The sequence below is a fragment of the Clostridium gallinarum genome (assembly GCF_014836325.1).
In the GTDB taxonomy this organism is placed as follows: domain Bacteria; phylum Bacillota; class Clostridia; order Clostridiales; family Clostridiaceae; genus Clostridium; species Clostridium gallinarum.
This window is the reverse complement of record NZ_JACSQZ010000023.1, coordinates 1-46,431: the sequence shown is the minus strand read 5'-3', so window position 1 is coordinate 46,431 and position 46,431 is coordinate 1. Positions and strand designations below refer to the sequence as shown.

Annotated in this window: 36 protein-coding genes and 1 pseudogene; 4 read left to right on the top strand and 33 right to left on the bottom strand. The window is 27.8% G+C overall.

Annotated features, from left to right (window positions below; all coding sequences use genetic code 11):
* Window positions 1-133 precede the first annotated feature (133 nt).
* The 8 genes from H9660_RS07970 to H9660_RS07935 form a co-directional block, all read right to left on the bottom strand.
* A complete protein-coding gene (locus H9660_RS07970; RefSeq protein ID WP_191749845.1) occupies window positions 134-871 on the bottom strand; it encodes a Fic family protein in 738 nt (245 codons plus the stop codon).
* A gap of 237 nt (window positions 872-1,108) precedes the next feature.
* Complete coding sequence (locus tag H9660_RS07965) at window positions 1,109-1,690, bottom strand: TetR/AcrR family transcriptional regulator (protein ID WP_191749844.1); 582 nt, start codon at window positions 1,688-1,690, stop codon at window positions 1,109-1,111.
* Between the two features lie 15 nt (window positions 1,691-1,705).
* Window positions 1,706-2,155: a methylglyoxal synthase gene (locus tag H9660_RS07960; RefSeq protein ID WP_191749843.1), complete on the bottom strand. Its 450-nt coding sequence runs from the start codon at window positions 2,153-2,155 to the stop codon at window positions 1,706-1,708.
* 231 nt (window positions 2,156-2,386) lie between these two features.
* Window positions 2,387-10,930, bottom strand: coding sequence for a glycoside hydrolase family 94 protein (locus H9660_RS07955; protein WP_341479579.1), 8,544 nt, complete (start codon window positions 10,928-10,930; stop codon window positions 2,387-2,389).
* A 173-nt stretch (window positions 10,931-11,103) separates the two neighbouring features.
* On the bottom strand, window positions 11,104-11,346 hold the full coding sequence (locus tag H9660_RS07950) for a hypothetical protein (RefSeq protein WP_191749842.1): 243 nt from the start codon (window positions 11,344-11,346) through the stop codon (window positions 11,104-11,106).
* Between the two features lie 27 nt (window positions 11,347-11,373).
* Window positions 11,374-12,159 (bottom strand): DUF3169 family protein, encoded by a 786-nt coding sequence (locus H9660_RS07945; protein WP_191749841.1) that lies wholly within the window; start codon window positions 12,157-12,159, stop codon window positions 11,374-11,376.
* Window positions 12,152-12,367 (bottom strand): helix-turn-helix transcriptional regulator, encoded by a 216-nt coding sequence (locus tag H9660_RS07940; RefSeq protein ID WP_191749840.1) that lies wholly within the window; start codon window positions 12,365-12,367, stop codon window positions 12,152-12,154. The genes H9660_RS07945 and H9660_RS07940 overlap by 8 nt, the downstream gene beginning before the upstream one ends.
* Before the next feature lie 178 nt (window positions 12,368-12,545).
* Window positions 12,546-13,841, bottom strand: a complete 1,296-nt coding sequence (locus H9660_RS07935; protein ID WP_191749839.1) for a M18 family aminopeptidase — start codon at window positions 13,839-13,841, stop codon at window positions 12,546-12,548.
* A 285-nt stretch (window positions 13,842-14,126) separates the two neighbouring features.
* On the opposite strand from H9660_RS07935, the gene H9660_RS07930 reads away from it, so the two are divergent.
* Window positions 14,127-15,305 carry a cation diffusion facilitator family transporter gene (locus H9660_RS07930; protein ID WP_191749838.1) on the top strand — a complete coding sequence of 393 codons (1,179 nt, stop codon included), beginning with the start codon at window positions 14,127-14,129 and terminating at the stop codon, window positions 15,303-15,305.
* Window positions 15,306-15,444: 139 nt separating this feature from the next.
* Here H9660_RS07930 and H9660_RS07925 read toward each other — a convergent pair whose 3' ends face one another.
* The 10 genes from H9660_RS07925 to H9660_RS07880 form a co-directional block, all read right to left on the bottom strand.
* Window positions 15,445-16,494 carry a LacI family DNA-binding transcriptional regulator gene (locus tag H9660_RS07925; protein ID WP_191749837.1) on the bottom strand — a complete coding sequence of 350 codons (1,050 nt, stop codon included), beginning with the start codon at window positions 16,492-16,494 and terminating at the stop codon, window positions 15,445-15,447.
* A gap of 180 nt (window positions 16,495-16,674) precedes the next feature.
* Entirely contained in the window at window positions 16,675-16,989 is a 315-nt protein-coding gene (locus H9660_RS07920) for a PTS sugar transporter subunit IIA (protein ID WP_191749836.1), read from the bottom strand.
* A gap of 93 nt (window positions 16,990-17,082) precedes the next feature.
* Entirely contained in the window at window positions 17,083-18,432 is a 1,350-nt protein-coding gene (locus H9660_RS07915) for a PTS sugar transporter subunit IIC (protein WP_191749835.1), read from the bottom strand.
* 17 nt (window positions 18,433-18,449) lie between these two features.
* A complete protein-coding gene (locus H9660_RS07910) occupies window positions 18,450-18,752 on the bottom strand; it encodes a PTS sugar transporter subunit IIB (RefSeq protein ID WP_191749834.1) in 303 nt (100 codons plus the stop codon).
* Between the two features lie 43 nt (window positions 18,753-18,795).
* Window positions 18,796-20,244, bottom strand: coding sequence for a glycoside hydrolase family 1 protein (locus H9660_RS07905; protein ID WP_191749833.1), 1,449 nt, complete (start codon window positions 20,242-20,244; stop codon window positions 18,796-18,798).
* A 35-nt stretch (window positions 20,245-20,279) separates the two neighbouring features.
* Window positions 20,280-21,179 carry an ROK family protein gene (locus H9660_RS07900; protein ID WP_191749832.1) on the bottom strand — a complete coding sequence of 300 codons (900 nt, stop codon included), beginning with the start codon at window positions 21,177-21,179 and terminating at the stop codon, window positions 20,280-20,282.
* A 464-nt stretch (window positions 21,180-21,643) separates the two neighbouring features.
* Complete coding sequence (locus tag H9660_RS07895) at window positions 21,644-24,124, bottom strand: tetratricopeptide repeat protein (protein WP_191749831.1); 2,481 nt, start codon at window positions 24,122-24,124, stop codon at window positions 21,644-21,646.
* Between the two features lie 277 nt (window positions 24,125-24,401).
* Window positions 24,402-25,124 carry an ATP-binding cassette domain-containing protein gene (locus H9660_RS07890; RefSeq protein ID WP_191749830.1) on the bottom strand — a complete coding sequence of 241 codons (723 nt, stop codon included), beginning with the start codon at window positions 25,122-25,124 and terminating at the stop codon, window positions 24,402-24,404.
* Window positions 25,111-25,758 (bottom strand): amino acid ABC transporter permease, encoded by a 648-nt coding sequence (locus tag H9660_RS07885; protein WP_191749847.1) that lies wholly within the window; start codon window positions 25,756-25,758, stop codon window positions 25,111-25,113. Before H9660_RS07885 ends, H9660_RS07890 begins: the two co-directional genes overlap by 14 nt.
* Window positions 25,759-25,816: 58 nt before the next feature.
* Window positions 25,817-26,629: a transporter substrate-binding domain-containing protein gene (locus tag H9660_RS07880; RefSeq protein ID WP_191749829.1), complete on the bottom strand. Its 813-nt coding sequence runs from the start codon at window positions 26,627-26,629 to the stop codon at window positions 25,817-25,819.
* A gap of 312 nt (window positions 26,630-26,941) precedes the next feature.
* On the opposite strand from H9660_RS07880, the gene H9660_RS07875 reads away from it, so the two are divergent.
* Entirely contained in the window at window positions 26,942-28,033 is a 1,092-nt protein-coding gene (locus tag H9660_RS07875) for a PRK06851 family protein (protein WP_341479578.1), read from the top strand.
* A 77-nt stretch (window positions 28,034-28,110) separates the two neighbouring features.
* Here the strand turns inward: H9660_RS07875 and H9660_RS07870 are convergent, their stop codons facing one another.
* The 7 genes and pseudogenes from H9660_RS07870 to H9660_RS07845 form a co-directional block, all read right to left on the bottom strand.
* The gene (locus tag H9660_RS07870; protein WP_191749827.1) at window positions 28,111-28,500 is read right to left on the bottom strand and encodes a pyridoxamine 5'-phosphate oxidase family protein; all 390 of its coding nucleotides are present in this window, start codon (window positions 28,498-28,500) and stop codon (window positions 28,111-28,113) included.
* Window positions 28,501-28,581: 81 nt separating this feature from the next.
* Window positions 28,582-29,064, bottom strand: coding sequence for a family 1 glycosylhydrolase (locus H9660_RS07865; protein WP_479927581.1), 483 nt, complete (start codon window positions 29,062-29,064; stop codon window positions 28,582-28,584).
* Between the two features lie 90 nt (window positions 29,065-29,154).
* Window positions 29,155-29,295: pseudogene (locus H9660_RS16480) on the bottom strand (CAT RNA binding domain-containing protein); the annotation flags it as partial.
* Window positions 29,296-29,545: 250 nt separating this feature from the next.
* The gene (locus H9660_RS07860) at window positions 29,546-29,833 is read right to left on the bottom strand and encodes a hypothetical protein (protein WP_191749825.1); all 288 of its coding nucleotides are present in this window, start codon (window positions 29,831-29,833) and stop codon (window positions 29,546-29,548) included.
* Window positions 29,834-29,836: 3 nt separating this feature from the next.
* Window positions 29,837-31,828 (bottom strand): NAD-dependent DNA ligase LigA, encoded by a 1,992-nt coding sequence (gene ligA, locus H9660_RS07855; RefSeq protein ID WP_191749824.1) that lies wholly within the window; start codon window positions 31,826-31,828, stop codon window positions 29,837-29,839.
* 152 nt (window positions 31,829-31,980) lie between these two features.
* Window positions 31,981-35,286, bottom strand: a complete 3,306-nt coding sequence (locus tag H9660_RS07850; protein WP_191749823.1) for a UvrD-helicase domain-containing protein — start codon at window positions 35,284-35,286, stop codon at window positions 31,981-31,983.
* 653 nt (window positions 35,287-35,939) lie between these two features.
* Complete coding sequence (locus tag H9660_RS07845) at window positions 35,940-36,656, bottom strand: pseudouridine synthase (RefSeq protein WP_191749822.1); 717 nt, start codon at window positions 36,654-36,656, stop codon at window positions 35,940-35,942.
* Between the two features lie 261 nt (window positions 36,657-36,917).
* Between H9660_RS07845 and H9660_RS07840 the strand changes: the two genes are divergently transcribed.
* Entirely contained in the window at window positions 36,918-38,630 is a 1,713-nt protein-coding gene (locus H9660_RS07840; protein ID WP_191749821.1) for a methyl-accepting chemotaxis protein, read from the top strand.
* A 376-nt stretch (window positions 38,631-39,006) separates the two neighbouring features.
* On the opposite strand, the gene rpe is transcribed toward H9660_RS07840, so the two are convergent.
* From rpe to H9660_RS07800, 8 genes are all read right to left on the bottom strand, one after another.
* Window positions 39,007-39,660, bottom strand: a complete 654-nt coding sequence (rpe, locus tag H9660_RS07835) for a ribulose-phosphate 3-epimerase (protein ID WP_191749820.1) — start codon at window positions 39,658-39,660, stop codon at window positions 39,007-39,009.
* 33 nt (window positions 39,661-39,693) lie between these two features.
* Window positions 39,694-40,425 carry a GntR family transcriptional regulator gene (locus tag H9660_RS07830; RefSeq protein ID WP_243190618.1) on the bottom strand — a complete coding sequence of 244 codons (732 nt, stop codon included), beginning with the start codon at window positions 40,423-40,425 and terminating at the stop codon, window positions 39,694-39,696.
* Between the two features lie 64 nt (window positions 40,426-40,489).
* Window positions 40,490-41,440: a Gfo/Idh/MocA family protein gene (locus H9660_RS07825; protein WP_191749819.1), complete on the bottom strand. Its 951-nt coding sequence runs from the start codon at window positions 41,438-41,440 to the stop codon at window positions 40,490-40,492.
* Between the two features lie 62 nt (window positions 41,441-41,502).
* Window positions 41,503-42,411, bottom strand: coding sequence for a class I mannose-6-phosphate isomerase (locus H9660_RS07820; protein ID WP_191749818.1), 909 nt, complete (start codon window positions 42,409-42,411; stop codon window positions 41,503-41,505).
* 60 nt (window positions 42,412-42,471) lie between these two features.
* On the bottom strand, window positions 42,472-43,302 hold the full coding sequence (locus tag H9660_RS07815; RefSeq protein ID WP_191749817.1) for a PTS system mannose/fructose/sorbose family transporter subunit IID: 831 nt from the start codon (window positions 43,300-43,302) through the stop codon (window positions 42,472-42,474).
* Between the two features lie 16 nt (window positions 43,303-43,318).
* Window positions 43,319-44,149, bottom strand: a complete 831-nt coding sequence (locus tag H9660_RS07810) for a PTS mannose/fructose/sorbose/N-acetylgalactosamine transporter subunit IIC (protein ID WP_191749816.1) — start codon at window positions 44,147-44,149, stop codon at window positions 43,319-43,321.
* A 28-nt stretch (window positions 44,150-44,177) separates the two neighbouring features.
* Window positions 44,178-44,675 (bottom strand): PTS sugar transporter subunit IIB, encoded by a 498-nt coding sequence (locus H9660_RS07805; RefSeq protein WP_191749815.1) that lies wholly within the window; start codon window positions 44,673-44,675, stop codon window positions 44,178-44,180.
* A 28-nt stretch (window positions 44,676-44,703) separates the two neighbouring features.
* Window positions 44,704-45,114, bottom strand: a complete 411-nt coding sequence (locus H9660_RS07800; protein ID WP_191749814.1) for a PTS sugar transporter subunit IIA domain-containing protein — start codon at window positions 45,112-45,114, stop codon at window positions 44,704-44,706.
* Window positions 45,115-45,522: 408 nt separating this feature from the next.
* Here H9660_RS07800 and deoC point away from each other — a divergent pair, with 408 nt between their 5' ends.
* The gene (gene deoC, locus H9660_RS07795) at window positions 45,523-46,233 is read left to right on the top strand and encodes a deoxyribose-phosphate aldolase (protein ID WP_191749813.1); all 711 of its coding nucleotides are present in this window, start codon (window positions 45,523-45,525) and stop codon (window positions 46,231-46,233) included.
* Window positions 46,234-46,431: the final 198 nt, after the last annotated feature.

Here is a 46,431-nt window from a genome sequence, read left to right as displayed (position 1 = left end):
AAGTATACCCTTATTTAATAAAAGAATTTTTTAAAAAAGTATTGACTTTTTATAACTGGTCTATACATTAAAAAAGAAGCTATTTCTAAGGAATAAAAATTTCCTTAGACTAGCTCCTTTTATGTTTTATATATTATTTTATTTCATTATATTTTTTATAATTAAATCCATCAAAAAATGTTATACATTTATCTAACATAAACTTTATTACTTCATCAGCTTCTAAAGTTTCATAAAAATCTAACATCAACTTATTATATTCAATCTTATATCTAGCTGGTACAGAAAGTACTCCTATGTTATTAGCTAATAGTATAAGATTTGATGAAAGCCTAGCAGTTCTCTTATTTCCATCATAGAAGAACTTACAGTAGGATAACCATAAATTCAGTACAATAGCTTTTTCTAGTAAATTATCTATAGAATTTATTTTTTCTATATCAGATTTAAATACTTTATCTAAATTCTCTGAATTAATACATTTATATTTAACTGTTCCTGCAATTCCAATATTACCATTTCTAAAATCACCAACTATTAAGGCTTCATCTTTTGCAACTTTACAATGAATATCACAAATAACTTCTTTGTTTAAACCCAAATAATCTTTTCTACTTAAGTTAATAATATAATCCCAGGATGATTTAATATTTAATATTTGATTTTGATCACTTAACTTGTGCCCACCAACAGTAATACCATCTAGTAAAGTTTGTACCTCTGGGAAAGTAAATGGATTATTCTCTAAATTCCCCATATCATAAACAAACTCACTAATCATCTGCTTTACATAAGTTAAAATATATCTTTTATCACCCTTAGGTAATCCTTCTTTAAATTTATATTTATATCTAGGAATATACGTCTCCATAGCCAACACCTCAAATAAGTATTATTACCCTATTATTATATACCAATATCCTTCTCCATTAAACAAAAACCTAACTATTATTAAACTAATGATAATTACAATTTCTTACATCTAACTAAATAGAGGGCTGTTGAAAACATCCCTCTATTCCAAATTAAAAACTCCGACAGGAGTTTTTTCCTAAATTCTACATTATTCATTATACATTTTACATTAAATTCTCTACATTCTTAATTCTTAATTTTTCATTTCCCTAGTGTTTATTCCATATTCAAAATATCTCATGAATTTTTTAGCAACTTCTTCATGGTTATATTCTTTTTCATTAATTATTTCATAAAGTGCTGCTGAAACTAATACTCCAAGTAAACTATAGCTTAATAGTTCTGGGTCCTCATCTTTAATAAATCCCCCAAGTATTCCTGCTTTGAATTTACTAGTACTATTATCTATAAGAACTTTTATTTCTTCTCTTAGCATATCGTTTCTTTCTTCTGTTCCCCATAACTGACTAATTATAACTTTAAATAAATCCTTATTTTCATAAACATACTTAAGCATTACTTTAACTGATTCTTGTATAATTTCATAGGGATTATCCATTCCTTTAGTTGCTTCATTTACTTCTTCATGAATAAGGGTTATACCTTCCTTAATAATAAATATGAAAAGTTCTTCCTTACTTTTGAAGTGATAATATAAGCTACCCTTAGCTACACCAGCTCTCGCAACAACTTCATCCATAGTTGCTCCAGTATAACCACAATTTGAAAAAACCTTTATGGCTGATTCAAAAATAGCTCTTTTAGTTTTGTTCATCTAATCTCCACCTTTTTAAAAATTATCCTTTCGAATACGAGTATAATAATCTATAACATTTCTATCATATACTTCACTAATTTTTATGGAGCTTAAAAGAAAATCCGCACTAGACTTGCTCATAGCAACAGCTACATCATATAATACAGCTATTCTAAGTAAAGCCTTAACATCTGGATCATGTGGTTGGGATGTTAATGGATCCCAAAAGAATATCATTATATCAATATCGCCATTTACTATAGCAGCACCTATTTGTTGATCTCCTCCCATAGGCCCACTTTTAAAACCTTTCACTTCTAATCCTGTTGTTTCAGTAATTAGCTTAGATGTAGTTCCTGTACCACAAAGTATATGTTTACTTAGTTCTTCTTTATTTTCAGATACCCAGTTTAATAAAGCTTCTTTTCTATTGTCATGAGCAATAAGAGCTATTTTCTTAACTTCTCCCATTTTATAACCCATCGTAATCCTCCCCCTTATTATGTACAATCTATATATTGATATTAAAATTATACATAACAAAATTTTATTTTACAATGGGACAAAGAGATAAACATTATATTCCTTGCTCCGTCGCCTGCGCTCCAAGTCAACCTCATACAATGTTTATCTCTTTGCAAACTGAAGGAAGGAAATTATAAAACTATTATTCACAGGGTAATACGCTTATAATTTCCTAAAAAAGGACAAAGTCTATATTATAACTAAGATGTTTAAGCTCCCCTTATTTCTCGGAATAATTTTTCCATTAAATATTTCATTATTTATGATTATTAACTTATCTTCTCCATGTTTACGTCGTCTAACTTCTATATTATAATCTTCCAATTCATTTTTTATCTTAATATTATAGCTATTCCAAGATTCAGGTACACAAGGCTCTATTATATATCCTTTTCCTTCTATTTTCTTTAAACCTAAAATATCTTCAATTCCTACTTTATACATCCAACCTGATGCTCCAGTATACCAGCTCCAGCCACCTCTTCCACCATGAGGTTCTTTAATATACACATCTGCTGCCATTACATAGGGCTCTACCTTATATCTTCTTGCTTCTAATTCTGTGTTAGAATGATTAATTGGATTTATCATATTATAATACTTCCATGCCTTATCCCCAAATCCTAGTTTAGTTAATGCAAGAATTACCCAAACTGCTGCATGAGTGTATTGACCACCATTTTCTCTAACTCCTGCAACATAACCTTTAATATATCCTGGCTCTAAGCTTGATTTATCAAAAGGAGGAGATAAAAGTTTAATTAATCCATTATTTTTATCTACAAGATATCTATCTACAGCTTCCATAGCTTCTAAAGTTCTTGATTCTTTACCTGCCTTAGATATTATAGACCAACTTTGAGCTATAGAATCTATTTTACACTCGTCATTTTCTCTTGAGCCTAAAGGCTTTCCATTATCAAAATAAGCTCTTCTATACCAGCCTCCATCCCAAGCATTTTTTTCAAGATTTTCTTTTATAAATTCTTTAAAGCTTTCATATTCTTCTTTCTTTTCATTATCTTTTTTATAACTACAAAGTTCTTTAAAGCCATCTAATATTTTATATAAGAACCAGCCTACCCAAACACTTTCACCCTCACCTTTATTTCCAACAGTGCTCATTCCATCATTCCAATCACCACTACCAATTAAAGGTATATTATGTTTTCCAAATTTCAATCCTCTATCTATTGCTCTTAGACAATGCTCATAAATGCTTCCCTTTTTATTAGATACATTAACTATTGTATATCTTTCATCTTCCCCATCTTTTAAAGGTTCATCTTCTAAATAAGGAGCTTCTTCATCTAAAATAGTATAATCACCTGTAGATTTTATATACTCTATAGTTACATAAGGTAGCCATAATAAATCATCTGAAAATCTAGTTCTTATTCCAGAATTAATAACAGGATGCCACCAATGCTGAACATCACCTTCTAAATACTGTCTAGATGCACTTCTTAATATTTGCTCTCTAGTTACTTTAGGTTCTAAAATTCCTATAGACATAGAATCTTGAAGCTGATCTCTAAATCCATAAGCTCCACCACTTTGATAAAATGCACTTCTTGACAAATATCGACAACTTAAAGTTTGATACATTAACCATCCATTTAAAAGATAGTCCATAGAAGGATCTGGTGTCTTTACTTGTATATTTCCTAGGAAATTTGACCAATATTCTTTTACTTCCTTTAGAGAATTATGAACATTTTGTATATCCTTATATTTATTTATCTTTTCTTCAATTAATTCTTGGCTTTCTTCTTCTCCTAATATAATTACTATTTCTCTTTCTTCTCCAGCTTCTAAATGGAAAGCAATTTGTGATGCTAAACAAGGATCATAAATACTTCCAGCTCGATTATTTAACTTTTCTATTTTTAATCCATTAGGATTACTTAAGTCTTCGCCTACTCCAATAAAGCTTTTTCTATCTCCAGTAAAACTTTGTTCTTCTTCTCCTAAGATAGACAAATAGGCTTTTAATTTACCAAAATATTTAGAATATGGATTTATACCATAAATGTAATTATTATTTATATTTGTACTTATATATTTTGCACTTCCGTAATTATAAACACCTAGAACTAATTGAGCATAATAAAATAATGATAAACTTCTGCTAGAATTAGATAAATTTTTAAGCTTAACCCTACAAAGCTTTAATTTTTCATCCTTAGGACAAAATACTTGCATTTCACTCTTAATATTATAGGCTGTATGTTTAAAGGTAGAATATCCAAAGCTATGTTTTATAATATACTCTCCACCATCTCTAATTGGCATTGGAGTGATAGTAAAGTATGTTCCAATATCATTATCTCTAATATATAAAGCTTCTCCAGTTTCATCTACTACCCAATCATTATTCCATGGTGTAATTTTATTTTCTCTACTATTTCCACACCAAGTATAACTAGAGCCTACCTCTGAAATATGGAAACCAAAATCCTTATTAGAAATTACATTTATCCAAGGTGCTGGAGTATTTTCGTAATCCTTTAGTTTAATTACATAACTTTTATCTTTCTTATTAAAACCACCATATCCATTAAAGAAATCTAACTTATCTTCTTCACTCTCAAATTCTTTAGTATATTCAAATTCTTCATTTTTTATATTTGCTGATTCTAAATTAAGTTTTATTTTTGATTTCTCTTCCTTAATACTCTCTTCCTTATTTCCAAAGTTTTTTATATAATCTCCTTCATTTATATTAACTTTTATTCTGTTAAATGGAGCAACTTCTTCATCTCTTTTATATCCCTCATAATCAAAATTATTAGCTTCCATTAATTGATTAGCTAAGTTTCCATTTTTAGAATCTATATAGAGCCTTGAAATTCCTATTAGAAAATTCCTAACTTCTTCTCCCATTGTTGATTTATTATGAAGGAATACTCCACCTGATTTATTTATATTTTCTCTTTCTACAGAGTTTTTAACTGTAGAAAGAATTTCTTTTTGAAGTGGTTCTTCATAGGATGCTTCCTCTTCATTGTAAATTATTAAATCACTCTTAATTCCCTTATTTTTAAAATAATAATGCATATTAATAACTTGCCTTAATAAATCTATATCTTCTTCACCATAAATAATTAAAAGTATAATTGGTAAATCCCCTGATATTCCATAAGTCCATAGATTTTCTTGATTCATATTAATATTTTTTATATACTCTTCTCTATTTTTTCTCCCACTATGAAGATAAAGTAAATAAGAAGCTAGGCTTTGATATATATTAGCTTGAGCTGATCTAATTCCTATATGCTTAAGCTCTAGCTGATTTGCATAGTTATATTCATCTAAGTTTTTTTCTAGCTTTGAAATTTCTTTATATTTGTATATTAAATCTAATATTTCTTCTCTGCCCTCACCTGCTCCAGTTAAATAATAAATACTTGCCTCTTCTTCTGGCTTTAATGTAAGCCTAGTTCTAATACTCATAATTGGATCTAATACAGTTCCTACAGTATTTTGAAGTGGTGCATCATTATCCATAACTTCTGGTGATTTTAAATTTCTATTTCTTCCTATAAAATTAAGTCTTGAAGTTTCATAAGTTAAATCACCATCTAATTCATTATTACTAACTACACTATGAAAAATATACTGAGTAGCTGCACCTTCTGACCTTGGTCTTCTATTTCCTATTAAGGCTTTAGCTTCTTCATTATATTCTGTGCTTATAAATAAATTTGAAAAGCTAGGGTGTACTGCATCTCCCTCAAAGGATTGAAGTGTAACTTCTAGATAGCTAGTTATTTCTATAGTTCTTTGCTTTTTAGCATTATTTTTTAATGTTATTTTCCTAATTTCTAAATTATCTTCACTAGCTAACATTACTTCATATTTAGTGCTTATATTACCATCATTTCTTTCAAAGGTTGCTTTATCTAATGTAAATTCTACTGAGTAAGTATCATTTTCTTCCTTACAAGGTTCATAGCTTGCACTCCAATAATCATTTGAATTTAAGTTCTTAATATAAAAGAACATTCCACTACTATCAGAAGTGCTATCCCCCTTCCATCTATAAATAGTCATATCATTCTTTTTAGAATAACCACTTCCACTATCTGAAATCATAGTTGAATAACTTCCATTTGAAAGTAATAAGACTTCTGGATTTTCTCTTTTGCTACCTTTAAATATTCTTGGTATAAAGCTTTCTCTTTCCATTACTTTATTATTTATATTAGTAATATCTATATCTCTATCAAAAACTATATTTTCAGGAACTCTTTCCTTTAATAAAATCTCAACTGCTTTAATTTCTGGAATACTATGAAATCTTTCTATTAATATATTTCTATTTAATACATTATCTAAGGCAAGTAGAGACATTCCTAAATGATGAACCATATAACATCTAACTTCCTTAGGATTTTCATATCCCTTAGTGTAATCTATAGCTTCAATAAAACCATATCTTCCATAGGCTTTTAAATTATAAAGCTTTTTAAGATTATCTAAAGAAGCTTTTGTATCTAAAGGTAGTGTCATAATAGATGAATATGGAGAAACTACAACTTCATCTTCTAACCCTCTTTTTAGTCCTACTCCTGGAACCCCAAAGGCTTTATATTGATAGTTTTGACTTACATCAAATTCATAATAAGCAGATTCTGATATTCCCCAAGGGATATTTTTCTTTTCTCCATAAGCTTTTTGAGCCTTTACTACCGAAGAATAAGTTAATGACCAAATAGTATTATCAAAGCTTTTTACTATTTGGAATGGCATAAAATATTCAAACATAGTCCCACTCCAAGATACTAAGGATTTATATCCAAAGGCTTTAGTCATATTTCTACTTAGGTTATACCAATGTTCCTTTTTAATTTCTCCTCTTGCTATAGATAGTAATGAGGCTATTCTTGCTTCTGATGCCATTAAGTCATAATAAGAATTTCCTAGAGAATTTTCTTCTATGTTATATCCAATAGCAAATAATCCTCTATCCTTGTTATATAGGAATTCAAAAGTCATATCATACATATTACTATCAATTTCTGATGCTAAAATACTAATTCTTTCATCAAACTCTTTAAGCTTAATTATCTTTTTATCTAGTATTTCTTGATAATCTTCTCCTGAAGCTTCTTTTATTTCTACTAAAATATCTATAATTTGAATAAGTGTTGGCATTCTATAATCCTTAAAAGAATCTAAAACTAACTTTTCAATTCCATCAAAAACAAAATTATAAAAATCTATCTTTCTTTCAATTTCTTTTTCTAACTTTATTAACCAATAATATTCCTTATTATCTTTTTCATTTTTATTTTCATTAATTTTTTCTATTTTACTTTTAACTTTCTGTAATTCATTTTCTAAGGCAACTTTATAATCCTTTAATTTTATATCATCTGGAAGTCCATCATAAAATTCTTCCTTATCATCTATCCTAATTAACGAAAAAGTATCCTTTAAAGCAGATATTTCTTTTTCCCTAACTATTGATTTATTTCTAAAAGTTCTAATTTCTTCCTTAATTATCCACAGGTATCCTAAAAGATTTCCACTATCTACTGTGGATATATATCTTGGCCATAGGGATAACTTTGTTTTTGTATCATACCAATTTAAATAATGCCCCTTATATTTTTCTAGTCCTCTCATTCCATCTAGTATTAATTCAAGTCTATAAATAACTTCACCTATTGATAAATATCCTAAGTCGTAGGCTACAATATTACTAATTAACCCCATTCCAATATTAGTTGGAGAAGTTCTATTTGCCACTCCCTTATATGGTTTTTCTTGATAATTATCTGGAGCTAAGTAATTATTTTCTTCATTAATAAAGTCCTCATAATAAGCCCAAGTTCTTCTTGCTATTTCTCTTAAAAATTCTTCTTCTTCAATTTCAAGTCTATCTTGTATGATTCTTTCTTCCTTAGATATTCTACAAGCAATCATTGGAGCTAAAGCCCATAATATAGCTATTGGTATTGTAGTTACTATTACTTCAAAGGAATTTGAAAAACTAAAGACAATTACAAATATAGCTATAACTAAAGATGGCCACATTTTTTCATAATACAATTGATAATTGTTTTCAATTGATTTTTCTATTCTTTCAGCTGTTTTCCATTGAAGTAAGTTTTTCTTAGATACTATTAATCTATATAAAGTTCTAACTATAGCATCTATCATTAAATAGGCTTGATATGGAATAAAGCTTATAATAAGAACTATTTGTTTTATATTTTTAAAGGTTCCCATTAGCTTCTTTTTAGGTGTAACAACAAAATCTGTAACAGTAAATACTAAGGGAATTATTATTGCTAAAAATAATAATATTGATACTTGAATAGCACCCCTAAGTATTGTTAAAGTTGAAATTAATCCAAGTAATAAACTTGGTGCTAAAAGGCTTCTTCTAAGGTTATCAAAGATTTTCCACTTTGCTATAATTGATAAATCCTTTGAGAATAAAAAGCCTATTATTTGCCAATCCCCTCTAACCCAGCGGTGTAATCTTAATGCACTTGCTAAGTAACTTGAAGGATAGCTATCAATAACTTCAATATCTGTAACTAATGCACATCTAGTTAAAACTCCTTCAAGTAAATCATGAGATAATACTGTATTTTCTTTGATTTTATCTTTTAACAAATTGTAAAAACTATTAATTTCTATAATTCCCTTACCAGTAAATATTCCTTCGTTAAATAAATCTTGATATGTATCTGATGAGGCTGTAGAATAAGCATCTACCCCTGCATCTCCTGCAAATGTTTCCGAAAAACATGTTTTATGTTTATCTTCTAAATTGATACTTACCTTTGGCTGCATTATACTATAGCCTCTTACTATTTTATTTCCTTCAATATATGGTTTGTTTAAAATATGGCTCATAGCAGATATCATTTTATTTGCACTGCCTATAGGTAAGAATGTATCACTATCTAAGGTTATTATATATTTAGCATCCTTTAAAACTTCAATATTAGAGCTTACCACATTATAGCTAGTTTCTTTATTTCCTTTAATTAATGCCATAAATTCCATAAGCTTTCCTCTTTTTCTTTCATAGCCCATATAAACTCTTTCTGAAGAATTATATGATCTTTTTCTATTTAAGAAGAAAAATTTAGTGTCACTAGCTTCCTTTGAATACTTTTCATTTAAGTTTTTTACAAGCTTTAAGCCTTCTCTATTAATTATTTTATCTATATCTTCAACTTCATTTTGGCTATCAAACAAGTCTCCTAATAAAGCAAAATATATATTTTCATCTCTATTTGCCAGATGATAAATCTCTAGCTTTTTCATTAAATTATTTACATCACTTTTATTGCTAAAAATAGCTGGAATAACTACTATTGTTTTATCTTCCTTAGGTACTCCATTAGAATAATCCATCTTAGGTATAAAGCTAACTCTTACAACTTTTGCAATAAACCAATTATATAAAGAAATAACTACTTCACTAGATGGAATAAGCATTAAAATAAAAGCAAATATGTATTGCCCCATGCTAACTCCAAATGGAATGAAATATGTTAAAATTAATATTCCTAAATCAACTAAAATAGTTCCAAATACTATTGATAATATATATGAAACTTCAGGAATCCCTTTATTTATATTTTTATTTATTCCAAATCTTCTTAAGAGCTCTTGTGAGCCATTATCTACCAAATAATATCCAATATGTTTTTTATATAAATTCTCCTCTTCTATATATAAACTACTAAGTTCTAAAGCAGTTTTTACTAACTGAATTTCATCTATATTAGTTTTATTAGATATTTCTTCAATCTTATGTCTATAATAATCCTTAGTTTCAAAATCCATATTATTATAAACTTCAGCTGGATCTCTCATTAATAAAGCTTCAACCTTAGAAGTTTTCTCAAAGAAGTTTTTCCAATTTATAGAGTCCATTATTCTTAATGAGTTTATATTTATACCAATAGCTGTTGCTATACCACTTTCCTTTATATGTTCTTTTATTATTTCTTTTTCAAAGGTACTATTTTCATCTCCACTTAATCTTTCTAAAGCAAATTTATATATTCTTTCATCTTCAATAGAATTATCTCTTAAAATACTAAAGAACTTATCTATAAATTCTGGAGAAAATAATCCATCATGTAAGCTTTTATCATCACCTAAATAATTAACTTCATTAGTACCTAAATCTTCTTCTCTTTTAACTAATGGATATTTGCTTTCTAATTTTAATAATAAAGATTCTATATTTTTATTTTCATAATAATCTATTACTAAATTAGCAAGCTCCTTAGCTCCTAACCTTTGTTTTTGAAGAACCACCATATCATTTACTATTAATCCAAGCTTTATAATTAAAGCTATTCTTAGCATTAATGGAAATGCCCAAAGCTCTCCAATAGTAAAATCTTCATTTAAATTATTTATAAATTTTATTGGATCTTCTTCATCTTTAATACCTTGATTTATATCTATATAATCCTTTGCAAAGCTATAAATTCTAGGATAATTTATTCCCTCTATATTTATATTCGGTAAATTTTCAAAGTAACTATAAGGAAGGTTATGCTTTATAGTCTTAAATTCTTTTTCTATTAAATAAATATTGTCTAAAAGCCATTCTGCTGATGGGATAACCTCTTCTCCCTGCTTTACTAGCTTATTTAGATATTTATGGTTATGAAGAATTCCCTTAAAGGCTTCATTTAATTCCATAAGTACAGTTTTTCTGATATTTCTAACCACTTCATCCTTCACAAATAAATCCCCTTTCTTTTTACTTATGTTTATATTTATTTTATTTTTATCTAATCTATAAACATTAAGGTATTTTTCCCATTAGATAGGATTATTATTTGCAAAAATATGAAATCTTACTCATGTCGAATTATGCACTTTACTTTTAAATCATCATAATTTTAAGTTATTTATTACTTCATAATATAAACACCATTGGGATTATTTATTATACACTTTTCAATTTCATCAATTTGAGCAATAGCCTCTTCCATTGTTGAATATACGCCTAATTGAACTCCATTTGAAGAAAATATCCCCTCAGGAGCAAACCTTCCCCATACAATTGCTTTTCTTTTTTTGTCTCCAAAAACAGATGTAATTTCAACTTTAATTACATTAACTAATTCTTTTTTATTTTGAGTTCTAATCCACATAAAATTCCCCTCTTTTCACAGCTAAGTTTATTTTCTCTTAATCGATTCTATAGAATAAGATATTGTTTGAACTAGCCATATGATTGTCACCATTACCATAGGCATCACACCAAAATTCCATAAATCATGACCTATAACACAAAATATCCAAAGAATAATACAAGTTATTGATACACATTTATATGCTTTATAAGCACTTTTAAATATTCCTAATTTTATTGCTTCATCACAACTTTCTACCCATTTTTTTGAAAAATTAATATCATATATACTTCCTTTCAATAAAGGATTAATTTCTTTTTCTAAGTTAATTACATTTTTTTGTATTAAAATAGAGGATATAAGGCAAAGTATAAATCCTATAAATGAGCAAAAAACTCTTATAATACTAATATCTCCACTTCTGCTATAAAAAGTTGATAAAACGCTTGCTACTCCAAAAAAGAAAAATCCTACAATAGTATTTATAGAGGTAATTAATAGTAAAATAGATAAATTTCCTTCTATTTTATCTACTATATCTTCATTGTCATTTGATTTTTTAAATAAATCATATTTCTTTCGTGTATTAGCATATATAATTTTACTTATTATTATTATTATTAAAGATAGTACAATGCTAACAAATGGTGTAATTTTTTCAAGAATACTTATAAGTAAAATAGGAACACTTTCTCCTAATATTTCTTTTAAATTTCCAGATATAAATCCCGTGAAAAAACCTGCAATCAAAGCTATAATTATCAAAATTATAAAACCCTTAAAAGCTTTCTTATCTTCCTTTTTAATTTCATTAATATTAGTATTACTCATTAATATCGTCCCCCTCATAACTAAAAATATCTTCTACTTTTACATTAAATACTCTTGCTATTTTTAATGCTAAAGTCACTGATGGAGAATAATCTCCACGTTCAATTTGACTAATTGTCTGCCTCGATACCCCAACCAAATTTCCCATTTCTGTTTGATTGACATTAATTTTGGCTCTATATTCTTTCAAACAATTGTATAATGGCATATAAATCCTCCTGACTATTTTCATTGTCATTATGACAAATATAGTTGTCATTTATAATTGTAATTTATTCCAATAATCATGTCAAGATTTACTTAGTAATAATTCCCAAAAAAAAAGATTAGGATAATAAAATGGGTTCATTATCCTAATCTAATAATTTTATTTTCTATTAAATTTACTATGCGTTAAAAAATTCAGTAAATAATTTTATTGTGTAATAGTTATCTTTAACTGTTGCAAGCTCTCTTATAGAATGCATTGAAAGTAATGGTGCTCCCATATCCATTACTGGAATAGTTAATAGAGACGTTGTTATTGGTCCTATAGTTGTTCCACCTCTAACATCTGATCTATTAAAGAATTTTTGGTATGGAACATTGGCAGCTTTGCATAGACCTTCAAAAATTGCAGCATTGTAGCTATCTGTGCTATAACTTCCTGATGCAGCTGTTTTTAATACAGGACCATTACCTAATACTGGTCTATTAGTTGGGTCATGTTTTTCTTCTGCATTTGGATGTACAGCATGAGCTAAGTCTGCTGAAATCATTAATGAATTTGATAAAGCTCTATGAAGTCCTTCTCTATCTTTTCCTAATGCTAAAGTTATTCTTTCTAATATATTTAATAATAACGCTGAGTTAGCTCCTTGAGCTGTAAGGCTTCCAATTTCTTCATTATCTATACAAACCATAACCTTAGTTGATTTATTTACCTTACTTTCAATTAAAGCTTGAATTCCTGTGTACACCATCCACATATCATCTAGTCTACCAGCTGAAATAAACTCTTCGTTTAATCCTATAATTCCACCTTTTTCAATTTCATATAATCCTAAATCAAACCCTAGAATATCACTAGCTTCTACCTTTAACTCTTCTGCTAAAACCTTAACTAAATATCCATTCTTTTCAAATTTATCATTTATTAAGCTTAATAAAGGTAATGTATCTTTTTGTTTATTTATTGCAAAACCTTCATTTACACTTCTATTCATATGAATTGCTACACTTGGTATTATAAGAAGTGGTTTATTTATATTTACAATTTTAACTTCTGGCTTTAAAGTAGATTCTCCTTTTAATGTAACCTTTCCTGCTATTCCAAGTGGTCTATCAAACCAAGTATAAAGAAGTGGTCCACCATAAACCTCAGTATTAAGCTTTAAGTACTTTCCTTCTGAAACCATTTCTGGATTTGCCTTAATTCTAAATCCTGGAGCATCAGTATGAGCTCCTATTAACTTAAATCCATCTTCTTCAACATCTCCATTTCCTACTGTAAAAGCAATAAGAGCTGAATCATTTTTTATAACATAATACTTACCTTCTTTTTGTAAGTTCCATTTTTCACTTTCTTTTACTTCACTAAAACCATTTAAATCTAATCTTTCTTTTATAGTTTTTACTGAATTATATGCTGTTGGACTTTTATATAAAAAGTCAATTAAATCTAATGCTAATTCTTTTTCCATCTTAATCCTCCTAATATATTTCAATTAATATTTTATATTATTAAAGTATTTTAAACTTGAAATTTAATATGCTTATTTAAGTAAAATAATAAAATAATAAACATATTATCTAATATACTTTTATTATAGCATAAAATTTATACTTAACCATTATTATACTTCTTTAAAGCATTTTTATTATAATTGAAATAAATTCACTTTGGTATATAATAAGCTTATAGTATTGCAAAAATTAAGAATTAAATCTAATTTTTGAGGAAAATTTATATAGATAGGAGTGATGAAATGATATCTAAATTTCTAGTTAAAACCTTTATTAAAGACTTTGAAAATACTAAAGACCCTAAAGTTCGTAATAAATATGGTAATTTAGGTGGATTTGTTGGAATAACTATTAACTTTATTTTATTTCTAATAAAATTCTTTATTGGTATGTTAGTAGGTTCTATTGCAATATCTGCTGATGCCTTTAATAACTTATCTGATGCTGGTTCATCTATAATTACTATACTTGGATTTAAAATGGCAAGCAAACCTGCTGATGCAGAGCATCCTTTTGGACATGGAAGAATAGAATATTTATCTGCACTCTTAGTTGCTTTTTTAGTAATGTTAGTTGGAATTCAATTTATTAAATCATCAATTGAAAGAATTTTAAATCCCACTCCAGTAACCTTTGAACTTATACCATTTATTCTTTTGTTAATTTCTATTGGTTTTAAGGTTTGGTTGTCTTCATTTAATAAATTTGTTGGAAATAAAATTAATTCCTCAGCATTAAAGGCTGCTGCAACAGATGCTCTTGGTGATGTGTTTACTTCTACTACTGTTGTTATTTCATTTTTATTATCTAAATTCACAAGCTTCCCAATAGATGGATATATAGGCGTACTAGTTGCTTTAGCAATTTTATATGCAGGTTTTGAATTAGTTAAAGAAACTCTTAATCCCTTACTTGGTGAAGCACCTGATCCTGAGCTTGTAAATGATATATGTGAAAAAGTTTTATCTTATCCTCTTATTTCAGGAGTTCATGACCTTATAGTTCATAATTATGGTCCTGGAAGAATAATAGCTTCAATACATGCTGAAATACCATCTGATAAAGACATAATGGAAATTCATAATGTAATAGATATGGCAGAAAGAGAAGTTTCTAGAGATTTAAACATACACCTAGTAATTCATATGGATCCAATTTGTATTATTACAGATGAAATAAAGGAAACTTGGGACTATGTAGAAAAAGTTTTAAGAAAATATCCAGAAATTAAATCAATGCATGATTTTAGAATAATTGGAGAAGGAGATACTAAAAACCTTATATTTGATATAGTTGTATCCCCTTCAATAGCAAGTAAGAGAAAAGAAAAAGAAGAAATGCTTAAAAATATTAAAGAAGCAATCCATTCAGAACACCCACAGTACAACTGCGTAATTACAGTAGACTATGACTTTATGTAGGGTCCCCCTATAAATAATGTATAATGAAGAATTAAGAATGTAGAATTAAGGTTGTTTTGCATAGCAAAACTAAATTTGGAGCAAAGCTCCTTTTATTTAAAAATCCTATTGATTTTTTTCCTTAATTCTTCATTATTTTTTATTCTTTTAAAACTTTGCAACTTTTTCTTTTAATCAAAGTTACTGGCACTACATACTTAGGTGAAAACTTACTATCATTTTCTATTGATTCTATAATAGATTTAGTTGCTATATCTGCCATTTTTACTAACTCCATTCTTATTGAAGTAAGTGGTGGAGTAAAATATTTTGCTGACTCGATATCATCAAATCCTATAACAGAAATATCCTCTGGAACTTTTAAACCTGCTTCTTTTATAGCTTTTATTGCACCAAATGCTATTTTATCATTACTAGCAAAAATAGCAGTAAAATTAATGTTTTTATTTAATAGTTTCTTAGCTGCATCATAACCGGCATTTTCAACAAATTCACTATTTATTATTAATTCTTGGTCTACTTTTATACCAGAATCCTCTAGTGCTTTTTTATATCCTCTAATTCTATCATTTGATGAAAATTTAACTGTGCCTCCAGTAATATGTGCTATATTCTTATGATTCATGTCTATAAGATATTTTGTAGCATTATAAGCACCATTATAATTATCAGCATTCACTATCATACACTTATTATAAGTTTCATCATTCTGCTTAATAGATTGGTCAACTAATAAAACTTTATACCCTTTATTAATTATTGCTTTTATAGATTCATCTCCATCATTCTGACCTATGAAAATTCCTCCAGAAATAGTTTTATTGTAAAAATATTCCTTAATTTTCTCATACCCATCAACAGTATGTATTATATGAACAAGAACTGTATAATCCATTTCACTTGCCATTTCTATTACTGAACTAGTAAATTCCAAATAATATGGACTTTTTGTAATTATATTTTTAAGACTATCCCCTTTACACATTAAATCTATAATAAATAATCCAATAACTCTGTTTTTACTTCCTGCAAGCATCCTTGCTGAAGCATGTGGCACATAATCATATTCTTTAATTACCTTTAATACTTTTTCTCTTGTTTTTTCTGGAACATTTGAATAATTATTTATAACTCTGGATACAGTACTACGCGATACTCCTGCAAGTTTTGCAATTTCACTGCTTTTCATAAAAACTTATCATCCTTTCATTTTAAACACGTGTTTATATATAATACTATATTATTTATTTCTATTTTTCAACATTTTATTACTTATCAAAACAAGAAAACACCTATATATTAAATACTTTTTCAGTTTAATATATAGGTGTTTTTATAACTTTTTATTTAGTATATTTTTTTATTAAAACTATTTATCATTTAATTGTTTAAACATTTCTATCATTTCTTCAATTAATGATTTAATTGTTTCAGCTGACATCATTTGATCTTCTGCATGCATTATTATTAATGAAAATTCAACCTTATCTCCCGATGCTTCTTTTTGTATCAATGAAGTATGTGCATGATGTCCTTTTATAAGATATTCTGATGATTCATTTATCTTCTTTTCAGCTTCATTATACTTTCCTTCTCTAACGTCTCTTAATGCTTCAATAGCTAATGATTTTGCCATTCCAACATTACTAATTATCTCAAAAGCTATTAATTCAATTCCATCCATTTGTAAATCCTCGCTTCTAAATTATTAACTTATAATATTTAGTTCATTATATTTTTAAATTACTAATATCTAATATTCTAATCTTTAGATTAATTATACTTCTTCTAATTTCATTTCATTTTGTGATTCTTTTCTCATCTCAGATTTATTTGCTGCTATTACAAAAGGTGCATATACTAATACACTAGCTGCAAGACATATAAAACCTACAATTAACGCTGTTATATTTCCACCCGTTCCCAAAAATGGCATCAATGGTCCTGGAGTTGTCCAAGGAATACCGATTACTACCGGTGGCATAATTTCAAGAACAATAACTGCTACATACCCAATTATTATGTTTACAAATGGTGCTAATATAAATGGAATTATATAAATTGGATTTAAAACTATAGGTAGTCCAAATATCACCATTTCATTTATGTTAAACAATCCCGGTGCTAAAGAAAGTTTAGCTATACTCTTTGTTTCCTTTGATTTACAGAATATTAACATTGCTATAATCAAACCTAATGTACATCCTGAGCCACCATATTCAGAGAAAGCACTAGCTATACCACTGTATGTTATTGGATAAGGTGCTCCCCATGCTGTTCCTTGACTAGCAACGTGTAAAAGATTTGCATTACCAGCTTCTGAGAACATAGTATCTCTTATTGCCGCTATAGTGTTTGGTCCATGTATCCCCATTACCCAAAGTGATTGAGATAATAATGATAATATAACTACTGAGAATATACTTTGACTCATTTTAGTTAAAGGCGTTTGAATTATGTTATAAATTAATTCATGTAATCCACCTGGTGCAACCATCTTAACGAAGTAGTTAACAACTGAAAATAATATTGTTGTAATAATAATTGGTAGTAATACTTTAAATGATCTTGCAACTGCTGGAGGTACTTGTTCAGGCATTTTAATTTCTAATTTTGAAGAATTTGATAATCTAGACATTATTTCACCAACTAATAATCCAACTAGAATTGCTACGAATAATCCCTGAGCACCAGTATATTTAGTTGTAATATAATTTATACCTTCATTATTAAAATAATCAGGATAAATTATAAAGTAAACAGAAACTGCTGTTAATCCTGTTAATAAATCATCACCATTAAGTGATTTTGCAAGGTTTCTAGCTATTAAAAATACTATTAGTATAGCGAAAATATCTGCGGAACCTTTAACAACAGGAGCAAATACACTCTGTAATTTAACTATATCAGGAAATAATTTTCCAAATTGTAATATCTTAAACATGAATCCATCAGCTGATAAGAAAACATTATTAAGTAATACAATTAAAGACCCCGCCATAGTTAATGGGAATGATAATATAAAAGCATCTCTTACTGCACATATATGTCTTTGTGCATTTAATTTTGACGCTATTGGTACCAATACTTTCTCAATAGAATTTTGAAATTTCTCCATAAAACTCATTTTATTTCACCCTTTTCTTAACTTATTTTATTTAGTGCCTCTTCTAAAATTGCTTTTCCATTCATAGTTCCATATAATCTCATATCCATTACTTCAACTGGTATTCTACCACTTACAAGTTTTTCAACATTTGCTTTTTGGAAACGTACTTGAGGTCCTAAAAGAACTATATCAACATTATCAATAACTGTGCTACATTCTGCTACCGGAAGAGCTTCTATCCACACCTCAATTCCCTTTGTCTTTGCTGCTTCTTTCATTTTAGTTACAAGTAGACTTGTAGACATTCCTGCTGAACATACTAATAATATTTTTTTCATAATTTCTTTCTCCTTTTTTTATATAATTGCTTATAAATTAAATTTATAATTCTTCTCCATTAGTGCTTATAACTTTCTTATACCAATAAAAACTTTTCTTTTTAATTCGCTTTAAGTCATTTTCATTATCTTCATCATTTTCATCTCTATTCACATATACAAATCCATATCGTTTTTGATATCCATTCAACCAACTTAATAAATCTGTAAATGACCAAGTGCAGTATCCTAAAAGATCAACTCCATCTGTTATTGCTTCTTTACAAGCCTTAATATGTGAACGTAGATAATTAATTCTATAATCATCATTTACAATATCGTTTTCTTCAAGCTTATCAAACTCTCCAAGACCATTTTCTGTTATAAGTATAGGAAGATTATATTTACTTGTTAATCTTCTTAATCCTATTCTTAATCCTGTAGGATCGATTGCCCAATCCCAATTTGTTGTTTCTAAATGAGGATTTTTTGAATTTTTATAAACTCCAGGTACACCACTTTCTTTAGTAGTTCCCTTTTTCCCATTAGTATTCATAGCTTCTGATGCTCCAACTCCATCAAGTGGATTCATTGCAACTGTATTTGTTTGGTAATAATTTATTCCTATAAAATCAGGCTTTGCTCTTTCTAATAATTCCATATCTCCATCTTCAATAGTTGGTGCTATTCCAAGTTTTTTATAATATTTCAGTGCAAACTCTGGATATCTTCCTTTACAATAAACATCAAGCCACCAATTACAATTTAAATCCTCTGCATTTTCTGCTGATAATACATCACCTGGATTACAACTTAATGGATAAACAGGTGAATATGCAAAGCTTGGACCAATCATTCCATCTGGAACATAAGCTTTAAATGACTCAATTACTGTAGCATTAGCTAAATTTGCTATGTGATTTGCATTAAGCATTCTTTTTTGATCTCTCACACCAGGTGGATGCATAGCTATTGAATATCCTAATGTTAAGAATACATTTTGCTCATTTAATGATACCCAATGTTTAACTTTATCTCCAAATCTCTTAAATAGTGTTACACAATAATTATTAAAATCATTTATTATTTTTCTTGATTCCCATCCACCATATAAATCTTGAAGATATTGAGGTAAATCCCAGTGATATAATGTAATTATTGGTGTAATATTATTAGCTATAAGCTCATCTATTAAATTTTCATAGAACTTTAAACCCTCTTCATTTACATCTCCTATTCCATTAGGATAAATACGTGTCCATGCAATTGAAAATCTATAAGCTTTTAATCCCATTTCAGCCATTAAAGCCACATCTTCTTTATATCTATTGTAATGATCTACTGCAACGTTACCATTTGTATTTTTGAAAGTTGTTCCTGGTATTCGTGTATAAACATCCCATATACTTTCACCTTTTCCATCTTTATCCCATGCACCTTCAACTTGATAAGCAGCTGAAGCTGATCCCCATAGGAAATCTTCTTTAAATTTATCTAACTTTTCGTATATCATACATACACTCCTTTATGTTAATATAAGTAAATATTTTATAATTTTATATGAGCATTTATAACTGCACCTAATATATTTGCATCATTATTGTATTTACAACTATCAATTCTAGTAGTAATGAAATCTGCTCCAAGATATTCAACACATGTCTTCTTATACTGTTTTTTTAATTTATCTATAAACCATTCCTCTTCTGATATCCCTCCACCTATACATATAACTTCAGGATTATAAAAAACCGTAATAACTATCAATTCAGCTACTATATTCATTATCCATTTATTTACTGATAATTCAGCGATTTCATTGCCATTTAAATATTTTTCACATACTTCATATCCATATTGAACTTGCTCACTAATTTCAACCTGGCTGTTATATATATTTATTAGACCAGTTATTGATGCATAATCTCCCATACTATCAAGATTACCTGTTTTATCGTTTACAAAAGGCATATTATGAAATTCTCCCGCAAATGAATCTTTTCCATATACAACTCCCTTTTCATCGCATATACATCCACCAGTCCCTGTTCCTATTATTAAAAATGCTGAAGATTTACTTCCTTTAGCATTACCTATTGTAAATTCACATAGTCCTGCTGATTTTGCATCGTTAATTGATGATACTTTTTTTTGTGTTCTTTTTTCAATTTCATCATTTATATTTGTACCATACATAATAGCTACATTCGGAGCAGCATATGATTTAACATTTGAGTTTTCATCAATAAGACCTGGTGCACTTATCCCTATTACATCAATTTGATCAATTAATTTTATATTTAAACATATGTAATTATAAAATTCTTCTACAGTATTGCATTTAATAGTTTCAATTTTCCACTTATCTTTTATATTATATTGTTTATCTATTAATGCATACTTAATAAATGTTCCTCCTATATCTATACCTAAGTCAAATTTCTCCATATTGTTTCTCCTTAAATTAAATGTCTTACAAATCACTTTATGCAATATATAAAACACTTTGAACTCGCGTTTAATGATTCTAAAAAAAATATAAATTATTTTTTAATAGCTTTTATCTTTAGTTTCTTAATTTTTATAATTTAAAAAGAGTTTTTATCATATATAATAAAATTTTTTTATTTAAACTTAAAATATTTATACATTTACTGTATAATCTATAAACCCGTGTTTATATTTATATAATATACTAAAAACAATTACATTTCAATATAATTTTTACAATCATATAAAAATTATTCAATAATATTACAAATTATAATAATAAAACCTTACATTCTGCCAATATTAATCTACTAATTTATTTTAAATAAATTTTGAAATTATAATAAATTATTACTTTCTGTAAGATTTAAAAAAACTTAAAATGAAGAATTAAAAAAATCCTTAATTCTTCATTTTAAATTTTAATTATTCATTAAATTATAATATGCTTTCATTTCTTTATATTTATATAAATTAATTTCTCCTTCTAAACTCTTATCTTTTTGGTACATTCTTATTAAATCATTTATTCCTTCGTAAAAACCTAAATGTATGCTTTTTGTTATAAAGTTAATTCCTATTCTTATTAAGTCCTCATCTTTAGTTCGTTTGCCTTTTTTAATTTCATTTATTCCTCTTATATATATACTCTTAGGATTTTGCATTGACTCTTCTGAGGCTTTAAGATTAAATTCTTTTATTTTTCTTCCCCTTTTATATAAATAGTATTCTAAATTCGAGTATGCTTCTGTTTCTCTTAAGGAAATTGCTTTTAAATAATATTCTATTGCTTCCTCTTCGTCTACTTCTAATAATCCCTCTTCACACAATTTTCCTAATAAGTTATATGCCTTCCCTTTATCTAAACTCATTAATTCATTAATACATTTATTAGCATTATCACTAGAAATATCTACACCTATACCTTTTAAATAGTAATAAGCTAACTTTTCATTCCCTTGTACTATATCTAAATTTTTTAAAAGTTCTGCTCCTTCAAATGCCCTAGAGTAATTTTTTTTTCCTCCAATACCTTTTTCATAAATTTCTATTAATTCTATAATTCCTCTTACACTCACCATTTCTAATGCTTTTTCATACAAATCTATAGAAGCCTCAATATCTTTCGCTAAGAAAATTCCATTCTTATACCAATTTGCTATTTGTAAAATTGCTTCCTCACAGCCTTTTTCTGCAGCTTCTTTAAAATTAATAAATGCCATTTCATCACTTTTTTTTACAGCTAACCCATAATGATTTAATAAACCATAATAATATATTCCAAGTGGTAGTCCCCCCTCTAAAGTAGAATTCACATAACCTAAAATATCTAATTCATCTACATCTTTATAGTTTAAATAATCTCTTATTCCTTCTGTAGCCAATACTTCTGCTGCATAATAAGAGCCCTTCATATATGCTTTTTTTAAATATTCTATTGCCTTTTTCTTATTTTCCTTTAATAAAGCTAATCCCATAATATAAAAACTATTATGATCTTCTTCTTCTAAAGCTATCCTAATATATTCAAGTGCCTTTTCTTTATTTTTTTTAACACCCTCTCCATTAAGATACATACTTCCAAGTCTTTGTGTGGATTTTACATCTCCATTTGCATGACCCTTATAATAATTTAATAAAGCCTGCTCCAAATTTTCCTCTGCTTCATATAACTTTCCAACTTTATAATAAAGTTCTACATTTCCTTCTTCTATACTTTTTTCATATAAAGAAAATGCCTTTTCCTTATCTTCTTCTACGTATAATCCCCAATAATACATATCACCTAAACTTTCAAGACAATTTTTATCATTTTTATTAACACCTTTTGATAAATAAAAGAAAGCTTTTTTATAATCAGTATCTATAGAATTTCCCTCTAAATAAGATTGTCCTAATACATAATATGAATCTTCAAAATCATTATCTGCAGATTCTTCAAGCCAATAATATGCCTTAAAAATATTTTTTTCACATCCATCTCCATTTTTATAAAGATATGATAAAGCATATTGAGCTGGTGCAAAACCTCTTTCTGCCGCTTCTTTATACCATTTAAAGGAATAATCCATATTCTTTTCTACTTTTTTACCTTCATAATATAGATATCCTAATGAATATTGAGAAAAAATATTTCCTTTTAAAGCTGCTTTTTTATACCAATAAAGGGCTTTTTCAATATCCTTTTCTCCACCATAACCTTTTTCATAAAATAACCCTAAATAACTCTCAGCATGTTCATTTCCCTCTTTTGCAGCTTTTTCAAAGTATTCTTTAGCCTTAAAATAATCCTTCTCTACATTTTTACCTAGGTAATACAATTCACCATTAAGTAAATTTTCTTCTGCTGATGTTTCTTCTTGTAAATACTCTTCTATTTCATCTAATTCCTCTATTCCAAGAGAATCTAGAATTTCGTCTTCACAATCACTATCAAAGCTAATATTTATATACTTATTGAATACATTCTTTTCTTCGTCACTTAAACTACTTATAAACAATGAATAATCCTCTTCTCCATAATTTAAAGAAAGCCATACACATATTTCAAAAATAAGATCCTCATTTTTTAAAATATCCATATAATCAAAATCTTTTTCTTCCTCTAAATTGCTATTTAATAAATCTTTAAAATAATATAATTCCTCCAAATAATTTTTAATATATCTCATTAAATCATAAGAAATAATCTTTTTCTCATAAAGTAATTCCATATTTTCTTCTAAATTATTTTCAGTATTATAAAAAATTTTATTATTTAAATGAGCTGTAATTATAGCCTCTTTTATAAATTTAATTAGATTTAAATTTACAACCTTCAAATTTTCCTCTTCCCAAATTTTATTTAATATATAGTAGATATCCTTAAATTCCAATAACAAAAAATCAAAGTTGTACTTCATCTAATTCTCTCCCCATTAATTTCTTATTATTATTTTATTTCTTATATTTTTTTATAGAACAAAAGGAGCACCAAAGATGCTCCTAATTAATAAATACAAATTATATTTTAAACTATTTACTCTCTCCTATTATTCATATTCTCATTCTAAATTTCTTTTAACTCCTGCCCAAATACTAATATCTACTAAGAAATACAATTATAATAAAAAACTCAGCTTTAGCCGAGTTTTATCAATAATTCTACATTTTACATTTTTAATTTTTAATTGCGAAGCACTATAGTACTTTAGATAAAAAGTCCTTTGTTCTTGGATTTTTAGGATTATCAAATATTTCTTCTGGAGTTCCTTGTTCTACTATATTTCCTCCATCCATAAATAAAATTCTATCTCCAACTTCTCTTGCAAATCCCATTTCATGAGTTACAACTACCATAGTCATACCTTCCTTTGCAAGATCCTTCATAACAGCTAAAACTTCTCCTACCATTTCTGGATCTAATGCTGATGTAGGTTCATCAAATAACATAACATCCGGTTCCATAGCTAAAGCCCTTGCTATGGCTATTCTTTGCTTTTGTCCACCTGATAATGAAGCTGGATAAGCATTTGCCTTATCTAAAAGTCCAACCTTCTCTAATAAATCCTTTGCTTTTTCTTCTGCTTCAGCTTTTGATTTATTTTTTACGTTTATAAGTGCTATTGTTATATTATCCATTACTGTTTTATGAGGAAATAAATTAAATTGTTGAAAAACCATCCCCATTTTTTCTCTAACTTTATTTATATCAATATTTTTATCTGTAATATTCTGTTCCTCAAATATTATCTCACCGTGAGTTGGTTCTTCTAATAAATTTAAACATCTTAAAAAAGTACTTTTCCCAGATCCTGAAGGTCCTATTACAACAACAACTTCACCTTTTTTTATATGATCATTAACGCCTTTTAAAACTTCATTTTCTCCAAAATATTTGTGTAAATTATTAACGTAAATCACTAGCCTTCATTCTCCTTTCTATATAACTCATAACTCTTCCAAGGGTAAATGTAATAACAAAATAGAATACAGCAGCTACTATTAAAGGTTCAAAAGCTCTAAAAGTTTTTCCTGTAACAACTTTTGCACTATACATTATTTCTCCAACACCTATTACAGATGCCATTGAAGATTCTTTAATTACTGTAACAAACTCATTACCTATAGCTGGTAAAATATTCTTAGTTGCTTGAGGTATTATTATAAGCTTCATAGCCATAAATTGACTCATTCCTAGACTTCTTGCAGCCTCTAATTGTCCCTTATCTACAGCATCTATACCTGCTCTTATAATTTCAGAAACATAAGCTGCTGAGTTTAAAGAAACTGCAATTATACCAGCTGGTATAGGATCCATATTTATTCCTAATAATTGATCAAATCCATAGTAAACTAACATAATTTGAAGAAGCATTGGTGTTCCTCTAATTATTTCTATATAAGCAGATGCTAATACACTTAAAGGCTTAACTTTTCCTATTTTAAATTTTGATCTCTTCATAAGAGTTAATAATGCACCAAATATAACCCCAAATAAAACACTTAAAAGTGATATTAATATTGTCCACTTAACACCAGTATAAAAATACTGCATATTCCCAGCTAATACACTAAAATCTAATGACAAAGCTTACACTCTCCTTACTAATTTACTAATTTTGCTTTTCTGCTAATTCATTTGCTTCTATAATAAATTGATCTAATAAACCATCTTCTTTAATTCTATTAATTGTGGCATTTATCTTTTCAACTAAGTCTTCTTGTCCTTTTTGAATTCCTACAGCTGAACCACCTTCATTGTCAATTACTTTTTCTTCTGCTATCATAAGCTCTGGATTATTTTTAACTATCATTTCTGCAACTGGTAATTCTACTACTAAAGCTTCAATTTTTTCGCCTTTTAAAGCTAGAACTAAATCATTAACATTTGAAATTAATTGCAGGTCAGCTTCTGGTATTTTTTCTTCTGCTATTTGTGCTTGAACAGCTCCCATTTGAGCCCCTACTTTTTGTCCCTTTAAATCTTCAAAATTCTTATATTTATCTTTATCTTTAACTCTTACTAACATACCATGTTCAGCTTTATAATAAATATCTGAGAAATCTATGGATTTTTGTCTTTCTTCATCTGGTGTCATACCTGATATAGCTAAATCTATTTTACCAGAAGAAACTCCAGCAACTAGGTTTTCAAAATTCATATCTTTAAGTTCTAATTCTACACCTAAATCTTTTGCTATTTCATTTGCTATTTCAACATCAAATCCAACTATTTGATCATTTCCATTTTCATCTAATATATGAAATTCATACGGTGCATAATCAGCACTTAATCCAACTACTAACTTTCCTGATTCTTGTATAGATGAAAGCTTGTCTTTCTTATTACCACAACTTACAAGTCCTAACCCCATAATTCCAATAATAGTTACAGCTAATATTTTCTTTAACATTCCTTTTTTCATTTTTTAAATCCCCCTCTTATCTATTCCTATCTCTTTTGCGATAGCATAATTATACACCTATATCTTATTTTTATGCAACACCTTTCTGTATTTTTATTTATACAAATTTTATAATTATAATTTTTTTGTATAAATATTATAAAAATAGTAGTTTTTTATTTATATTTATGAAATTTATTGATTTTTTATAAATTATAAATAACAAAACTTTATGTATATTTAAAAGTTGTTAGATTATTTTATATTTTTAAGGTTTCAATTTTTTATATAATACATATATTGTTATTGGAACTTTATTACAAAAAGTTAGGAGTGATAAATTTGACATATATCAATGAAAGACATCTTTTTCTAGGAGGCAATACTTATAAGGGATTCCACTCTTTTTTCAACAATATAATAAATAAAGAAGAAGCTAATAGGGTACTTTGCATTAAGGGAGGACCTGGTACTGGAAAGTCTTATTTAATGAAAAAAGTAGCTACACATTTTTTAGATAAAGGCTACTCTATAGAATATAATCACTGTTCATCTGATGATAAATCATTAGATGGAATTGTTATACCAGAACTTAAACTAGCTATGATAGATGCTACAGCTCCACATATGGTAGATCCAATTTATCCAGGAGCAGTTGATGAAATCATAAATATGGGAATTGCTTTAGATAATGATGCTCTTTCCTTAAATAAAAAGAATTTAATGAAAGTTTATAAAGAAATCAGCAATAATTTTCAAAGAGCTTATAAATTTCTTGCAGCAGCAAAACCTATCCATGATGATTGGAGTAAATTAAATGCTGAAGCCTTAGATTATGGTAAATTTTCAACTATTACTGAAAGCTTAAAAGAACAAGTATTTAGTAAGCATAAAGCTGGGTTTGGTGATGAAAGACATGTATTTGCAACAGCTTTTACCCCTAGTGGAATTATCACCTTTGCTGAGGATTTAGCTAAAGATTACAAACAAAAATTTGTACTAAAAGGTGGCCCTGGGTTTGGTAAAAGTAAAATCCTAATAGAAATCGGAAAACTAGCTAAAAAGAAAGGTTATTTCGTTGAATATCTTCATGATCCTTTTAACCCTGAAAGGATAGAGCATATTTTAATTCCTGAAATATCTACAGCTTTAGTTACAGAAAATGAAATTAGCCAATGTTCTTTTGCTGGAAAAACTTTTGATATTAGTGATTTTTCTAACCCTTCAATTATTTCTAAAAATAAAAGTGAAATAGAGTATGATAAAGAAAAATTCTATGAACTAATTGATAAAGCTCTTTTCTTAATCTCAGAAGCACATAGAATTCACGATGACTTAGAAGCTTATTATATTAAATCTATAGATTTTAGTGTCTTAGATAAAATTTATACTGATGTAATTCAAAAATTCGAGAAGTACATTTAAAAATATAGAAAGTATCATAGTAAGTTCCAAGTCACCTTGCTATGATACTTTAACACCTACAAGCTGAAGGCTGAAAATTATAACTTTATTGTTTCTTCACCTTTTATAGAATATTTTTTAGCTACTGCGTTTTGCAAACTAAAAATTTCAAAAATATCTTCTTTTCCTTGATACATTTTTGCTACTCCCGGCTGCGCTTTAAACATAGCTTCTTTTAATTCATCACTTGTTTCTTTAATAGCTTCTCCAGAAATTCTAATCCAGGTTCCTTTATTAAATGCACATAACTCAACCTTAGGATTCTCTATCATTTGTTTATATACATTCTTTGTTGAATTTGTATTAAAGTATAACTTGTTATTAAGTGCTAATAATCCTCCAAAAGGTCTTACTCTTGGCTGATCATCTTCTACAGTAGCTATGAAAAACATTTTTGCATCATCAAAAAACTTAATTATCTCCTCCATAATACACCCCTTTTTAAATAAACCAGAAATAAATTCCCCTTTTTAAGAAATCTACTTCTGGTCTTTTTATAAATTATATAATTATTCTAAATCTTCTCCATTAGAAGCTATAACTTTCTTATACCAGTCAAAAGATTTCTTTTTATATCTTTTAAAGGTTCCATTTCCATCATCGTCTCTATCTACATAAATAAAGCCATAACGCTTAGACATTTGACCTGTACTTGCAGCAACTAGGTCAATACATCCCCAACTTGTATATCCTAAAACTTCAACTCCATCTAATTCAATAGCATCCTTCATAGCCTTTATATGTTCTCTAAGATATTCAATTCTATAATAATCTTCATCAAATTTAGAAACTAATTTTTCATTAATTTTAGAAACTACTTGTCGTGAAATTTCAAATTCCTTTTTATATAATCTTTTTATATCCCAAAGCATTGTATTTTTAACATATGCTCCAACTTCTGCTCTTTCAAGAAGCGTATTTATATGATCTGTTAAAGTAATATATATTGAATTATTAAGTTTTTTATCTAATGATTCTCTAATATAATTTATTAAGCTTTCTATAAAATCAAAATTTGCTAAATCAATTTCACTAACTAATTTTGCAAAGTGATTAAAATCATATCCTTTTTCATTTGTAAATATTTTTTCAATTTTATCCTCAGGTACTACTTGTCCTTTTTTTGCTCCATAGGCAAGTCCCTTTCCCATAACAACAACTTCTTCTTTTTTTTCATTTTCAGCAATTATAACATTATTATTTAACATCTGTTTTATTATCATAATTCCTCCTAAATAACAAAAACCCATTTACAAACATACTAAAAATAAATAAATACCTCAGTAATGCTTGTAAATAGGTTTCGCATAACTTAATATTAACAATCCAATTTACATTTTTAATATACACCTTTCAGTAAACGATGCCAATACTTTTTTTGGTTTTTTTATAAAAATATTTCCATAACATAATAAAGAAGCTATTGCTTTTTTATCCTCTGCTGCAATAGCTTCTTTCTTTATTTTAATTTATTCATTTTACTAAGTTCATTATAAAAAACAAAGATATAAGAGAAATAATTATACATACTATTGCATAAATATATTTTTCTCTTCCAACTTTATTTATAGCAAATCTTATAGCCCATAAGGCCATAGTTATACACAAACCTATTTGCAATGGAAGATAGGAGTTAAATATCGGCATACTATTAATAAAATGATAGGTTGTTAAAAAAGTTAGAACAATGATTACACTTGTTATAAATGCAGCCAAAGTACATATAAATGTAATCGTATCTCTAATACTAAATTTCTTCATTCTCTACTCCTTTATTAAATCTTCAAACTCCTCTTCATTAAGTACTTTAACCCCAAGTTCAATTGCTTTAGTTAATTTTGAACCTGCTTCTTCTCCTGCTATAACAAAATCTGTTTTTTTACTAACACTTCCTGAAACTTTTGCACCTAAGGTTTCTAATTTAGCCTTTATTTCTCCTCTTGAATAATTATTTAATGTTCCAGTAACTACTACTGTTTTGCCTTCAAAAGGACTTTCTATTATCACTTTTTCTTCATATCTTGGATTAACTCCAAGTTCTAGTAATTCATTAATAGTTCTTATAGCCTTTTCTTCCTTGAAGAATTCCATAACACCTCTAGCTACTATGTCTCCAACATCTTGAACAGAAACTAATTCTTCAAAGGTAGCATTCTTTAAACCTTCTATAGATTTAAAATTATTAACTAAGTCCTTTGCAGTTTTAACTCCCACATTAGGAATTCCTAAAGAGTATATAAATCTATATAATTCACAATCTTTACTCTTCTCAACTGCATCTAAAAGATTTTGTGCTTTCTTAGGTCCAAATTTATCTAATTGTAATAACTCTTCCTTTTGAAGTTTATATAAATCTGCCATTGATTTTATATCTAACTTTTCAAATAATTGCTCTGCTGTTTTCTCTGAAAATCCTTCAATATTCATAGCATCTCTAGATGCAAAATGAACTATGCTTTTTACCATTTGTGGCTTACAAGATAAAGTATTTTCGCAGAAATAATGAACTCCATTTTGAACTAAATGAGCTCCACAAGCTGGGCAAGTTTCCGGTACATTTATTTCTTCTGTTCCTTCTAAAGATTCCTCTACTACTCCCATAATTTCAGGAATAACATCATTAGATCTTCTTACAAAAACTTCTGCACCTATTCTTACACCTTTTCTTCTTATATCATCAATATTATTTAATGTAGCTCTCTTTACAGTTACACCTGCAAGTTCAATTGGTTCTAATATAGCTGTTGGTCCAACTCTTCCACTTCTTCCAACATTCCATTCTACATCTAAAAGCTTAGTTGTAGCTTCTTGAGCTTCAAACTTATAAGCTATAGCCCATTTAGGGAATTTTACTGTATATCCCATAAGCTCTCTAGTTCTTATGTCATCAACAGCTATAACTACCCCATCAATATCGTAATTCAAATCAAATCTTATACTATTAATATATTCAATTTCCTTTTCTATTTCTTCAATTGTTGTACAGAATTTAACATAATCATCCATAGGGAAACCTTTTTCTTTTATGAAGTTTAACATTTCTTCATAGGTTTTAAATGGTTCACCCTCTTTATATCCTACATCATAGAAAAATGCTGATAAATTTCTCTTTGCAGTTTCCTTTAAATTTAAGTTTCTTAAAGCACCAGCTGCCCCATTTCTTAAATTCTTAAGAGGCACTACAGCAGTTTTATTATAATTTTCAAAGGCTTCAGTAGTCATTATAGCCTCTCCATGTATTTCAAATAAATCATTATTGTTTATTTTTAATGGAATAGACTTTATAGTTTTAACTTGAGCAGAAACCTCTTCACCAACTTCACCATTTCCTCTTGTAGCAGCCGCAACTAATATTCCATTTTCATCATATGTTAAATTTACTGTAAGACCATCAAATTTCTTTGTTAATACATATCTAAGACTTGGAAGATTTTCTCCCCTTGCATTCATTTCATTTACAAACTTAATATTTCTATTATGCCAATCCTTAAGCTCCTCTACACTTTGAGCCTTATCCAAACTCCAAAGTCTAGCCCTATGAGTATACTTGCTAAAGCCCTCTAATACCCTATCACCAACCCTTAACGTTGGCGAATAAGGAAGAACATAACCAGTTTCCTCCTCCAAAGCCTTTAACTCATAATACTTTTCATCATATTCCTTATCAGTTACAGAAGGATTATCTAAGGAATAATACTCATAAGCATATCTATTTAACTCTTCAACTAATTCCTCTATTCTTTTCTTTTTATCCAAATAAAACACCTCGCTTAAATGAAAAATGTAAAATGTAAAATGTAGAATTATGGATGTAATTTGTTCCAAATTACTAAAATATAATTAATTCCTAAACTCCGCAGGAGTTTATTCCTCAATTTTACATTTTTAATTCTACATTCTAAATTCTGCTACAGCAGCTCCAGGTTTGCTAATGAAAGCATAAGTATCTTTATGCCTTGGCTATCAAAGGCTATAGTTAGCTTTTTATCGCTTCCTGTGTCTGCTATTGAAACTACTGTTCCAACTCCGAATTTACTATGTTTAACTTTTCTTCCTATTGTAACATCATTTGCTGATACAGTTGATGTTTGTTTTGGAGTTTGTGGTTTTGGCATAGTCATAGAGCTTCCTCTTAAGCTATGTGGATTATTGTATCTTGTATTGCTTGGGAACATTGTTTTTCTAGTTTCTTGAGCTCCTCCAGTTGCTGAAACATATTCTTTTAAGTCTGCTTTAATTTCTGCTATAAAGTCTGATTGAGGATAGGCTACAGTTCTTCCAAATTGTCTTCTAACCTCTGCTGAAGTCATAAATAATTGTTCTTTAGCTCTTGTTATTCCAACATAACACAATCTTCTAGACTCTTCCATTTCTGATTCGCTATCAAAGGAAGAAACTCCTGGGAATATTCCATTTTCCATACCAACCATAAATACTACTGGGAACTCTAACCCCTTAGCACTATGAACAGTCATTAAAACTATAGTATCATCTTCCTCTTCAAGCTTATCTGTATCTTGAACTAATGAAACTTTTTCAAGGTATGCAGATAAACTCTTATCTTCACTACTCTTTTCAAAATCAACAGCATCTGATACTAATTCCTTTAAGTTTTCTATTCTACTCTTATCTTCTATTTCCTTAGATTTTTCTAACTCTGAAATATATCCAGTTTCCTTTAATATAGTTTCTATTAAAACAGATACAGGTAAAACTTCACTCATATCAATGAATCTATTCATCATTTCCATGAAGTTTTCTATTCCTCCACAGTTTCTTGCAGTAAGAGTTGATATATTTCTAACTGTACTTAATGCATCCCATAGAGGTATTTCATAATCATCAGCAAAGTCAGCAACTTTATTAACAGTTGCATCTCCTATTCCTCTCTTTGGAACATTTATTATTCTTTTTAAGCTTATGCTATCTGTTGGATTTACTAATACCTTTAAATATGAAAGCATATCCTTAATTTCTTTTCTATCATAGAATCTTGTTCCACCTAAGATTTTATAAGGAATATCATTTCTTCTTAAACTTTCCTCAAATATACGTGATTGAGCATTAGTTCTATACAGAATTGCAAAATCCTTAAAGCTTAAGTTTTGTTCATCCTTTATCTTATTTATTTGACTTGCTACGAAGTTACCTTCGTCAGAATCTGAATAAGCTCTATAAACCTTTATCTTATTTCCACTTTCTTGTTCAGTTCTTAAAACTTTACTTTTTCTATTAGCATTATTAACTATAACTACATTAGCTGCATCTAATATATTTCCCTTTGAACGATAATTTTGTTCAAGTTTTATTACCTTTGCATTAGGATAATCTTTTTCAAAGTCTAAAATATTTCTAATATCTGCGCCTCTCCATTGGTAAATACAATTATGAACAACCACATCATTAGCTATATAGTTTCTTGAATAATCTATATTTAAGTCATATACATTCCCAGTATAATCTTCAAATTCTATGCAAATTATTTTGTCTTCAATTATGATGTCATTTTCTAAAATAGCTAAACCCATACCTTCTTTTAAACTTCCCATTGGCATAAACTTAAAGGTATTATCTGATGTCAATTTAGCTTTTCTAACTATTTCAAATTCATCATTAGTTTCTGATAACTTTCTTGCAAATTCTTCTGCATCATCATATAATGCTCTTTCCGTTTCTACTCTAAAAGTTTTTCTTTGCCCATCTCTTACATTAAAGCCTGCACTTATAAATTTATTCTTATCATCTTCTCCTGAAGAATTCAATCCTATTCTATGTGAATATACTCCTCTTTCTTCAGATTTACGTCCACTAAAAAAGCTTAAATTAATTAGCTTTCTTATACTTTCTCCCCTAATAACTGCAGAGCTTATATGATGTGGATAATCCTTATATAAAAATTCTTCATCCATTAATCTATCTGCTGCATCAAAGGTATTTATCTCTTTAAATAGATTATCGATTTGTTCTTGGCTTAAGCTTATATTTCTTCCTCTAGAATTAAATACTACCTTCGGAATTCCGTATTTAACAGAATAAAACTCTTCATAATAAGTTGCTTCACTCTTAGATGAGCAAACCTTAATTATCCACATTTTATCTGCTTGTTCTCCATTTAATCTAACTGCTAGCCCACTAGCCTTTCTATTATCTCTACTTCTAATTGAAGAAGTTTGACCTATTCTATATCCATATCCCTTTTTGTACATAAGATATACATAATACTTTCCTTCTTCTATTAACACTCTTGAAAAAGTTAAATGATTTGGAGTTGCTTTAATTACTTTTCCACTTTCAGTAGTTACTTTTACTACTTTACCTTTATATTCTCTTTTAGAAATATCCTTAACATCAATTAATTTAGTCTCACCATTACCCACTGCAACTCTTATTTTGAAACCTTCTTTTAAATCTTCAATTGCTAATTTTCCATTTTCAGATTCAACTAAAGTTCCTTCAACTAAACATTGGTCATCATCACCAACTACACATATATTCTTATGACTTTCTGCAAGTAATCTAATTAATTCATATTGAACTTTGTTTGTATCTTGATACTCATCTACCATAATATATTGGAATTTTCTTTGGTAGAATTCTAGCGTTTCCTTATTACTCTTAAATAATTCAACAGTTTTAAAAATTAAATCATCGAAATCTAAGGCATTGTTTTCCTTTAGTCTTTTTTGATACATCTCGTAAACTTCTGCAATCTTCTTTTCTCTGAAATTACTTTCATTTTCTCTCATAAAGCTTGCAGGACTTTGCATATTATCCTTTGCTTTTCCTATCTTACTCATAATTTCTCTATCAGTTATATCTTTATCATTAATATTTAAAGCTTGCATACATTCCTTTACAAGTGTTTTTTGATCTGAAGTATCATAAATAGTAAAGTTTTTCTTATATCCAATCTTCTCTATTTCTCTTCTAAGTATTTTTACACAAGTAGAGTGGAATGTTGATATCCACATATCATCCGCTCTTTCTCCTATTAAGGCTTTTACTCTATCCTTCATTTCCTTAGCTGCTTTATTTGTAAAAGTTATAGCTAAAATTTTATATGGTAAAATGCCTAAATCATCTATCATATGAGCCATTCTATGGGTCAAAACTCTAGTTTTTCCTGAACCAGCTCCTGCTAGTATTAATACTTGACCTTCTACAGTAGTAGCTCCTTCGTATTGTTCTTTGTTAAGTAATGACTTTAAATCCATCTATCTAGACTCCTTTCCTATTACTAACATATTATATCATACATATCTTTTATATTGTTGCCCAAAAACTATAATTAGATTGTAAGTTACACATAAAAAAGTGTTATAATATTTATTCCCTATTTTACAAATTAAAATAACCAAAAGAGTTTACAATAATCACATTTATTTGGATATCAATTATTCTAAATTAATATCTTATAACATTTCAACTCCCCATAGTATTTTGAAACTTTTATAGTCATATTCTTATCCAAAAGATTTTTTTCTTTCATTTATTTTCTTTTTTTATTTTCCATATGAAATATTATGAAATTTATATTTTTTTAATGCTTATAAAAATATATAAATATTCTTCATTTAATGTAAAAAACCTAATAAATAAATGATATTGTTTTCTTTTATCACTTTATCAAATTAAAGTAATAAGTAAAGGTTTTTATTTATTTTTACGCAACAAAAAAACGCAACCCTTGGGGCTAGGTTGCGCTTTAGCAATAAGCAATAAATAAAAAGGGGGCTATTTATTCCTTTTATTTATCCTTGCACTGATATTATAGTGTATATATGTATATAATGCAAGATATTTTGAAAGATTATCACAAAAAAATTATAAAAATGAATTATTTTAATTCATTTTTATAAAACATTCGTTAAAAACCTTTTAAAATACTTACTTCTTCTTCTGTTAGTTCTCTATATTCGCCTTCTTCTAGCTCTTCATCTAGCTTTAAAGTTCCAAATTCAACTCTTTTTAAATAAACTACACTTTTATCTACTGCTTCAAACATTCTCTTAACTTGATGGAACTTACCTTCTTGAATTGTTACCATAACTTCTGAACCTTCGTCTGTAGCACTTAATATTTCAAGTTTAGCTTCTTTACATAAGTATCCATCATCTAAAGTTATACCATTTTTAAACTTTTTAACATCATCTTCTGTAACTTTCTTATCTATTTTAGCATAATAAACTTTATCAACTTTCCACTTAGGTGATATTAATCTATGGTTTAATTCACCATCATTAGTTAATAATAAAAGTCCAACTGTATCCTTATCTAATCTTCCAACTGGGAATGGATTAAATACTTGATGCTCAACTTCTAATAAATCTACTACAGTTTCATCTCTATTATCAAAAGTAGCTGATACTACCCCATCAGGCTTATTCATCATTAAATAAATATATTTTCTATAAAAAATTTCTTCTCCATTTACAATTATCTTATCTACTTCAGGGTCTACTTGCATTCCATTATCTTTTACTACTTCATCATTAACTTCAATAAGTCCTTTTTTTACAGCCTGTTTTATTTCTTTTCTACTTCCATACCCTAAATTAGATAAAACCTTATCTAGTCTTTCCATAAAGACACCTTCTTTCTCGATTTATTTTAAACTACTAGTAATTATTTTATTACCTTTTTACTTAAAAGAAAAGAAAGTTTTTGCTTTTATAATTCACAGAATTTTTTATTAACAATATTTACTTTGTTAAATATTATTTTTCTACATTTTTATTAACAATATTTACTTTTTTTTAAATATTATTTATTATATTTTTACACAGTATTTTACTAAATATAAACATCTTGTTAAAATAAATTTCTTTTTGTGGAGGAAAATTAAATGAATTTACTAAAAAACACCAAAATTTCAACAAAACTTATTTGTGCTTTTCTCCTTCTAGGAGTATTAACTGTTTTAATTGGTACATTTGGACTTATTAGTATCAATAAATCTAATGCCGGAACTAAAAGACTATATCATGATAATGTTGTTGGTATATCATCAATTAGTACTCTTAATAAAAACAATACTGTTGTTCATCTAAAAACTACCTTATTATTAACATCAAATGATAAAGATTTTATAAATAAACAACTAGATCATATTAATAGATTAACAGAAGAAAATAAACAATTAATAAAGACTTATAAAAGTGGTATAACAAGAGAAAAAGATAAAATATTATTTAATGAATTTGAAACTTACTTAAATGAATACACAACTTCTAGAGATAATTTAATTTCTTTATTTCAAGCTGGTAAACAAGATGAAGTTAAGCAATTATATGAAGAACTTGAAAATATAAAAACAAAAATAGATGAAGTATTAAGTGAATTAGTTACTTTAAATGATGAATGGGCTATTGAAACTTTAAATGAAAATAACCTTTCATTTAAACAAACATTTATTGCAACTTTCTTGATATCTTTAATATCATTAATAATACTTATTACCATTGCAATAATGCTTATTAAATCTATAACAACTTCTATTAAGGAAATTTTAGATTTATCAAATAGATTATCTAAATATGACTTTTCTGAGAATATAAATTTAAAAAGCAACGATGAATTTGGTATAGTAGCTGATTCATTAAATAAAGCTCAAAGCAATATTAAAGATTTAATAAAAGATGTTATTTATGGATCTGAAGAAATAAGTGCTGCTAGTGAAGAATTAGCTGCTTCAGTAGAGGAATTAACTTTCCAATTTAAAGAGATAAATAATTCTACTTTTGAAGTTACTAATATAGTTCATGAAACTAGTGCTACTACTGAAGAATTAACAGCTTCTGCTGCAGAAATAGAAGAAAATGTATCTCTATTAGCAACTAAAGCAACAGAGGTTAAAGAAAATGCTGAAGATATAAAAAATAGAGCAACTGAAATAAAAGATAATACGGTTTCTGTAATTACTAACACTAAAAATGTATATGATAATGTTGAAGAAGCTATACTTAACTCAATTAAAAAAGCAAGTGTTGTAGAAGAAATAATAGAAATGGCTAATATTATTGAAAATATATCAAAACAAACTAATTTATTAGCCTTAAATGCAGCAATTGAAGCTGCTAGAGCTGGTGAACAAGGAAAAGGCTTTGCTGTTGTAGCTGATGAAGTTAGAAAACTTGCTGAACAATCATCTGAAGCAGTTAATAAAGTTAAACTTACTATAAATGATGTAAAAAAAGCATTTAATTCAATTTCTAATTATAGTACAGAATTACTAGATTTTATGGGAAATGATGTAATGAAACAATTTAATGGTTTTATACAAGTTGGAGAACAATATGAATATGATGGTATTTTCTCAAATAAAATGTCTGAAGAAATTGCATTAATGAGCAAAGAATTTTATTCTAGAACAAAAGAAATTTCAGATGCTATTACGGTGGTAGCTGAAATGGCTGAAAATTCATCTAAGAATTTAATTAATGTTAAGCAAGGAATAAATGATTCTACAAATGCTATAAGCCAAATTGCTAAAACAGCTCAAGGACAAGCTGATCTAGCCCAAAAATTAACAAAGACTGTTTCAAAGTTTAAAATATAAAAAAGTGTTAAAGTATCATACCAAGGTTCAATCAAAATCTAAAAGTGACCTTACTATGATACTTTAACACTTTCAAACTTAAAAATATTATTAACATATTAAAATAGTATTTAAAATTTAATATAAGATGATGGCTATTTTAGATTCTTAAGTATTAACCATTGTTTTTTATAAATAATAAAAGTTATTTATATTAATGTAACAAAAATATATTAAAAATTTTTATATAATAAACTACAAATTGAAAATTATCTTTGTATAGAATCTTACAATATTCCCGTGATTTCTTTCTTCTAATATACATATAGTATTAATTAATATATTTATAATTAAATACTAATATTATTTTCTTATATCATTTATATTTTTTAAGTAATTAATTATACTTTCTTAAACTATTTATAATTTTGTCATAATCTTTATTTTTCCCAAACAATGCTGCTGTTCCAAGAACAAAACCATCAACTCCTTTTTCACTTAAAATTTTTATTCTACTATGCGAACAAGCACCATCAATAATTATTTTATAATTATATTTGTCTTTTACATTTAATAGTTTTTCTATTTTTTCATCAACAAAATCAATATATTCCTGTCCTGAAAAACCTGGATTCACTGTCATTATCAAAACATAATCAGATAAATACAAAAGTGGTTCTATAGTATAGAATGCTGTCCCTGGATTAATCGCTATCCCCGCTTTAATCCTCTTACTTTTGATTTTCTGAAGAGTTCTTACAATATGACTATCTGCTTCTGGATGTACATATATAATATCCACCCCCAAATTCACAAACATATCTATATATCGATTCGGTTCTTCTATCATTAGATGAACATCTACAGGTTTTATAGATTTCTCACATATATACTTTATATCTTGCAATCCCATCCCAAAATTAGGTACATAATTCCCATCCATTACATCTAAATGAAAAATATCAATACCTGCATTTTCTAAAGATTCTATTTCTTTCTCCAAATATCTATAATCAGCACACATCATTGATGGACATAATAATTTCTTCATATATAATAACCTCCATATTGATTAAATAATGCTTTAAACATTTTTGCTATTATCTATTTCTATAACAAAAGAATTTAAATCACCTCTATATTTTGCTATAGAGTATTCTATAGGATTTCTATTATATGTATGACCTATGGAAATAAACCTAAATATAGGATCTCCCATCTCAATATCTAATAATACACTTGTTGATTCATCTGCTTTCATCACTTCAAGATAACGAGTAATGCTGATAATAGGAAAGTTATATGATGACAATACATTATAAATTGACTCTTTAGTAAAATTATGTTTTAAAAACTCTGGTAAAATATCAGCTTTAATATAAGTAATTACAAATACAACTGGATCATCTCCTGCATATCTTAGTCTTACTATCTTATATACACTTTCTCCTTCCTTCAAATTAAGCTTATCACAAACCTCATTACTTGCCTCTTCTAATTTACATGAAATTACTTTGGTTTTAGGTTCTAATCCTTTGCCCTTAATTTCATTGTTATAACTTTGTAAAATATTGGTGAATTCTTGAGGTATTTTTTTTCGAATTACTATGGTACCTTTTCTTTTTTTTCTCTCAAGGTATCCTTCATTTACAAGCCCCTGTATCGCTTGCCTTATTGTAGGTCTACTAACCTTATATTCTTCTGCCAAATCCATTTCACTAGGTATAATTTCATTTTCCTTATAAACTCCAGATTTTATCTTAGATAAAATATCAGCTTTTATATTTAGATGTAATGGCATTTTATCATTCTTCATTAACTCAAACAACTCCTTTAAAGTACATATTCTTCAAAATACTTCCCTATATAATATCACAAAACTATTTTTTATAACATTTATCCATTATTTTTCTTACATCCATAGTTAGTTTCAAAGTATAATTTTCTTCATTATTTATAATCATATTAGTGACCTCTTCTATAGTATAGGCAAATCGTCTTTCTGATTTCCCATTCTCAAAAATAGTTTTTTCACCTTGTCTAGAAACAAATTCTATCCTAGTAGCTTGTGGATAATTAAAAATTTCGAAATATCCTTCTTCGTAAGCTATAACACCTTTCTTAGGTTGCTTTGCTCTAAATGTTAAGCTAATAACTGCAACTTCATCTTCTTTATTTCTCATAATTATTCCAGTAGTCTCATCTACTCCTGAGGGATGATTATTTGTTAAGCTCAATATCTCTTCAGGACAACTAGTCATAAATAATCTTGCTAAAGAAATTGCATACACTCCAATATCATTTAGAGCTCCACCAGCAAGTTGTGGATTAAAAAAATACATCTCTGATTGTTCTTCTTTATAACTTCCAAAGGCAATTTGTAACATTTTCAATTTTCCTAAATAATTTTTTTCTATCCAATCTCTAACTGTTTTTATAACTGGCATATGATATATTGTCATAGATTCAACTACATATAGATTTTTCTCTTTTGCAATTTTTACTATACTATCTAACTCATCATAACTTATAGTAATTGGCTTTTCACAAAGAATATTTTTATTATTATCTAATGCCTTCTTCATAATTTCAAAATGAAAATTATGAGGTATTGCTATATAAACAATATCTATATCTTTATCCTCTAATAGCTCCTCATAGCTTCCATAGGCTCTTTTAATATTATATTTTTGAGCAAAATCTTGAGATTTTTCAATACTTCTAGATGCTACTGCACAAAGTTTGGCTGATGATTTTTGAAGTATAAACTCCTTAGCAAATTGATTGGCTACATTCCCAGTACCTATAATACCCCAATTTAGCTTTTTCATATTTCTCCTCCTTAATCTATTATATTCGTATTCAATAATTTCTAAAATATCTTAACCTTATTTTATCTCCAATAAGTACATGGAGTAGCTACAATAGCCTTAAAAGCTCCATCAATATTAATAATTTCCCCCGGGAGAACTACTATACTAATACCTTTCTTTACTAGTTCCTTATTAATTCTTCCAATTCCTTCTATAACTGTTATTACTATAGCTATTTCTTTTTCATTCTTAAAGCTATCTTTTAATTCTTTTTTTATTATGCTATAAGGATATTCTAACTGTATATTTCCTTCTATTAACGGTACCCTTTTCACCTTATTATTTAAATTCAATGCATCAATAGCTCTATTTAAATGTAATTCTCTTTTTTCTCCATTACTATCTAATCTATCATAATCATAAAATCTATAAGTAATATCAGTAGATTGTTGTATTTCATATACTAAAGAACCCTCTGTCATTGCATGAAGTGTAGAGGATGGAATGAATACTAAATCATCTTTATTTACCTCTTCTTTTCCTACAACTTTTTCATATTGTCCACTATTTATTAGTTGAGCTATTTTTTCCTTGCTATCCACAAGAGCCCCTGAATAAATCCATCCATTTTTAGGAGGCTCTATGAAATACCAAGATTCACTTTTACCATACAAACCCAATCCGTTTTTTTTAGCATATTCATCTCCTGGATGCACTTGAACACTTAAATTATCATCACAGGCAGTAAAAGAAATAATAAGAGGATATACTTCTCCTTTTTTTAATCCAAAAATTTCCGGATTATTCTTTACCACATCATAAAAACTCTTACCTAAAAAATCACCCCCTACAATCTCATTGGATAAACCTTCAATTGCTGAAAGTGAATATATAGAGCCTATTTTTTCTATACTTTCATCACCACTATATTCATGAAGCCTCGGCGTGCCCCATATCCTTTCCTTTGATATCGGATTTAAAATTAACATATTTAATTCCTCCTCTTTTATAAAATTAATGAGCCTGAGTTAAATTCAGGCTCATCCTTATTAAAATATTCCTATTGCTACTCCAATTGTTGCAATAACTGTTAATATAAGTATTACTTTTGTTGCTGACAATTGCTTTTTAGATATTAAATACCAAGCAAGAATAACCATTGCTAAAGGTAATATTCCTGGGAATATACTATCTAATACCTCCTGAAGAACTTTAACTTCTTCTCCCATTGGTATAGTTAGTTTTGTATTTAATACAATATTTGATGATGCAAGTCCTCCAATAACCATTACCCCAAGTATATTAAATGCATCAGTAATTCTCTTAGCATCTTCTCCAACAATGTAGTCAATGGCATTTACTCCAAGCCTATAACCACTATGGAAACAAAAATAAGATATAAGCGTACCAACTACTCCATATGCAATTATATAAAATATTGGACCTAGAGCATTTCCTCCCACTGCTAAACCCATAGCTATAGAAAGAAGTATTGGTACTATAATTCCCTGAATAATTGAATCCCCAATCCCAGCAAGAGGTCCCATTAAAGTAGTCTTTATATTTACTGGCATTTCAGGTGATACATCTCCACCAAGTGCTATTTGCTCCTCAAGACTAGCAACTATACCATTAACTAATTGCCCTGTCTGTGGTTCTGTATTATAAAACATTGATTGTCTTACCAACAATTCTTTAGCCTTTTCAGGATCATTCTTATAATATTTTTTTACAAATGGAATATATGAATACGCCCAAGCATGTGCTTGTAATTTTTCATAACTCATTGATGAAAGATGAGTAAAAGCCCATCTAGACCATATAGTATTTAACTCTTTCTTAGATAATTTTTTCTCTTGATTAACTTTATTATCTGCCATCTTTTTCACTCCTCACTTAAAACAAATCATCATCTTCGAATACATCTTCATTAGAAGTTTGAACTCCATTTGTAGCTACTACAACTTTACCTTTAGCACTAGCTATGTAATACATATAGGCTACTAATGCAGCCACAAATACTAAAGCAATCATAGATAGTCCTGCAAGAGCCATAAGAACAAATCCTACGAAGAAGAAGATAAAATGAGCAGGTTCCTTTATAACAATATTCATAAGCATTGCTATGCCTAGTGCTGGTAAAACACCACCTAAAACAGAAATAACATCAGTAATAATTTGAGGAACATTACTTAATAAAGAATCTACCAAACCTTGTCCAAAGTATATTGCTAAAAATATAGGAACTGCTCTTAGTAAGAAAGTTGTAATTTGAGGATATATTAAATGGTTCATAGTTATACCTTTAGTATCCCCCTCTTCAGCAGCCTTTTGAGCTTTAGTATTCCAAAATGAATATAATGCCATTCTTGTGTTATAGAAAATAAGTCCAAAAGTTTGTCCTATTAATATAGAAAGAGTAACAGCTAATGCCGGATCCTTAGTAGTTGCCATAGCAAGTCCTATACCACCATAACCGGCATAAGAAATCTCACTATTAGTAGCTCCACCTGTTGTAAGGTTAGCTATAAAAACAGCTTGTACAGCCAATCCGCAAAGAACTCCAGCTTGAATATCCCCAAAAGCTATACCACATAAAAGTCCAGCTACTAATGGTCTTCCTACTATGTAAAATCCTCCCGTCATCCCCAATAACCAGGGAGTTTCTATAGCTCCTAAGTAACAGAAAACACCAGTTAATAATGCAGATAAAAATAAATTATCCATCTCCAATCTCCTCCCTTATACCTTTATATTATTTAATTTCATTATATTTAGCTTTCATTGTAGACCAACTCTTTATATCATCATCTGGTAATAGTTGAAATTGTATTACATATCCCTTAGATTCCAAAAACTCAAATGCTTCATAATCCTTTTCATCAATTGCTACTGTTCTTCCTAATACCTTTGCACCAGCTCTACTATTCATTGGTCCAATATTTATTTCTTTCTTTCCAAGCTCTACTCCCTTTTCCACTAACTTTGATAAATATTGAGGAGAATTAGAAATTATAAAGAAATCCTTATCCGATTCAATCGCTCTAGAAACTTTATCTACAGCTTGATCTACAGAATATATTCCTACTTTTAGATTTCCAGCTGCCGCCTTTAAAACTCTTTTTCTAAGCTCATCCTTAGCAACATCATCTCCTATAGCCATTATACTTTGAACTGGACGTAATTTTGACCATCTTGTTGTTGTTTGTCCGTGTATAACACGATCATCTACTCTTATTAATGAAATACTCATTTGAAACACCTCTTTATTAATATTATTTTTAAAATTCTAAATCATCTTCATTATCTTCAAAAGTTAAAGCTTCTATTCCTGATTTTCCTGATTCTGAAGCTATCAAAACAGCTTCATCTAGATTATCTAAATTAGTTATTCCTATTTCTATTAACATAGGTAAATTTAAACCAGCCACTACTCTAACTTTATCCTGATGAGATAAAGCATAAGTAAAACTTTCATTATATGGAGTTCCTCCTTTCAAATCACAAAGTATAAGAACATCATCAGATTCTATAATCTGATCTAGCTTCTCCCTTAATGTATTAGAGAATTTTCCTATCCCGTCTTCGTCTAAAGTAACATATGATATTCTCTCATTAGTTCCTGCTATCATCTCATAAGATTGTAAAATTCCCTTCGCAAAATTACCATGACTTGTTAAAATTATCTTCACACCCAGCACCTCCTATTGCAATTACATATAACTTATGTAATTACATATTATCATCTTATACGTTTATAATAATATCTTTTTTTGCTTATGTCAACGATTTCTAAGAAATTTTTTACAATTAATTTTTAGATCAGATAATCTTAAAAATTAATTTAGTTTCTACTTCTTATATTTTATAAAAATTAAAAATTATTCTAGAAAACGTTTTTAACGACGTTTTTTTTACATATTTATGTATTTTTTTACTTCATATTATTAAAATAGTCTTCATATAGCACTATTATTTTTTACTATTATAAAACTATAATAGTATCTTCCTTATTTTTCATAATAAAATATTTGACATTTTTATATTGCTATGATAAATTAAATATGTAATTACATATTCGAGTGATGAGGGGTGTAAACATGAAAAAATATACATTAGATCAGTTATCAAGATTAATAGATCATACAAATTTAAGTCCAATGGCATCAGAAAATGATATGAAAAAACTTTGCGAAGAAGCAAAATCCTACCATTTTAAAATGGTAGCAATTAATCAAGTTCAATCAGCTTTTTGTTCTAAAGAATTATCTGGAACAGATATTAATGTTGGTGCTGCTATAGCCTTTCCATTGGGACAAACCTCTATAGAATCAAAGGTATTTGAAACAGAGGATGCAATAAAAAATGGAGCAACAGAAATAGACTATGTTATAAATATTACAAAATTAAAAGAAAAAGATTATAATTATTTAAAATCTGAGATGGAACAAATTGTTGATGTATGTAAAAAAAATAATGTTGTATCAAAAGTAATTTTTGAAAATTGCTATCTTACAAAAGAAGAAATTAAAAAGATGGCAGAAATCGCTCTAATAGTAAAACCAGATTTCATTAAAACTTCTACAGGTTTTGGTACTGGTGGGGCTACTTTAGAAGACGTAAAACTTATGAAAGAAATTGTTGGAGACTCTGTTAAAGTTAAAGCTGCTGGTGGTATTAGAAATGCGGATACTTTTAAAGCAATGATAGCTGCAGGTGCAGAAAGAATTGGTTGTAGTGCTGGTATTCCAATAATAGAATCATTAAAAGCTGAAATGGAATTAAATAAAGTAGATTTTATAGAAATATAGGCAATTTATATATTTAAAAATTATAAATATCCAAAATATTCTATAATTAAAATTTTTTTATAGCTAATAATTTACTAATAAAAAATATAACTAGAAATTTTATTTCTAGTTATATTTTTTATTTCAGACTGCTGACAAAGTGTCAGCAGTCTTTAATTTTATATAATTATCTAATATAATTTAAATATATTATTTTTT

What these genes read in the sequence shown, in the direction of transcription:
- H9660_RS07905 (WP_191749833.1), bottom strand. Translation starts at nt 20,244, where the DNA reads ATGATATACGAAAAGTTAGATAAATTTAAAGAAGATTTCCTATGGGGA.
- rpe (WP_191749820.1), bottom strand. Translation starts at nt 39,660, where the DNA reads ATGAAGAAATTATTATGTCCATCAATGATGTGTGCTGATTATAGATAT.
- H9660_RS07945 (WP_191749841.1), bottom strand. Translation starts at nt 12,159, where the DNA reads ATGAGTAATACTAATATTAATGAAATTAAAAAGGAAGATAAGAAAGCT.
- H9660_RS07920 (WP_191749836.1), bottom strand. Translation starts at nt 16,989, where the DNA reads ATGGATGGAATTGAATTAATAGCTTTTGAGATAATTAGTAATGTTGGA.
- H9660_RS07815 (WP_191749817.1), bottom strand. Translation starts at nt 43,302, where the DNA reads ATGGCAGATAATAAAGTTAATCAAGAGAAAAAATTATCTAAGAAAGAG.
- H9660_RS07940 (WP_191749840.1), bottom strand. Translation starts at nt 12,367, where the DNA reads ATGCCATTATACAATTGTTTGAAAGAATATAGAGCCAAAATTAATGTC.
- H9660_RS07860 (WP_191749825.1), bottom strand. Translation starts at nt 29,833, where the DNA reads ATGAAGAAATTTAGTATTAGAGATACGATTACATTTATATGTACTTTG.
- H9660_RS07950 (WP_191749842.1), bottom strand. Translation starts at nt 11,346, where the DNA reads ATGTGGATTAGAACTCAAAATAAAAAAGAATTAGTTAATGTAATTAAA.
- H9660_RS07925 (WP_191749837.1), bottom strand. Translation starts at nt 16,494, where the DNA reads ATGAAAAGCAGTGAAATTGCAAAACTTGCAGGAGTATCGCGTAGTACT.
- H9660_RS07970 (WP_191749845.1), bottom strand. Translation starts at nt 871, where the DNA reads ATGGAGACGTATATTCCTAGATATAAATATAAATTTAAAGAAGGATTA.
- H9660_RS07845 (WP_191749822.1), bottom strand. Translation starts at nt 36,656, where the DNA reads ATGGAAAGACTAGATAAGGTTTTATCTAATTTAGGGTATGGAAGTAGA.
- H9660_RS07965 (WP_191749844.1), bottom strand. Translation starts at nt 1,690, where the DNA reads ATGAACAAAACTAAAAGAGCTATTTTTGAATCAGCCATAAAGGTTTTT.
- H9660_RS07880 (WP_191749829.1), bottom strand. Translation starts at nt 26,629, where the DNA reads ATGAAAAAAGGAATGTTAAAGAAAATATTAGCTGTAACTATTATTGGA.
- H9660_RS07900 (WP_191749832.1), bottom strand. Translation starts at nt 21,179, where the DNA reads ATGGAGAAATTTGACTTAGGTATAGATATAGGAGGAACATTTATTAAG.
- H9660_RS07870 (WP_191749827.1), bottom strand. Translation starts at nt 28,500, where the DNA reads ATGGAGGAGATAATTAAGTTTTTTGATGATGCAAAAATGTTTTTCATA.
- H9660_RS07825 (WP_191749819.1), bottom strand. Translation starts at nt 41,440, where the DNA reads ATGAAAAAGCTAAATTGGGGTATTATAGGTACTGGGAATGTAGCCAAT.
- H9660_RS07935 (WP_191749839.1), bottom strand. Translation starts at nt 13,841, where the DNA reads ATGGAAAAAGAATTAGCATTAGATTTAATTGACTTTTTATATAAAAGT.
- deoC (WP_191749813.1), top strand. Translation starts at nt 45,523, where the DNA reads ATGAAAAAATATACATTAGATCAGTTATCAAGATTAATAGATCATACA.
- H9660_RS07805 (WP_191749815.1), bottom strand. Translation starts at nt 44,675, where the DNA reads ATGAGTATTTCATTAATAAGAGTAGATGATCGTGTTATACACGGACAA.
- H9660_RS07930 (WP_191749838.1), top strand. Translation starts at nt 14,127, where the DNA reads ATGATATCTAAATTTCTAGTTAAAACCTTTATTAAAGACTTTGAAAAT.
- H9660_RS07850 (WP_191749823.1), bottom strand. Translation starts at nt 35,286, where the DNA reads ATGGATTTAAAGTCATTACTTAACAAAGAACAATACGAAGGAGCTACT.
- H9660_RS07915 (WP_191749835.1), bottom strand. Translation starts at nt 18,432, where the DNA reads ATGAGTTTTATGGAGAAATTTCAAAATTCTATTGAGAAAGTATTGGTA.
- H9660_RS07810 (WP_191749816.1), bottom strand. Translation starts at nt 44,149, where the DNA reads ATGGATAATTTATTTTTATCTGCATTATTAACTGGTGTTTTCTGTTAC.
- H9660_RS07895 (WP_191749831.1), bottom strand. Translation starts at nt 24,124, where the DNA reads ATGAAGTACAACTTTGATTTTTTGTTATTGGAATTTAAGGATATCTAC.
- H9660_RS07840 (WP_191749821.1), top strand. Translation starts at nt 36,918, where the DNA reads ATGAATTTACTAAAAAACACCAAAATTTCAACAAAACTTATTTGTGCT.
- H9660_RS07960 (WP_191749843.1), bottom strand. Translation starts at nt 2,155, where the DNA reads ATGGGTTATAAAATGGGAGAAGTTAAGAAAATAGCTCTTATTGCTCAT.
- H9660_RS07885 (WP_191749847.1), bottom strand. Translation starts at nt 25,758, where the DNA reads ATGCAGTATTTTTATACTGGTGTTAAGTGGACAATATTAATATCACTT.
- H9660_RS07910 (WP_191749834.1), bottom strand. Translation starts at nt 18,752, where the DNA reads ATGAAAAAAATATTATTAGTATGTTCAGCAGGAATGTCTACAAGTCTA.
- H9660_RS07830 (WP_243190618.1), bottom strand. Translation starts at nt 40,425, where the DNA reads ATGAAGAATGATAAAATGCCATTACATCTAAATATAAAAGCTGATATT.
- H9660_RS07820 (WP_191749818.1), bottom strand. Translation starts at nt 42,411, where the DNA reads ATGTTAATTTTAAATCCGATATCAAAGGAAAGGATATGGGGCACGCCG.